At 37.6% G+C, this 56,859-nt stretch carries 64 protein-coding genes and 1 tRNA gene (1 of these 65 only partly in view); 36 read left to right on the top strand and 29 right to left on the bottom strand.

Annotated features, from left to right (window positions below):
- The 7 genes in view from F3H00_RS08150 to F3H00_RS08120 are tightly spaced (at most 60 nt apart) and all read right to left on the bottom strand, a layout consistent with a single transcriptional unit that may run on beyond the window.
- On the bottom strand, positions 1-296 hold the 5' portion of the coding sequence (locus F3H00_RS08150; RefSeq protein WP_087580004.1) for a hypothetical protein. Its footprint begins 241 nt before the window's first position; 296 of the gene's 537 nt are visible here — the first part of the coding sequence; its start codon is at positions 294-296; its stop codon lies beyond the left edge, outside the window.
- Positions 289-810 (bottom strand): PilN family protein, encoded by a 522-nt coding sequence (locus F3H00_RS08145; RefSeq protein ID WP_107697783.1) that lies wholly within the window; start codon positions 808-810, stop codon positions 289-291. Before F3H00_RS08145 ends, F3H00_RS08150 begins: the two co-directional genes overlap by 8 nt.
- Complete coding sequence (locus F3H00_RS08140) at positions 807-1,811, bottom strand: DUF8341 domain-containing protein (RefSeq protein WP_148798507.1); 1,005 nt, start codon at positions 1,809-1,811, stop codon at positions 807-809. Before F3H00_RS08140 ends, F3H00_RS08145 begins: the two co-directional genes overlap by 4 nt.
- A gap of 60 nt (positions 1,812-1,871) precedes the next feature.
- Positions 1,872-2,318: a hypothetical protein gene (locus F3H00_RS08135; protein WP_103582729.1), complete on the bottom strand. Its 447-nt coding sequence runs from the start codon at positions 2,316-2,318 to the stop codon at positions 1,872-1,874.
- The gene (locus F3H00_RS08130; protein WP_087576977.1) at positions 2,308-3,087 is read right to left on the bottom strand and encodes a lysophospholipid acyltransferase family protein; all 780 of its coding nucleotides are present in this window, start codon (positions 3,085-3,087) and stop codon (positions 2,308-2,310) included. Before F3H00_RS08130 ends, F3H00_RS08135 begins: the two co-directional genes overlap by 11 nt.
- Positions 3,068-4,369 (bottom strand): tRNA (N6-isopentenyl adenosine(37)-C2)-methylthiotransferase MiaB, encoded by a 1,302-nt coding sequence (gene miaB / locus F3H00_RS08125; RefSeq protein WP_148798509.1) that lies wholly within the window; start codon positions 4,367-4,369, stop codon positions 3,068-3,070. Before miaB ends, F3H00_RS08130 begins: the two co-directional genes overlap by 20 nt.
- Complete coding sequence (locus tag F3H00_RS08120; RefSeq protein WP_148798511.1) at positions 4,369-4,611, bottom strand: HP0268 family nuclease; 243 nt, start codon at positions 4,609-4,611, stop codon at positions 4,369-4,371. The genes miaB and F3H00_RS08120 overlap by 1 nt, the downstream gene beginning before the upstream one ends.
- A 172-nt stretch (positions 4,612-4,783) precedes the next feature.
- Here F3H00_RS08120 and nusA point away from each other — a divergent pair, with 172 nt between their 5' ends.
- Together nusA and F3H00_RS08110 are read left to right on the top strand one after the other, a co-directional pair.
- Complete coding sequence (gene nusA, locus F3H00_RS08115; RefSeq protein WP_148798513.1) at positions 4,784-5,887, top strand: transcription termination factor NusA; 1,104 nt, start codon at positions 4,784-4,786, stop codon at positions 5,885-5,887.
- Complete coding sequence (locus tag F3H00_RS08110) at positions 5,887-6,366, top strand: GNAT family N-acetyltransferase (RefSeq protein ID WP_107686413.1); 480 nt, start codon at positions 5,887-5,889, stop codon at positions 6,364-6,366. The genes nusA and F3H00_RS08110 overlap by 1 nt, the downstream gene beginning before the upstream one ends.
- Before the next feature lie 54 nt (positions 6,367-6,420).
- Here F3H00_RS08110 and F3H00_RS08105 read toward each other — a convergent pair whose 3' ends face one another.
- The gene (locus tag F3H00_RS08105; RefSeq protein WP_148798515.1) at positions 6,421-7,020 is read right to left on the bottom strand and encodes an outer membrane beta-barrel protein; all 600 of its coding nucleotides are present in this window, start codon (positions 7,018-7,020) and stop codon (positions 6,421-6,423) included.
- Between the two features lie 159 nt (positions 7,021-7,179).
- On the opposite strand from F3H00_RS08105, the gene F3H00_RS08100 reads away from it, so the two are divergent.
- A complete protein-coding gene (locus F3H00_RS08100; protein ID WP_002941953.1) occupies positions 7,180-7,392 on the top strand; it encodes a transcriptional regulator in 213 nt (70 codons plus the stop codon).
- A gap of 130 nt (positions 7,393-7,522) precedes the next feature.
- On the opposite strand, the gene rho is transcribed toward F3H00_RS08100, so the two are convergent.
- The gene (rho, locus tag F3H00_RS08095; RefSeq protein WP_148798517.1) at positions 7,523-8,863 is read right to left on the bottom strand and encodes a transcription termination factor Rho; all 1,341 of its coding nucleotides are present in this window, start codon (positions 8,861-8,863) and stop codon (positions 7,523-7,525) included.
- Between the two features lie 289 nt (positions 8,864-9,152).
- Between rho and F3H00_RS08090 the strand changes: the two genes are divergently transcribed.
- Both F3H00_RS08090 and ccoS read left to right on the top strand, forming a co-directional pair.
- On the top strand, positions 9,153-11,534 hold the full coding sequence (locus tag F3H00_RS08090) for a heavy metal translocating P-type ATPase (RefSeq protein ID WP_148821942.1): 2,382 nt from the start codon (positions 9,153-9,155) through the stop codon (positions 11,532-11,534).
- Positions 11,534-11,764: a cbb3-type cytochrome oxidase assembly protein CcoS gene (ccoS, locus tag F3H00_RS08085; protein ID WP_087578757.1), complete on the top strand. Its 231-nt coding sequence runs from the start codon at positions 11,534-11,536 to the stop codon at positions 11,762-11,764. Before F3H00_RS08090 ends, ccoS begins: the two co-directional genes overlap by 1 nt.
- Here ccoS and F3H00_RS08080 read toward each other — a convergent pair.
- On the bottom strand, positions 11,761-13,398 hold the full coding sequence (locus F3H00_RS08080) for a DNA polymerase III subunit gamma/tau (RefSeq protein ID WP_149703804.1): 1,638 nt from the start codon (positions 13,396-13,398) through the stop codon (positions 11,761-11,763). The genes ccoS and F3H00_RS08080 overlap by 4 nt on opposite strands.
- A 148-nt stretch (positions 13,399-13,546) precedes the next feature.
- On the opposite strand from F3H00_RS08080, the gene F3H00_RS08075 reads away from it, so the two are divergent.
- On the top strand, positions 13,547-14,152 hold the full coding sequence (locus F3H00_RS08075) for a LysE/ArgO family amino acid transporter (RefSeq protein WP_148798523.1): 606 nt from the start codon (positions 13,547-13,549) through the stop codon (positions 14,150-14,152).
- 162 nt (positions 14,153-14,314) lie between these two features.
- Here F3H00_RS08075 and glnA read toward each other — a convergent pair whose 3' ends face one another.
- Both glnA and F3H00_RS08065 read right to left on the bottom strand, forming a co-directional pair.
- Complete coding sequence (glnA, locus tag F3H00_RS08070; RefSeq protein WP_148798525.1) at positions 14,315-15,745, bottom strand: type I glutamate--ammonia ligase; 1,431 nt, start codon at positions 15,743-15,745, stop codon at positions 14,315-14,317.
- An 88-nt stretch (positions 15,746-15,833) separates the two neighbouring features.
- The gene (locus F3H00_RS08065; protein WP_148798527.1) at positions 15,834-16,613 is read right to left on the bottom strand and encodes a histidinol-phosphatase; all 780 of its coding nucleotides are present in this window, start codon (positions 16,611-16,613) and stop codon (positions 15,834-15,836) included.
- Between the two features lie 135 nt (positions 16,614-16,748).
- Between F3H00_RS08065 and F3H00_RS08060 the strand changes: the two genes are divergently transcribed.
- The 17 genes from F3H00_RS08060 to rplS all read left to right on the top strand — a co-directional run bounded on the left by F3H00_RS08060 (position 16,749) and on the right by rplS (position 29,464).
- Positions 16,749-17,507: a chemotaxis protein gene (locus F3H00_RS08060; protein ID WP_148798529.1), complete on the top strand. Its 759-nt coding sequence runs from the start codon at positions 16,749-16,751 to the stop codon at positions 17,505-17,507.
- A complete protein-coding gene (locus F3H00_RS08055; RefSeq protein WP_148798531.1) occupies positions 17,507-18,766 on the top strand; it encodes a peptidase U32 family protein in 1,260 nt (419 codons plus the stop codon). The genes F3H00_RS08060 and F3H00_RS08055 overlap by 1 nt, the downstream gene beginning before the upstream one ends.
- The gene (purE, locus tag F3H00_RS08050) at positions 18,763-19,257 is read left to right on the top strand and encodes a 5-(carboxyamino)imidazole ribonucleotide mutase (RefSeq protein ID WP_148798533.1); all 495 of its coding nucleotides are present in this window, start codon (positions 18,763-18,765) and stop codon (positions 19,255-19,257) included. The genes F3H00_RS08055 and purE overlap by 4 nt, the downstream gene beginning before the upstream one ends.
- A gap of 12 nt (positions 19,258-19,269) precedes the next feature.
- A complete protein-coding gene (locus F3H00_RS08045) occupies positions 19,270-19,743 on the top strand; it encodes a DUF3972 domain-containing protein (RefSeq protein WP_084108020.1) in 474 nt (157 codons plus the stop codon).
- 3 nt (positions 19,744-19,746) lie between these two features.
- Entirely contained in the window at positions 19,747-20,166 is a 420-nt protein-coding gene (locus F3H00_RS08040; RefSeq protein WP_148798535.1) for a GyrI-like domain-containing protein, read from the top strand.
- Between the two features lie 5 nt (positions 20,167-20,171).
- Positions 20,172-21,710, top strand: coding sequence for an AbgT family transporter (locus F3H00_RS08035; protein ID WP_148798537.1), 1,539 nt, complete (start codon positions 20,172-20,174; stop codon positions 21,708-21,710).
- Positions 21,711-21,728: 18 nt separating this feature from the next.
- Entirely contained in the window at positions 21,729-22,589 is an 861-nt protein-coding gene (glyQ, locus tag F3H00_RS08030; protein ID WP_021090594.1) for a glycine--tRNA ligase subunit alpha, read from the top strand.
- Between the two features lie 6 nt (positions 22,590-22,595).
- A complete protein-coding gene (locus tag F3H00_RS08025) occupies positions 22,596-23,318 on the top strand; it encodes a Nif3-like dinuclear metal center hexameric protein (RefSeq protein WP_148798539.1) in 723 nt (240 codons plus the stop codon).
- A gap of 16 nt (positions 23,319-23,334) precedes the next feature.
- Entirely contained in the window at positions 23,335-24,042 is a 708-nt protein-coding gene (locus F3H00_RS08020) for a zinc ribbon domain-containing protein (protein WP_103640781.1), read from the top strand.
- A gap of 8 nt (positions 24,043-24,050) precedes the next feature.
- Positions 24,051-25,187 carry a lipid IV(A) 3-deoxy-D-manno-octulosonic acid transferase gene (gene waaA / locus F3H00_RS08015; RefSeq protein ID WP_148798541.1) on the top strand — a complete coding sequence of 379 codons (1,137 nt, stop codon included), beginning with the start codon at positions 24,051-24,053 and terminating at the stop codon, positions 25,185-25,187.
- Positions 25,184-25,942: an RluA family pseudouridine synthase gene (locus F3H00_RS08010; RefSeq protein ID WP_148798543.1), complete on the top strand. Its 759-nt coding sequence runs from the start codon at positions 25,184-25,186 to the stop codon at positions 25,940-25,942. Before waaA ends, F3H00_RS08010 begins: the two co-directional genes overlap by 4 nt.
- A 62-nt stretch (positions 25,943-26,004) precedes the next feature.
- The gene (gene ffh, locus F3H00_RS08005) at positions 26,005-27,345 is read left to right on the top strand and encodes a signal recognition particle protein (protein ID WP_148798545.1); all 1,341 of its coding nucleotides are present in this window, start codon (positions 26,005-26,007) and stop codon (positions 27,343-27,345) included.
- A gap of 72 nt (positions 27,346-27,417) precedes the next feature.
- Positions 27,418-27,645, top strand: coding sequence for a 30S ribosomal protein S16 (gene rpsP, locus F3H00_RS08000; RefSeq protein ID WP_009293992.1), 228 nt, complete (start codon positions 27,418-27,420; stop codon positions 27,643-27,645).
- Positions 27,645-27,887 (top strand): KH domain-containing protein, encoded by a 243-nt coding sequence (locus F3H00_RS07995; RefSeq protein ID WP_103604298.1) that lies wholly within the window; start codon positions 27,645-27,647, stop codon positions 27,885-27,887. The genes rpsP and F3H00_RS07995 overlap by 1 nt, the downstream gene beginning before the upstream one ends.
- Positions 27,880-28,410, top strand: a complete 531-nt coding sequence (rimM, locus tag F3H00_RS07990; protein ID WP_103604299.1) for a ribosome maturation factor RimM — start codon at positions 27,880-27,882, stop codon at positions 28,408-28,410. Before F3H00_RS07995 ends, rimM begins: the two co-directional genes overlap by 8 nt.
- The gene (gene trmD / locus F3H00_RS07985) at positions 28,407-29,099 is read left to right on the top strand and encodes a tRNA (guanosine(37)-N1)-methyltransferase TrmD (protein WP_149703803.1); all 693 of its coding nucleotides are present in this window, start codon (positions 28,407-28,409) and stop codon (positions 29,097-29,099) included. The genes rimM and trmD overlap by 4 nt, the downstream gene beginning before the upstream one ends.
- Before the next feature lie 8 nt (positions 29,100-29,107).
- Positions 29,108-29,464 carry a 50S ribosomal protein L19 gene (rplS, locus tag F3H00_RS07980; RefSeq protein WP_103580335.1) on the top strand — a complete coding sequence of 119 codons (357 nt, stop codon included), beginning with the start codon at positions 29,108-29,110 and terminating at the stop codon, positions 29,462-29,464.
- A gap of 199 nt (positions 29,465-29,663) precedes the next feature.
- Here the strand turns inward: rplS and F3H00_RS07975 are convergent, their stop codons facing one another.
- Together F3H00_RS07975 and tgt are read right to left on the bottom strand one after the other, a co-directional pair.
- Positions 29,664-30,362, bottom strand: a complete 699-nt coding sequence (locus F3H00_RS07975; protein WP_148798547.1) for a CorA family divalent cation transporter — start codon at positions 30,360-30,362, stop codon at positions 29,664-29,666.
- Positions 30,352-31,482, bottom strand: a complete 1,131-nt coding sequence (gene tgt / locus F3H00_RS07970; protein ID WP_148798549.1) for a tRNA guanosine(34) transglycosylase Tgt — start codon at positions 31,480-31,482, stop codon at positions 30,352-30,354. The genes F3H00_RS07975 and tgt overlap by 11 nt, the downstream gene beginning before the upstream one ends.
- Positions 31,483-31,561: 79 nt before the next feature.
- Between tgt and F3H00_RS07965 the strand changes: the two genes are divergently transcribed.
- From F3H00_RS07965 to F3H00_RS10375, 12 genes are all read left to right on the top strand, one after another.
- Positions 31,562-32,668, top strand: a complete 1,107-nt coding sequence (locus F3H00_RS07965) for an MlaE family ABC transporter permease (protein WP_148798551.1) — start codon at positions 31,562-31,564, stop codon at positions 32,666-32,668.
- Complete coding sequence (locus F3H00_RS07960) at positions 32,665-33,405, top strand: ABC transporter ATP-binding protein (RefSeq protein WP_148798553.1); 741 nt, start codon at positions 32,665-32,667, stop codon at positions 33,403-33,405. Before F3H00_RS07965 ends, F3H00_RS07960 begins: the two co-directional genes overlap by 4 nt.
- Positions 33,406-34,338 (top strand): MlaD family protein, encoded by a 933-nt coding sequence (locus tag F3H00_RS07955; protein ID WP_148798555.1) that lies wholly within the window; start codon positions 33,406-33,408, stop codon positions 34,336-34,338.
- Positions 34,335-34,895 carry an ABC-type transport auxiliary lipoprotein family protein gene (locus F3H00_RS07950; RefSeq protein ID WP_148798557.1) on the top strand — a complete coding sequence of 187 codons (561 nt, stop codon included), beginning with the start codon at positions 34,335-34,337 and terminating at the stop codon, positions 34,893-34,895. The genes F3H00_RS07955 and F3H00_RS07950 overlap by 4 nt, the downstream gene beginning before the upstream one ends.
- Positions 34,896-34,987: 92 nt before the next feature.
- Positions 34,988-36,406 carry a COG3400 family protein gene (locus F3H00_RS07945; RefSeq protein WP_148798559.1) on the top strand — a complete coding sequence of 473 codons (1,419 nt, stop codon included), beginning with the start codon at positions 34,988-34,990 and terminating at the stop codon, positions 36,404-36,406.
- Positions 36,407-36,408: 2 nt separating this feature from the next.
- Positions 36,409-37,446, top strand: a complete 1,038-nt coding sequence (gene aroB, locus F3H00_RS07940) for a 3-dehydroquinate synthase (protein WP_148798561.1) — start codon at positions 36,409-36,411, stop codon at positions 37,444-37,446.
- The gene (locus F3H00_RS07935) at positions 37,443-39,032 is read left to right on the top strand and encodes a mechanosensitive ion channel domain-containing protein (RefSeq protein ID WP_149703802.1); all 1,590 of its coding nucleotides are present in this window, start codon (positions 37,443-37,445) and stop codon (positions 39,030-39,032) included. Before aroB ends, F3H00_RS07935 begins: the two co-directional genes overlap by 4 nt.
- Complete coding sequence (gene mtaB / locus F3H00_RS07930; RefSeq protein ID WP_187424075.1) at positions 39,029-40,270, top strand: tRNA (N(6)-L-threonylcarbamoyladenosine(37)-C(2))-methylthiotransferase MtaB; 1,242 nt, start codon at positions 39,029-39,031, stop codon at positions 40,268-40,270. Before F3H00_RS07935 ends, mtaB begins: the two co-directional genes overlap by 4 nt.
- The gene (locus F3H00_RS07925; protein ID WP_148798655.1) at positions 40,257-41,909 is read left to right on the top strand and encodes an ATP-dependent metallopeptidase FtsH/Yme1/Tma family protein; all 1,653 of its coding nucleotides are present in this window, start codon (positions 40,257-40,259) and stop codon (positions 41,907-41,909) included. Before mtaB ends, F3H00_RS07925 begins: the two co-directional genes overlap by 14 nt.
- Before the next feature lie 10 nt (positions 41,910-41,919).
- Positions 41,920-42,459, top strand: coding sequence for a molybdopterin adenylyltransferase (mog, locus tag F3H00_RS07920; protein ID WP_148798566.1), 540 nt, complete (start codon positions 41,920-41,922; stop codon positions 42,457-42,459).
- Positions 42,460-42,810 carry a hypothetical protein gene (locus F3H00_RS10380; protein WP_187424076.1) on the top strand — a complete coding sequence of 117 codons (351 nt, stop codon included), beginning with the start codon at positions 42,460-42,462 and terminating at the stop codon, positions 42,808-42,810.
- A gap of 4 nt (positions 42,811-42,814) precedes the next feature.
- Positions 42,815-43,021, top strand: coding sequence for a hypothetical protein (locus F3H00_RS10375; protein WP_187424077.1), 207 nt, complete (start codon positions 42,815-42,817; stop codon positions 43,019-43,021).
- Between the two features lie 37 nt (positions 43,022-43,058).
- Here the strand turns inward: F3H00_RS10375 and F3H00_RS07910 are convergent, their stop codons facing one another.
- From F3H00_RS07910 to murA, 15 genes are all read right to left on the bottom strand, one after another.
- Positions 43,059-43,667: a thiamine phosphate synthase gene (locus F3H00_RS07910; protein WP_148798568.1), complete on the bottom strand. Its 609-nt coding sequence runs from the start codon at positions 43,665-43,667 to the stop codon at positions 43,059-43,061.
- The gene (gene thiH / locus F3H00_RS07905; RefSeq protein ID WP_148798570.1) at positions 43,660-44,814 is read right to left on the bottom strand and encodes a 2-iminoacetate synthase ThiH; all 1,155 of its coding nucleotides are present in this window, start codon (positions 44,812-44,814) and stop codon (positions 43,660-43,662) included. The genes F3H00_RS07910 and thiH overlap by 8 nt, the downstream gene beginning before the upstream one ends.
- Positions 44,814-45,578, bottom strand: a complete 765-nt coding sequence (locus F3H00_RS07900; RefSeq protein ID WP_148798572.1) for a thiazole synthase — start codon at positions 45,576-45,578, stop codon at positions 44,814-44,816. The genes thiH and F3H00_RS07900 overlap by 1 nt, the downstream gene beginning before the upstream one ends.
- Entirely contained in the window at positions 45,579-46,430 is an 852-nt protein-coding gene (gene thiF, locus F3H00_RS07895; RefSeq protein WP_148798574.1) for a sulfur carrier protein ThiS adenylyltransferase ThiF, read from the bottom strand.
- 7 nt (positions 46,431-46,437) lie between these two features.
- Entirely contained in the window at positions 46,438-46,641 is a 204-nt protein-coding gene (thiS, locus tag F3H00_RS07890; RefSeq protein WP_103641081.1) for a sulfur carrier protein ThiS, read from the bottom strand.
- The gene (locus F3H00_RS07885) at positions 46,641-47,819 is read right to left on the bottom strand and encodes a pyridoxal phosphate-dependent aminotransferase (protein ID WP_103641082.1); all 1,179 of its coding nucleotides are present in this window, start codon (positions 47,817-47,819) and stop codon (positions 46,641-46,643) included. Before F3H00_RS07885 ends, thiS begins: the two co-directional genes overlap by 1 nt.
- Positions 47,820-47,830: 11 nt before the next feature.
- The gene (gene speA, locus F3H00_RS07880; RefSeq protein WP_103641083.1) at positions 47,831-49,666 is read right to left on the bottom strand and encodes a biosynthetic arginine decarboxylase; all 1,836 of its coding nucleotides are present in this window, start codon (positions 49,664-49,666) and stop codon (positions 47,831-47,833) included.
- A complete protein-coding gene (hisS, locus tag F3H00_RS07875) occupies positions 49,663-50,889 on the bottom strand; it encodes a histidine--tRNA ligase (RefSeq protein ID WP_148798576.1) in 1,227 nt (408 codons plus the stop codon). Before hisS ends, speA begins: the two co-directional genes overlap by 4 nt.
- A 29-nt stretch (positions 50,890-50,918) precedes the next feature.
- Positions 50,919-51,506, bottom strand: a complete 588-nt coding sequence (gene tmk / locus F3H00_RS07870; RefSeq protein WP_103641085.1) for a dTMP kinase — start codon at positions 51,504-51,506, stop codon at positions 50,919-50,921.
- Between the two features lies 1 nt (position 51,507).
- A complete protein-coding gene (coaD, locus tag F3H00_RS07865; RefSeq protein ID WP_148798578.1) occupies positions 51,508-51,978 on the bottom strand; it encodes a pantetheine-phosphate adenylyltransferase in 471 nt (156 codons plus the stop codon).
- The gene (locus F3H00_RS07860; protein ID WP_148798580.1) at positions 51,975-52,526 is read right to left on the bottom strand and encodes a UbiX family flavin prenyltransferase; all 552 of its coding nucleotides are present in this window, start codon (positions 52,524-52,526) and stop codon (positions 51,975-51,977) included. Before F3H00_RS07860 ends, coaD begins: the two co-directional genes overlap by 4 nt.
- Positions 52,523-53,329 (bottom strand): flagellar basal body P-ring formation chaperone FlgA, encoded by an 807-nt coding sequence (gene flgA, locus F3H00_RS07855; RefSeq protein ID WP_148798582.1) that lies wholly within the window; start codon positions 53,327-53,329, stop codon positions 52,523-52,525. Before flgA ends, F3H00_RS07860 begins: the two co-directional genes overlap by 4 nt.
- A gap of 65 nt (positions 53,330-53,394) precedes the next feature.
- Positions 53,395-53,469: transfer RNA gene (locus F3H00_RS07850), tRNA-Gly, on the bottom strand.
- 51 nt (positions 53,470-53,520) lie between these two features.
- Positions 53,521-54,681, bottom strand: coding sequence for a molybdopterin molybdotransferase MoeA (locus tag F3H00_RS07845; RefSeq protein WP_148798585.1), 1,161 nt, complete (start codon positions 54,679-54,681; stop codon positions 53,521-53,523).
- 2 nt (positions 54,682-54,683) lie between these two features.
- Positions 54,684-55,952, bottom strand: coding sequence for a UDP-N-acetylglucosamine 1-carboxyvinyltransferase (gene murA, locus F3H00_RS07840; RefSeq protein WP_148798587.1), 1,269 nt, complete (start codon positions 55,950-55,952; stop codon positions 54,684-54,686).
- Between the two features lie 139 nt (positions 55,953-56,091).
- Here murA and F3H00_RS07835 point away from each other — a divergent pair, with 139 nt between their 5' ends.
- Complete coding sequence (locus F3H00_RS07835; protein ID WP_149703801.1) at positions 56,092-56,772, top strand: NlpC/P60 family protein; 681 nt, start codon at positions 56,092-56,094, stop codon at positions 56,770-56,772.
- The last annotated feature ends 87 nt before the right edge of the window (positions 56,773-56,859 follow it).

Raw genomic sequence — 56,859 nt, 5'->3', positions numbered from 1 at the left:
TTGGAGGCAAATTCTATAAATTTATCTTTATCAAATTTAGTCTCAAAAGCTGAAATGATAGCTCCATCTTTTTGTTTAGTTGCTTCAAGGGCTTTAAATTTGGCTTCAAATTCATTTTTTACTTTTGTATAAGATGAGGTCTGTGAATAATTTTGCCTAGTTAGGCTTTTAAATTCTTTTATATTTGGCACGATAAAACCAAATATCATAATGAAACAAACTACGATAAAAGCAAATATAAAAAGTAAAAGCTTGACGGGATCTATTTTTTCTAAGCTCGTATCTTTTTTACTCATTATATCCCTCAGAATTATCAATTTTATTTGTACTTATAAAGCCATACCAGCCGTTTTTACTTTGATAAAAGCTAGTATTTGAAGTTGTAAAAATAGATCTTAAAGGTGAAGCTAGAAGCTGGTTAAATACATCTTTTGTCGGCGTTATGCCACGAATGATGAGTGAGTTTTTATCCATAAAAACCTCTTCGAGCGTTATACTGTCAGGCACTAGATCAAAAAGATTGTGCAAACTTTGCTTGAGAATAGAATTTGATGTGAAAATATCATTTGCAGATTCTATTTGTACGGCGAGCTTAGCTGAAATTTCATCTGTTGTGACTATTTTTCGACTAAGTTCTTTTTGCTTATTTGATAAAAAATTTATATTTTTTTCAATTGAATAATTTTTATAGAGTATAAAGAAATTTGCTGCCAAAAGAGCTACAAACACAAAGCTTATAAGGCTTAGCCAAATTTTGCTAAAGATAGATATAAGTGGTCTTGGCTCTTGGGCAATAAAGCTAAATCTCATAATATTATCTCTTCTTGCATGATTTCATTCATAATATGATTTGTATTCACTGGATACACCGAAGTCTCCACTAAAAGCTCGGATTGCAGATATTGTAAAAAGGTTGCACTTGTTTTCGTATTTTCAAAAACAATGATTTGCTCAATAAAATCACCGCTGTAGAGAGGATTTTCGTAAAATTCTCTTACAGCCTTTACGATGTAATCAAACATCTTCATGTCATACCCAAAAATAGCAACCGATTTTTCTACATTTGTAGAAGCTGGCATATTTAGTTCATAATTTAGATCTTCAAATTCTTTTGGCTTATCATCACTTAAAAAATCATCTAAACTTTTAAAATCATCAAGCGATGTTGCGTCATTTTCTTCTTTAATGATTAAGTTGTCAATATCTGTTATATCTTCTTCTTTTAGGCTTTCAGCTTCTTGGTTGGTTTCCTCAATGCCAGACATATTTAAAAAAGTGGATAATTTCATTTGTTTATCTTTAAATATCGCAAGCGTAAACGAATGTGCATGGATATAAAGATAAAGTGTAGTTTTTGGAGAAATTCCGCGTTTTAAGAGCTCGTGAAAGAGTAGGGCAATAGGTGAGTAGATGAGATCCACGCTATCTTGTCCAAATAAATTTTTATATTTTTTTATAGCATTTAAATTTGCATAAATACTCCAGCTATCTTGCATGATAAGGCTTGTAAGGTTTTTAGTACTTATATTAAATTTTTTGTATTCGTCAAAGCTAACACTAGGAAGTGCGCCTTGCGAGTCATCGTTAAAAAAAACTGAAACATACACACCAAAATATGCTTTTTCTTGCTCTTCTATATATTTTATGATTTTTTCATCGATATTATCGATATTTATATCTGTAAATTTGGCATTTATGGTTTTTGAAAGTTTGCCATTTCTAAAGACTTGACCGAAGAATATGCACTCATTGCCCTCCAACACGACGCTTAAAAAAAGGTTAGAAAAAAGCTTTTTAACGCTAAAAGACATAAATCTCCTAAATTTAGTGCATAATTTTCGTTATGGTAGCTAAAAAGGGATTAAATAAGTTTAAAACAGCTCGTTTTTAAGCTTAACGAAAATCTCTTTTGTATTTAAAGCTTCATTTTTTAGCTCATTATCAAGTAGGGCCGAGTTTTTAAGGTCGTCAAAATCCTCTATCATCACATCACACATCATCTTAATGCGCTCACTATCAGCCTTGCTGACGCTACTTTGGCTCATTTTTTTGATACGCTCAAGATACTCTTTGCCGTTTTTTATGTATGAGCTAAATTTGATAGCAGCCTTGCTTTGATTTAGCACAGTATTTGCCATTTTGTTATAAATATCTATATCAAGTGCTTTTTGGCTTAAATTTAAGGCCTTTTCGTATTCTTTGTTTTCGTATAAAAATTTTGCTTCAAGGGCGAGTTTGTAGGAGTTGTCGCTATAAAAAAATAGTCCGAATAAAACAATTAGAAAGATGGCTATAAAAATAGATAGTTTATTTTTCATAAATTTCATCCAAAATTTCTTTTATCTCGTCTCTTATTTGCGGATTTTTATGCGCATACTTTTTCCACCAAATTTTTAAATTTGCTCTAAAGTCCTCTTGGTTTTGCTCCACGCTCTTACCACCGTCGTTTTGCGAGGCTTGCCAAAGCTCATTTTGTATCTTCTCTTTTGCCTCTTTTTGCTCTAAATTTGCCACACTAAAAGGAGCTGAGAGGCTAAAATTTATAGTTGAAAATGGCTTTGGAAGTATCATCTTGTCCCAGCTTTTAAACTCCCAAAACGATCTTGCTTCAAAGTTTAGAGCATAAATTTCGCAAGATGACTTTTGCGCGATCACCACAGCTCCGTCTGCCACGCTATGTCTTGGTCCGCGTGGGCCATCTGGCGTGATGATGACGTCGTGGCCTTGCTTTATCTCTCTTAGAGCTTCTATAAGTGCCCTTGCACCGCCTTTTGAGCTGCTGCCTCTAATGGTGTCGATGCCAAAAAATTTGATTATTCTGGTGATTAGCTCGCCATCTTTGTGGTCGCTGATTATCACTTTGCCTTGTTTTCTATTTTGTCTGCTCCACCACTGCCTGTAAGCAAAGCTCATAAAGCTAAGTCTGCCGTGCCAAAAGACGACGACGCAGCCATTTTGTGGTAAGAAATTTGGAGTGTAGCTCTTTTTGCAGGTTAGAAAAATGAGCCACATCAAAATGTAGATGAAAAAGACGCCAATGCTTAGGGCAACCTTTTCAAAGACGTTTTTAAATTTGCAGCTCGCCATACAAAACCATTCGTTTTGGGTTTGTGATCTTGATTTTTTGTGTAGTGCCAAGAAGCTCTTCGCTACCATCGACTTGAACTAAAAAGTTATTAAAACTTCGCCCAGCAACGCCGCCGTTTGCTCTTAGCTCTTCAAAATATACATCAAAAATTTTATCTTTTTGTACCGCCACGATCTCGTCTAAAATTTCATTGTGGCGATTTTGTAGGCGAGTAAGCCTTTCTGAAGCGGTTTTATCATCTATTTGATTTGTGAAAGTAGCTGCCTTTGTAAGCGGACGAGGCGAATACTTAAAGCTAAAAATTTGCTCAAATCTAACTTGTTCAAGCACGTCCATCGTGTCTTCAAACTCGCTATCGCTCTCGCCTGGAAATGCGACGATGATATCAGTTGAGATGCTCACGTCTGGGCACATCTTTCTAAGTCTTAATGCGCGGTCTAAAAACCACTCTTTTGTATATCCGCGCTTCATTTCGCGTAAGACTTTGGTGTTTCCGCTTTGAAGTGGCATGTGCATTGACTTGCAAATTTTTGGGTTATTAGTGAAAATTTCAAGAAATTTATCATCCATATGAAGTGGGTGTGGGCTTGTAAATCTTATCCTTTCAACGCCCTCTATCTCACTTATCTTTACTAGCAGGTCGCTAAAATCGATATTTTCTTGCACGCCTGAAAATCTTTTACCGTAGTTATTGACATTTTGCCCTAGTAAAAATATCTCTTTTGCACCGCTTTTTGCAGCCTTTTCTACCTCTTTTAAGATTAGGCTTGAAGGGATAGAAATTTCATCGCCTCTAGTGTGTGGGACGATGCAATAGGTGCACTTTTTGTCGCAGCCGATCGAGATATTGATGTGGCTTTTGTATGGCGAGCCTCTAAATTCGCCAAATGCGTATTCACTCTCGTCATGATTTATGTCGGTTGAGATAAATTTAGGCGTATTTACCGCCTTTGTGATCTTGCTGACATTTCTTGCGCCAAGAACAAAATCAACATAAGGTGCGCGCTTAAAAATTTCACTACCCAAATGGCTTGCAGTACAGCCACAAACGCCTATTTTAGCACCTCTTTTTTTGGCTTTTTCAAAGGCTCCGACCTCGCTAAAGAGCTTATGAACTGGCTTTTCACGAACCGAGCAGGTATTTATAAGGATTAAATCAGCTTCTTCTATATTTTGTGTTAAGGAGTAGTCTTCTTTTTGTGAGAGCTCAGCTATGATATGCTCGCTGTCACGAACATTCATAGCACAGCCTAGAGTTTGGATAAAGAGTTTTTTACTCATTAAAGTATATGCACTTCATACATGTAGTCGCTATCATCAAGTCCGTATTTTACAGTTCTGTGATAGACGCTTAGCCCTTTTTCTTCAAAATGCTCGACTAAGGCGATTAGTTGTTTGTGTGTGTTTTCTTTATCAAAATAGAAAATTTTCTGACCCTCTTTTTCGACAACTGCCTCTATTTTTTCTAGTGAAATCGTTTTTGGCTTTGCGTCTAATTCGGCTCTTGCAAGTTTTAGCTCCATTTTTAATCCTTTCAAAATCTTAAATTTTAATCGGTCAATATATCCAAAACATCATAAAAAAAGGATTAAATAAAAGTTAATAATAAGCTTAAAGTTATTAAAAGTATGGCTTATGTATAATTTCAAAACTTCACGAAAAATCCCCGAAATTTATCGTTACAATGGAGAAAAAATGGAAAGAATTTCAGATATCATCGAGTCAATTGCAAATGAAAAAAATTTAGAGATAGAAGATGTAAAAGAGCGTGTTATAAGAGCCTTGATAAATACTGCAAAAAGAGTTTATGGCGAAAATTATGAGTATGACGTGAGCATCGATGCAAATAAAAATTTAAAGCTTTATCAAAAAATTTCAATCGTAGCAAACGATGATGAGAGACTTGCTGAAGACAATGAGCACTTTTTAAGCTTAAAAGAGGCTAAAAAGATAGATAACGGTGTAGAGATCGGAGATGAGCTCACATACGAGCTAAGCCTTGATAACCTTGGAAGAACCGCAGCCCAAACGCTTCATAAGGAGCTTGAGTATCATATCCAGCGCCTAGTAGAAGAGAAAATTTTACAAAAATATAATGAGATGAGCGGCCACATGGTCTTTGGACCAGTTATTAGAGTCGATAATGACGAAAACACTTTTATCGAGATTGACGAGCTTCGTGCCATCTTGCCACGCAAAAACCGCATAAAAGGCGAGAAATTTAAAGTGGGCGATGTGGTAAAAGCAGTCATTAGAAAAGTTTTTACAGATAAAAATTTAGGCATAAAGGTCGAGCTTTCAAGGACTTCGCCAAAATTTCTTGAAGCACTGCTAACTTCAGAAGTGCCTGAGATAAAAGATGGTGGCATCATCATTCAAGGAAGTGCGAGAATTCCTGGCGAAAGGGCTAAAGTAGCACTCATCTCAACCACTCCAAACATCGATCCAGTTGGTGCAACGGTCGGCACAAAGGGCGTTAGGATAAATGCCGTAAGCAAAGAGCTTCATGGTGAGAGTATCGATGCGATCGAATACACCACTGAACCAGCGATCTTGGTGGCTCGCGCTATGGCACCTGCGATCATCACATCTGTAAAGATCGAAGAAAATAAGGCGATCGTGAGACTTGCAAGCGAACAAAAGAGTAAGGCGATCGGCAAAAACGGCATAAATATCCGCCTAGCAAGCATGCTAACTGGCTATGAGATCGAGCTAAATGAGCTTGGCTCAAAAACTAGTAGCAATGCAAAAAATAATGAGCCAATCAAAGACTTAAAAGCACTTTTTGGTGATAACTAATGAAATTTCAAATAAGAAAAGCGACTATTGACGATATAGACGTGATATGCGAGCTTGTAAGAGAGCTTGCAAGCTATGAGAATTTAAGTGATCAAGTCACTTTTACAAATGAAATTTTTGCAGACTCTATCTTTAATAAAAATCATGCAAAGGCCCTTATCTGCGAGAGTAAGGGCAGGGCTATTGGCTATGCTATCTATTTTTACACATTTTCTACATTTTTAGGGCTTGGCGGGATCTATCTTGAGGACATTTACGTCAAAAAAGAGTTTAGAAATCAAGGCATCGGTAAGGCATTTTTTAAATTTTTAGCTCAAATTTGCAAGGATGAAAATTTAAAAAGGCTTGAGTGGTGCTGCCTAAACTGGAATGAGCCAAGCATTAAATTTTATGAAAGCATGGGTGCTACAAATCAATCTCTTGAGTGGAGAAACTACCGCTTAGACGGCGAAAATTTAGAAAAACTTTTAAATTTATAGTTTGTTTTTAAATAAAAAGCTCAAATTTAAGAGTAAATTTGAGCTTGTGAGCGATTAAAATTTATATGTATATCCCAAATAAAGACCTACATTCGTCTCTTTTATTTTTGCATTATCATATTTTGCTATAGAGCTATATTTTGTTCTATCTGCTTTTACACCAAACTCAACTGCATTGTTTTCGTTGATAGAGTATTCAACACCAATTCTTGCACCTAGTATCCAGCCATTTGTATTAGCTTTTTCCGAGCCATCATGAATATCAAATACATCCATTTTGAGCTTTGAGTAGCCAGTGTAGCCACCAAGAACTAGTTTTATGTCCTTTGTCAATTCTGGTGTATAATCTGCGCCTACTATAAATTTATGTGTACTCCATTTTATTACTGTACCGTCTTCATCGCCAAGTGATTTCTTTGCTTGAAAGTCGTAAATGTAAGCTCCATAAACTCTAAAACTATCAAAATCATAGCCAGCTTTTAGTCCGATACCTGGTTGAGCTTTTTTGACTTTTGTTGTGTCATTATCGCTTTTTGCTGTTAATTTTGAATTAAAAGAGTAATCTCCTTCGATCCCAATGAACGCTCCTTGTGCTAAAGCAGTAGCGCTAGCCAGACTTAAGCCTAAAGCAACTTTTAAAACTACATTTTTCATTTTTACTCCTTATTTAAAAAATGTTTGCCTGGTATTCTAAATTTTATTGGATTAAATAAAGTTTAAATATTCAATTAAATATATAAAAAACATAAAATAATTCAATTGTTTTCTTATCAGAATAAAATTTATAAAATCACTCGAAAAAAGGAGTGTAAAGTGGCTAAGATGACAAAACGTGATATGGCTTATCATTTAGACGTTGATGTCGCGACGCTTTACAACTGGCGAAAACACAAGCCCAACCTTTATCGTATTGTGATGCTTGGATTTAAATTTGATGAGCTTATAGAGCAGAGCAAAAAGACTTGTAATGAGCTTTGCGAATATGAAAATTTGATCAATCAAGACATAGAAAAATTTAGTAAATAATCGTTTAAAAATCGTAAATTCTTTTATAATTGCAAGAGCTAGAAAATTTAAAATTTCTAAGATATTTTTAGCTAGATATTTTAAGTGAAGAAATTTGAGCTCAAAGCAAGCACTTCAAGCTCATTTAAATTTACTCGTTTAGGATAGAGAGAAGCTCTTTGTTGTCTTTTGTTTTTAGCATTTTTGCGTATAAGAATTTAAGCGCTTCAACATCATCCATTGTCGCAATCGCAGAGCGGATAGCCCAAATTTTTTGAAGCTCGTCAGGTTTTTGAAGTAGTTCTTCTTTTCTGGTACCTGATTTTAGTACGTTGATAGCTGGGTAAATTCTGCGGTCAGAGATATTGCGGTCAAGTACGATCTCGCTGTTTCCAGTGCCTTTAAACTCTTCAAATATTACTTCATCCATGCGTGAGCCAGTGTCGATTAGCGCAGTTGCGATGATGGTTAGAGAGCCGCCATTTTCGATGTTTCTGGCTGCACCAAAGAAGCGTTTTGGCTTGTGAAGCGCGTTAGCATCCACGCCACCAGTTAGTACCTTGCCGCTTGGTGGGGTTACTGTGTTGTAGGCGCGTGCTAGACGGGTTATGCTATCAAGCAATATAATGACGTCTTTGCCCATCTCAACTAGACGTTTTGCCTTTTCTATGACAAGCTCTGCTACGCGGACATGATTAAGCGCTGGCAGGTCAAATGTCGAGCTAAAAACCTCGCCTTTTACGCAGCGCTGCATATCGGTAACTTCTTCTGGTCTCTCATCGACTAGAAGCACCATTAACTGGGCTTCTGGGTGATTTTTAGCGATGCCGTGAGCTAACTCTTTCATAAGCTCAGTTTTACCGCTTCTTGGAGGTGCGACGATGAGACCACGCTGACCCTTACCAATAGGCGTGAAAAGGTCAAGTACGCGGCCCGTTAGCTTCATCGGATCATACTCTAAATTTAGCTTTTCAGTTGGGAAAAGTGGGGTTAGGTTGTCAAAGAGTGGCCTCTCTTTTGCATCTGCTAGAGGCATGTAGTTTACTGCCTCGATCTTTAAAAGAGCGTAGTATTTTTCTTGATCTTTTGGCTCTCTTACTTGGCCGGTGATGATGTCGCCCACACGAAGTGCAAATTTGCGGATCTGTGAGTTTGAGACGTAAGCATCGTTAGAGCTGTCGCTTAAATTTGCATCAACAGCCCTTAAAAAGCCATAACCCTCGTTTGTGATCTCTAAAATTCCAGTAAATAGTATAAAGCCGCCTTGTTTTGTCTGGGTTTTTAGTATCTCAAATATCAAGTCCTGCCTACGAAATTCGCGTGGATTTTCGACGCCAACGCTATTTGCGATCTGCACTAGCTCATCTAAACTAAGCGTTCTTAGCTCTTCGATTTTGTGTCCGTCTACTGGTATGTGTGTTCTTGATGCTTGATGTTTTTTTGTAGTTTTTGTGTTTTGAGCAGCACTTTGCTCGGTTTGGTTGTTTTCCATTTTTCCTCTTTAAATGCGGGGATAATTTTGCAGAATTTCTAAGTTTCAAAAAGAAGTTTTTGAAAGTTTTGGCATTTTATAAAAATAAAACTTTGTTGTCAAGAAATGGCATAAAATAAAATTTTTGCTCAAAAATGGTTGATTTGCTATAATCTCGCCATTTTATAACGATAATAAAAGAAGAAATTTATGCCTATTTTTGCAGTTTGCCTACCATAAATTTATATGGTGCGTAATAGGCATGTGATGCAATAATATTAGTAAAAATTTTAGATAAAAGAAAGTAAAAATGCCACAAAGTAGATGTGCTCATTGTAGATTAAAATTTGATGAAAACGTGATGATCTCAAATGAAAGCGGACTTAAATTTTGCTGTGTTGGTTGCAAAGGTGTTTATGAAATTTTAAATGAAAATGGGCTTAGTGAGTTTTATGAACGTCTTGGTAAAAATACACTTACACCGGCAAGCAACGGTGCAAATATCAAAAATTTAGCGACAAATTTTAGTGAGCTTGTGACAAAAGAGGGCGACTTTAGTCAAATTTCATTTTTAATTGATGGCATCACTTGCTCAGCTTGCATCTGGCTACTTGAAAAGGCACTTTTTAGCTTACCTGGCGTCTTGGAGGTAAATATCAACTCGCTTAATCAAAAAGCGGTCATTGTTTTTGATGAGCAGGAGCTTTTAATAGAGCAAATAATTGAAAAAATTTATGCCGTTGGCTACGTCCCAAAGCCATATGCTACGAGTCAAAAAGAGGACGAACTAGCTAAGAAAAGAAGAAATTTTTACACAAAAGCGCTAGTTGGTATCTTTGCTACGATGAATATTATGTGGCTAGCCATTGCTCAGTATAGTGGGTATTTTAGCGGCATAAGAGGCGATATAAAAGATATTTTAAGCTTTGCGCAGTTCGTGCTGGCAACGCCTGTGCTTTTTTATACTGGTAGCGAGTTTTTCAAAGGGGCAAAGATAGCCATAAAAAATGCTTCGCCAAATATGGATTTGCTTGTTATCACCGGAGCTAGCATTACTTATATTTACTCCATTTTTGCGATGTTTACGAGGAGTGGCGAGAGCTATTTTGACTCGGTTGCAATGATCATCACCTTTGTTTTTATCGGTAAATTTTTAGAAATTTTGGGTAAAAAAAAGGCGCTTGAGACTTCAAATTTCTTAAATGATATGCTGCTTACAAAGGTATGTATTTTGGAGGATGGCAAAGATGTTTTAAAAGAGCCAAGAGATGTAAATTTGGGCGAAAAGATCGTGCTTAGATCAGGCGAGAGGGCGCTACTTGATGGAGTAGTGCTTAGCGGTGAGGCAAGCATGGATAGCTCAAGTCTAACGGGAGAGAGCCTGCCTGTGACCTTGGGAGTGGGGCAAGAGGTAAAAAGTGGCGTCATTTGCCAAAATGGACAAATCATCTACGAAGCAAAGGAAATTTTTAAAAATTCTTATCTAAATCAGCTTATAAATTTACTCCAAAATGCAGAGCTAAAAAAGCCAAATATCGAGCTAGTAGTCAATAAAATCGCTTCTAAATTTTCTCTTAGCGTGCTGACTTTGGCATTTTTTACATTTTGGTTTTGGTACTTTAAATATGGCTTTTCAGAGGCTATTGTCACGGCTGTTAGCGTCATCGTGATCGCTTGCCCTTGTGCGCTTGCGCTTGCCACGCCAGTTAGTAGTGTCTGTGCCCTTGGTGTGGCCTTTAAAAATAGAGTACTTTTTAAAGAGGCTAAATTTTTTGAAAGCCTTGCAAAGTGCGATGTAGCGGTATTTGACAAGACTGGCACGCTCACAAAGGCAGAATTTGAAGTTAGTGATTTTTTCATAAAAGAGAGCATAAGTTTAGATGAAATTTATTCGCTAGCTCTTATATCAAATCATCAAATAAGCGTGGCAGTGGCTAAATTTCTAAAGCAAAAAGGCGCAAGGAAAATAGAGCTTAAAAATATAAATTTAAGCGTGGCAAAGGGTGTTGAGGCTGAAATTTCAGGTAAAAAATTTTATGCAGGAAGCAAGCGATTTTTAGTTGAAAATGGTATTAGCTTTGATGAAACTGAAGAAAATGTGAGCTTTTTTGTGGGACTTAATGGTGAGCTAGTGGCGAAATTTTACCTAAAAGATAGCATAAAACCTGAAGCAAAGACCTTGATATACGAGCTAAATAGCGCTGGCATGAAAGTGTGTATCTTAAGTGGCGACGTGCAAAAAGTGGTAAAAAATGTGGCAGATGAGCTTGGCGTGAGTGAGTTTAGAGCAGAGATGTTGCCTGAAACGAAAGCTAAATTTATAAGCGAACTAAAAGAGCAAGGCAAAAAGGTGCTAATGGTAGGGGACGGTATAAACGACGCAGCAGCGCTTAGCCTTGCTCATGTTGCCATTTGTATGGGAAGCGGGGCGGCAATAAGCTTAGAAAGAAGTGATGTAGCGCTACTTGATGATAGTTTAAAAAGTCTAGCAAAGGCCATAAAAATCTCAAAATTTACTTACAAAACGATAAAGCAAAATTTGCTCTTTTGCCTTCTTTATAATGTTCTTGCTCTGCCATTTGCCGTATGTGGCTACGTCATTCCGCTATTTGCTGCGCTTTTTATGTCGCTTAGCTCGCTAAGTGTTATCTTAAACTCGCTTTATATTGTTAGAAAATTTAAGGAAAAATAATGGATAGCGCGACACTTGCGATGCTGGTTTTTATCTCGGTTTTGATGGGAGCATTTTTGCTTTTTGGCGTACTTTGGGGGATAAAAAATAAGCAATTTGAGGACTACCGAAAATTTTTAGACGGAGCAAATTTGGACGATGAAGATGCGCTAAATGAAGCTTATGAGCTAGAGCTTCGCAAAAAAGAAGCTCTAAAAAAAAGAGCAAAATCTAATAAAGATAAAATTTAGCTCTCAATCGTTGGCTCACCAAAAAGTCTATTAGCCTCTTTTAGCACACCTTGTTCTCTTTGCCTTTGAAGCTCTTCTGGCGTTTTTAGCTCTTTGTTTAGCATCAAAGCAAAGTTGTTTTTCTCGTTTTGCGGCTCGCTTTTTATCTCGGTTTTTGGCTCATTTTTAGTTTCAATGTTATTTGCATTTAGTCTTGAAATTTCCTCATCAAGCTCGTCTAATTCGCTTTTTTCATTATTTTCTAAAGAGGCTTTAGGCATCTTAGTTTGTGCTTTTTGTTCATCACTCTTTGCATTTACTATCTTCGCATTTTGTCCAAAAAGCGTACGCAATATCTCGTTTAAAATTTTCCAATTTTTCTTAAAATACTCTAGATTTTCATCTTTTGCATTTACTATCAGTCCAAGCTCATTGTTATTAAAGAAGCTAAATTCTACAAATTCTTTAAAAAACTCGCCAAGATCGTAATTTTTATCATAAATTTTTGTTAAAAAGAGTTCATATGGACCTTGCATTTTAGCAGGAGCTGCTTGGCTTTTTTGAGTGATGACTTCTGTGATTTGAGTGAAATTCTCGTTATTTTTTGAGATCGCTTCATTTATAGCATCATCGATATCTTGTAAATTTAGTGCTTCTATCATCATAAAAAGCATTAGCATTAGCACAAAGCCATTGTCGCTACTTACATTTAGCATACCTTTAGCTTGTGCCAAAATTCTAAAAAATCTTTCATAAACAAGTAAAGAAATTTTTGAGTCGTTTTCTATAAATTTTTGCTTTAAATTTGCCAAAATTTCATCTATTATCATCTCTGGATCGTGGCTTTCAAGCTCGCTTACAAGCACTCTGATAGCATTTTTATCGTGATTTAAAACATGAGTTATTATCTCTTCGATCTTTTCTGGATCAAGAAGCCCTAACATCGATGCTACGCCATTTGCCGTGACATTATTTGCCCCGTAAATGATAGCTTGATCAAGAAGTGTCAAAGTATCTCTTAGCGATCCTCCGCCACTTCTTGCTAAAATTTCAAGCGCCTCTTTTTCATAGCTAATGCCTTCTTTGCTTAAAATAAACTCAAGATGTTTAATGATGCTGTATCTGCTTATTTGCTTAAATCTAAAATGCTGCGTCCTTGAAAGCACGGTAGTTGGAAGCTTTAATGGATCAGTCGTTGCTAGGATAAATTTTACATAACTTGGTGGCTCCTCAAGCGTTTTTAAAAGGGCATTGAAAGCCTCTTTAGTTAGCATATGTACTTCGTCAATTATAAAAATTTTATATCTTGCCATTGCCGGAGCATATTTTGTTTGCTCTATTAGCTCTCTTATATCATCTATCTTTCTGTGGCTAGCTGCGTCCATCTCGATGATATCCATGTGACGTGACTCATTTGCCATTATGCATTGTGGGCATACTTCACATGGCTTTGAAGTAGGTCCTTTTTCGCATACTAGAGCTTTTGAAAATATCCTAGCACTTGAAGTTTTACCACTACCTCTAAGCCCAGAAAATAGATATGCGTGGCTTATGCGACCCTCGTCAAGTGCATGTATTAGGCTTTTGCTAACTGCTTCTTGACCGATGAGTTCATCAAAATTTTTAGGGCGATATTTTAAAGCTAGTGCTTGCAATGCGGTATCCTTTTTATAAAGTTCAAGGATTTTATAAAAAAAGGCATAAATTTATGATTATTTATCCTTTTCATATAGTTAAAATTTTCGATCTTTTAGATTGCTTTTAGTTAAATTTTAGATAATTGGTAATTTAAAAAGGATGAAAATGTCTGCATTTTGGAGTGGATTTTTTACAAGTTTATCTTTAATATTGGCTATCGGCGCGCAAAATGCATTTGTTTTGAAGCAGGGTATAAAAAAGGAACATGTTTTTGCAGTTTGCTTAATATGCGCACTTGGTGATGCCTTGCTTATATTTGCTGGAGTTTTTGGTTTTGCAAAAGTGCTACAAAAATTTGAGTTTTTTAAACAGGTTGCCATATATGGTGGTTTTATCTTTTTATTTGTCTATAGTCTAAAGAGTTTGTATGGTGCATTTAAAAATCCCAAAAGCCTTCTTCCTAGTGCGCAACACGAGTCAAAATTTAGCAAAATAGTGCTTTTGACGCTTGCTTTTACTTGGCTAAATCCTCACGTCTATCTTGATACGATGCTTTTAATAGGATCTATTTCAACAAAATTTGGAGATGAAAATATAATTTTTGGCATCGGTGCTAGTCTTGCATCGCTATTTTTCTTCTTTTCTTTAGGATATGGAGCAAGAGTTCTCGCTCCAGTTTTTGCAAAAGAATTTTCATGGAAAATTTTAGAAATTTTTGTTGGGATTATTATGCTTCTAATCGCTTTTAGTTTACTTTTTACTAAAGTATAGATAAGATACATAAAATTTTACGCTAAATATTTTGTATTTTTATATGTATTAAAAATTTACATATTATTAATGTAAGATGCATTGATATGTACGACGGAGATTTTATGTTTTAAATTTGATTAAAAAAGTCTCCAAGCCCAAAATGAGCTTGGAGATTGCGTTTTAGCAAGAGAAGCAAGTTTTAAACTCATAAGCGGTTGGGCGCGCTTCGTAAGGCCAAACTTGAGTTTCAAATTTGAAGTGTTGATAGGTGTCTATGAAAAGATCGGTCATTATTGGCTTTAAGTATTCATTATCGCGAATCAGCGCTTCAAGGCTACCACGAAGTGTGTGTGGAAGCTGCTCGATGCCACGCTCTCTGATCTCATCAAGATGGAGTTTAAATAAATTCTCATCCATCGGACCAACCGGCTCGTATTTGTGTTTTACGCCGTCAAGGCCTGCCATTAGCATCGCTGAGAAGGCTAGATAAGGGTTTGCTGTGCTATCTGGAAATCTCATCTCAGCCCTAACTGACTTCTCGCCAGCGCCGTAAGGTATGCGGATGCTAGCTGAGCGGTTTTGACTAGAGTAGGTGAGGATAGATGGCGCTTCAAAGCCCGGAATTAGGCGTTTGTAGCTGTTTGTGCTCGGGTTTGTGAAAGCTGCAACGCTTCTTGCGTGTTTTAAAACGCCTCCGATGTAGTGTCTAGCAAAGTCACTTAAATTTGCGTAGTTGCCCTCTTTGTAGAATAAATTTTTGCCATCTTTCCAGACTGATTGATGCACGTGCATGCCGCTGCCGTTGTCGCCGTAGAGTGGTTTTGGCATAAATGTAACTGTCTTGCCATTTAGGTGAGCCACCATGCGAACGACATATTTATAAATTTGAACATTATCGGCGGCTTCGACTAAGTTACCAAATTTCACGCCGATCTCACCTTGTCCTTGAGCGACTTCGTGGTGTCCTAAAAAGACTTCAAGGCCAACTTGCTCTAGAACTTGCATCATTTCAGCTCTTAGATCTACCATGCTGTCGATTGGCTGAGTCATCAAGTAGCCGCCTTTTCTGCGTGGGCGATGACCTGTGTTGTAGCTATCTTTGAAGTCAGTAGCATCGTTCCACTCGCCTTCTTCGCTATCTACTTGATACATCGCGCAGTTTGGGCTATCAATGATTTTGACGTTATCAAAGACAAAAAATTCATTCTCAGGGCCAAAGTATGCCTCATCGCCAAGACCACTATCTTTTACGTACTGCATTGCTCTTTTGGCAATTGAGCGAGGGCATTTTTCATAAATTTGACCCTTGTAAATGTCGTAAATATCGCAAAAAACAACAACTGTAATATCAGAAGTAAATGGGTCTAAAAATGCAGTTGTAGCTTCTGGCTTCATTATCATATCGCTCTTATCGATTGGTTGCCATCCATGCATAGAGCTAGCATCCATTGGGATACCATTTATGAAATTTTCTTTTGTAACAGCTTTTATGTTGTAGCTGATGCTATGCCAAGCACCACCTAAATCAGTAAATCTAAAATCTACAAATTTGACTTCATTTTCTTTACAAAAATTAAAAAAATGATCTATATTTTGGACGAATTTTCCCACTTTTTTCTCCTTTTAATTTTTAAATTTTTCGTATTCTATCATAAAACCTAATATTTAAGATTAAATTTATATTTTATTTGAACCCAATCTAAAATTTTACTAATTCTCTATCTCTATTTTTAAAAATAGCACATTTTGAATAACCTAAATCTCTAGCTATTTGCTCGCAAATTTCACCATTTTTACCGATATCTTCTTTTGCGTGAGCATCTGAGCCAAAGGTGATGGTTATATCTTTTTCGGCTATTAGTTCAAGTAAATTCAGGCTTGGATATTGCTCGCCGATAGGTTTTCTAAAGCCAGCGGCATTTATCTCAACAACTAAATTTGCTTCTTTTATCGCATTTACTGCATTTTTAGCCAAAATCCTAACATCCTTTTTTGGCAAAAATTTAAAAAGTTTTAAAAGATCGATATGTCCCATAATGTCAAATTTGCCAAGCTTGGCTGATCTTTCTACGTGATCAAAATACTCTTGCCAAATCTGATCCAAGTCTTTGCCCTCGTAGCCACCGATAAATTCTGGATTGTCAAATGCCCAGCCATTAAAAAAATGCACAGAGCCTATCAGATAATCAACCTTTCTAGCAAAAACTCGCTCATCCATAAATCTATCTAAAAAATCCATCTCATAGCCAAGCAAAATTTCTATCTCACCGCTAAATTCATCTCTTAAATGTAAAATTTCGTCTTCATAGCCTTGCATTTCATCAAAGCTCATTCTGTAAGCTTCATCGTAGTTCATTGGTGCGTGATCGCTAAAACCAAAGTATTTTGTGCCAGCTTTTATTGCGTTTTGTACATACTCTCTTGGCTCTCCAACTGCGTGCTTGCAAAGTGGCGTGTGGTTGTGAAGATCGACGGTCATTTTTAGCCTTTTAAGGTCGTTTATTTTTAAAAATGCTATCTAAAAATTTATAAATTTAAAGATAAAAGCATTGCCTTTAAACTTACTTTTTATTTAAATCCTATATAATCAAGCCAAATTTTATTAGGAGCTTTTATGACCCAAGAGGAACTTGACGCACTTATGGCAGGTGGGCTAGATGATGAGTTGGATGAGACTAAAGAAGATACTGGCCAAGAGGTTGCGGACGTCAAAGAGGATACGGACGAGGTAACAGAAGTTGCAGAAGCAATCGATACTAAAGATGAGCCACAGTCAAAATCAGAAAGTAATTCAAAGAATGCAGAAAATTATAGAGTGAGTGCAGATGGCGTTTGGCCACCACCACCACCAACGGAAGATCACAAAATGGTTCATCAGCTTGACGATGTAACAAGAGATAGCGAAGAAAAAGCTACTCAGATGTTTGACAAGCTTGAGACGATAAATAACTTTTTTATGGACGCTGAGAGCGACTCAAATAGCCTAAAAGACACAATAAACTCAAATATTGAGCTATTTACGACGCTAAGTGAGAAATTTCCAAATATCGCCGCATTTAGCGAAGCTTTGGAGAAAAATAACTCACTTCTTGGTACGATCGATAATATCATCGGAAATTTACAAATGGGACAAGATGAGATCATGATGGCTATGGATATGATGCAGTATCAAGACATTCATAGACAAAAGATCGAGCGTGTTATCAATGTTATGAGGGCACTAAGCAAATATATGAATACCTTGTTTGAAGGTAAAATTGACGATGATAAGCGTGTTAGCTCCGCTGTTCACATCGCTGGTGATACAACGACTGAAAATCTTGTCAGCAACGACGATATCGAAGCCTTGATAGAAAGTTTGGGTAAAAAATAGTGCTAAAAAGGCCTGAGCTTTTATCTCCAGCTGGAAATTTAACAAAACTTAAAATCGCCCTTGAGTATGGAGCTGACGCTGTTTATGGCTCGGTGGCTAGCTTTTCACTAAGGACTAGATCAGCAAGGGAGTTTAACCTTGAAACATTCAAAGAGGCGATAGACTACACACATGCAAAGGGAAAGAAATTTTATGCTACCATAAATGCCTTCCCTTTTAACTCTCAGATCGAGCCACTAAAAAGGCACTTGCAAACCATCTCGGCGATGAAGCCAGATGCCTTTATCATCGCAACTCCAGGCGTTATGAGTTTAGCAAAAGCCATTGCTCCTGATATCGAGATACATCTCTCAACTCAGGCAAACGTTATGAATGTGCTTGATGCAAAAATTTATCACGATATGGGCGCAAAACGTATCGTCGTAGCACGCGAGATGAACTTAAAAGATGTCATAAAGATAAAAGAAGAAATTCCAACTCTTGATATTGAAATTTTTGTACATGGCTCGATGTGCTTTGCTTACTCTGGTAGGTGCTTAGTAAGCTCAGTGCAAAGCGGACGCATGTCAAATCGCGGTAGCTGTGCCAACGACTGCAGGTTTAAATATGAACTCTATGCCAAAAACGAAGAGAGCGGCGTGCTTTTCCGCTTAGAAGAGGATGAAAACGGCACTCATATTATGAACTCAAAGGATCTTTGCCTCATCTCACACATTAAAGAGATCGTTGATAGCGGCGTCATTGATAGCTTCAAGATAGAGGGCCGCACAAAAAGCGAATACTACGCAGCTTGCACGGCTAGAGCCTATAAAATGGCGATAGATGATGCGTTAAATGATAAATTTAACGCACAAATTTATGAAAATGAGATAAATACGCTGAAAAATCGCGGCTTTACGGATGGCTACTTGGTGCATAGACCTTATGAGCGAACCGATACGCAAAATCACGTTAGCAGCCTAGAAGAGGGCACGCATCAGGTAAATGCAATAAGTGAAGATGGCGAGTTTTTTAAGTGCAAATATAAAATTTTTCCAGGCAATAGCTACGAGATCGTGGCGCCTATCGGCTCACACATAGATGATAGTGAAAATGAAATCTCAAAGGTTTATTCACAAGAGGGCAAGAAATTTATCAAATTTAAACAGCTTATCACCAAAAAAGGCAAGATTATGAGTGAAATTCATAGCGGCAATGAAAATGAGATAAGTCTTGGTGTCAAGCTGCCAAAATTTAGTTTTTTGAGGGAGAAAATATGAAATTTGTTTCTATTATAATGGGAAGTAAAAGTGACTATGAGATCGTTAGCGAAACGGCAAAGACTCTAGAGAAATTTGGCGTAAAATATGAACTGATAATCAGCTCAGCTCACAGAAGTCCAAAAAGAACTAGCGAATACGTCGCAAATGCAGAAAAAAAAGGCGCAAAAGTCTTCATCGCAGCTGCTGGTATGGCGGCTCACCTAGCTGGAGCGATCGCTGCAAATACTACAAAACCAGTGATTGGCATACCAATGGCAGGTTCGGCTCTAAGCGGTGTTGACGCACTTTACTCAACAGTGCAAATGCCAAGTGGCATGCCAGTGGCAACTCTAGCTATTGGCAAGGCCGGTGCCATAAATGCAGCCTATTTGGCGGTGCAAATTTTAGCCCTTGAAGATGATAGTCTGGCAAGTGCTCTAAAAGCTGACAGAGAGGCGAAGATAAAGGCTTTAGAGGAAGATTCTTCAAAGGTTGAAGTGATACTGTAAAAAGGAGAAGCGGTGCAGACCTATCTTGGTGTTGATGAATTTTGCAAACTTGTGCATTTGGAGCGTGAAGTTATCGAAGATATGATAAATCGTGGCGTTTTGAAAACCAAAGAGGAAAATGGAGAAATTTTGATAGAAGCGAGCGAAGGAACGATGAGCGTGGTGCCTAGTGTTTCGCAAAATTTATCCTTGCAGCCGCAAAGCCAAGATGGTATCAGCTTTGTTGAAAAGACGATTGGAACGATATTAAATTTACACGAAAAGGTACTTGACGCAAAGGATGAGACGCTTGAAACCCTAAGAAATGAGAATAAATTTTTAAAAGAGGCGCTTATTTCGATGCAAGAGCTCTATGACGAAGATAGAAAAACGGTCGAGACGCTTACAAAACAGCTTAAAATTTCACAAGATGAAGTTGAATTTCTAAAACGAAAATATAAGCTAATGTGGAACCAAGCGGTTGAAAATTTTAACGGACAAAAGTAGTTTATGAAGATTATAAATTTAGAGGATAGCTTTGAAATTTACGGAGTAAAAACTCGCACTAAAAATGAAGATGAGATAGGTGACAAGGGTAAAATTCCGACTTTATGGTCTAAATTTATGAATGAGTACTATGATGGCAAGAGTGAAATTTATAGCGTTTACTGCAACTATGAAAGTGATCTTAACGGACATTACGATAACTTTATCGGCACAAGATCAAGCCACAAAAGCGATGAAATTTTAGAGATAAAAAGTGGCAAATATGCCGTTTTTAGTTTTGCAAGAGAGCCACAAAATGTTGCAAAATTTTGGGGTGAAATTTGGAGATATTTTGAAAGTAGTGAGCTAAAAAGAGCCTATGAAACGGATTTTGAGCTTTACAGCAGCGATGAGATAAAAATTTTTATATCTATTTTAGGTTAGGAAAAATGAATAAAAAAAATAATAGTTCAATCTTAAGTTTTATCGAAAATTTTGGTAACAAATTGCCAAATCCAACTATGCTTTTTATCTATCTTTCGCTTATTACGATAATAATATCGTTTGTATTAGAAAAGATGGGCGTTGGTGTAAGCTATCAGGCTATCAAAGACGGACAAATATCACAGCTTAATGCAAATGTTATAAATTTGCTTTCTGCTGATAGCCTTAGATCTTTTGTTTCGTCTGTGCTTAAAAATTTTACTAATTTTTATCCTTTGGGAGTAGTCTTTGCGATTATTCTAGGTATTGGCATTGCAGACAAGTCTGGACTTTTATCAGCACTTATGACAAAGATTGCCTTAAAATCTTCCAAAATATGGGTAACTCCAATCGTTATTTTCCTTGGCGTAATGTCAAATGTTGCTTCCTCTGTTGGCTATGTCGTGCTAATCCCTCTCGGAGCTATTTTATTTGCTGGATTTGGTCGTCATCCAATTGCTGGATTAGCTGCTGCTTTTGCTGGTGTTAGCGGTGGCTGGTCGGCAAATTTATTAATCGGTACAAATGACCCGATGTTTGCGGCATTTTCTATGCAAGCAGCTAGCGTGTTAAATCCAGATTATGTAGTATTAGCAACTGCAAATTGGTACTTTATGATCGCTTCGACATTTTTGATCGTATTTGTTGGCTGGTTTGTAACAGATAAAATCGTAGAGCCTAGGCTTGGCAAATTTGATTTTTTAGGTGATTTTAGTCTAAAAGAGCATAGCGATATAAGTGCAGAGCAAAAACGTGGCTTAAAATTTTCACTTATAGCGTTGATCGTTTTTGTGATTTTATTGCTTGTGGCTATTTTGCCTTCTGGCTCTTTATTTGGAGCAAAAGGTAATGAAAGCTTTATGAAATCTACTTTTATGCATTCTATTGTCGTTTTTATGATGTTGCTTTTTATAGTGGTAGGCGTAGCTTACGGTGTAGGCGCTAGGACTATAAAAAGCAGTAATGACGCCATAAAATTTATGGAACAATCTATTTCTGAGCTATCAGGATTTTTGGTTTTGATATTTTTTGCAGCCCAATTTACATATCTTTTTAATACCTCAAATATTGGGCTAGTGCTTTCTATAAAAGGTTCTATTTTTCTAAAAGAGGTCGGATTAACTGGACTTAGTCTTATTATAGTTTTTATTTTCTTGATCGCTTTTATAAATTTATTTATAGCTGTTGATTCTGCAAAGTGGGCGATGATGGCTCCAATTTTTGTACCAATGTTTATGAATCTTGGACTCTCGCCAGAGCTTACACAGGCTGCTTTTAGAATAGGCGACTCTACTACGAATATAATAACGCCTTTGATGCCGTTTTTTGTTTTGATAGTAGCTTTTATGCAAAAATACAAAAAAGAGTTAAAAATCGGATCAGTTGTTTCTATTATGCTTCCTTATACGGTTGCATTTTTAATTTCTTGGACAGCGCTAATGTCATTTTGGTACATTTTTGATCTACCACTAGGACCTGGTGCAGTTATACACTATGTAAAGTAAAATTTTAAAAGGAAAGCAATGACATTTTCACAAATAATATTAACCCTTCAAAACTATTGGCAAGAGCAAGGTTGCGTTATACTTCAGCCATACGATATGCCTGCTGGTGCTGGTACTTATCATCAAGCGACTTTTTTAAGAAGTCTTGGACCAAAGCCGTGGGCGACGGCGTACGTAGCTCCAAGCCGCCGTCCGACTGATGGCAGATACGGCGAAAATCCAAACCGCTTGGGCGCTTATTATCAGTTTCAGGTGCTCATAAAACCAAGTCCGGAAAATATCCAGGAGCTTTATCTAAAAAGCCTTGAAAAGCTTGGGTTAAATTTAAAAGATCACGATATCCGCTTTGTCGAGGATAACTGGGAGAGCCCGACGCTAGGCGCTTGGGGGCTAGGCTGGGAGGTCTGGCTAGATGGCATGGAAGTGACTCAGTTTACCTATTTTCAACAAGTGGGTGGCATCGCATGCGAGTTGATTTCTGGTGAGATAACATACGGCCTTGAACGTTTGGCCATGTATCTACAAGATGTAAATAGCGTCTACGACATTGTTTGGGACGACAGGGATGGCAATATCGTAACCTACGCTGACGTTCACAAACAAGGCGAGTATGAGTGGAGTAAATATAACTTCGAAGTAGCAAATGTTGATATGCTTTTTAACCAGTTTGAAAACGCATTTAACGAGTGCAAACGCTGCTTAGAGGCTAAAATTTCGCTCCCTGCGTATGATTACTGCATGCTTGCAGCTCATACATTTAACGTCCTTGATGCGCGTGGAGCGATTAGTGTAACGCAAAGGCAAGACTACATCTTAAAAATCCGCGAGCTGGCCAAAGAGTGTGCGCTAACTTATAAAGAAAGCCTAGAGCAAAAGTAAAATTTTATGAAAATTGCTGAAATTTATAAAATTTTAGATGAAATTTGCCCGTTTGCGAGCCAAGAGTCTTGGGATAATAGTGGCCTTCAAGTTGGCTCATTTGATAGCGAATTTGAGCAAATTTATCTAAGTCTTGATTTGGATAGCGAACTTTTGCAAAATGTCTTGCCAAATTCGCTCATCATCACTCACCATCCGCTCATTTTTAAGGGGCTAAAAAGCCTAGACTACAGCCTTTATCCAAGCTCACTCATAAGAGAGATGATGATAAAAAATATCTCGCTCATTTCGCTTCACACAAATGCTGACCTTGCATTTTTAAATGAAAAATTTGTGATGCAGGTTTTGGGGTTTGAAATTTCAAGCAAAGAGGGCTTTTTGATCTACGCTGATGTGAAGATGAAATTTAGCGAGCTCTGTAAATTTGTAAAAGAAAAACTTGGTCTAGAAAATTTAAGAGTGGTTCATGCAAAAGATGAAATTTCTAAAATTTGTATCTGCACTGGAAGTGGCGCAGATCTCATCCAAGATCTCAAAGCAGATGCCTTTTTGACAGGCGATCTAAAGTATCACCAAGCCCTTTATGCAAAGGAAAATGGGCTAAATTTAATCGATATAAATCACTATGAAAGTGAACGTTATTTTGGTGATTTTTTAGCAAAATATTTGCAAAATCTGAAAATTGAAGTTATAATACGCAATTCTAAAAATCCATTTACATATTGCTAACAAAAAAGGAAACATTATGAATAAATACTTACAACAATTAGTTGAATTATCTGACCTTGATAAACAAATAGATGGCTTTATACCACGCATTCAGGATATAGAAAAGGCTTATAAAAATATAGAAGAAGAGTGCGAAACTATAACGGTTAATATAGAAAGACTAGATGAAGAGGTAAATGACTTAAAGTCTCAAAAATCAGGCACAAATGCTCATATTACCGAGTTTAGTGCGAAGATAAAAGACGTAGCTAAAAAAAGCTCAAGTGCAAAAAGTGAAAAGGAGATAAAAGCCCTAAGTCTTGAAGAAGATATTGCAAAAGAGCAACTTGAGGCTGCAAATGAAGAGATTGCTAGACTTGAGAAGCTAATAGATAGTAAAAATAGTCAAAAAGATGAGCTTGGTGCAAAAAAAGCTGAACTTGAAGAGAATTTAAAAAATATAAAAAGCAAAACTTCATCTGAACTTGAAAATATCGGGAAAGAACGTGAAGAAGTTTATGCTAAAAAAGACAAGCTTATCGCCACTATGAATCAAAAAATTCTCGCATTTTATGAAAAAATTAGAAAATGGGCTCATAATACGGCTGTTGTTCCTGTAAAAAAACAAGCTTGTTATGGTTGCTTTATGCAGATAAACGACAAAACTTTCTCTGCTGTTATCAAGGGTGAAGATATCGTTACATGTCCGCATTGTGGCAGAATTTTATACAAACAAGAGCAATAACACATTTCGTGATAATAATATATTACTTTCTAGCCTCAATACTCTATCTATTTGGGGCTATCTTTTTATTTTTTTTAAGTTTTAAAAAAAAGTATCATAAGTCGATTCCAGCACGTTTTTTCCTCTTTAATAATCCTAAATTTCAAGATACAGATGTGCATTTTCACGCTTGTTCGTTTGGTGAAGTGCAAGCACTTAAACCTTTGATGCAAAAATTTGATAGCAAAGCCATAAGTGTGGTGACAAATACTGGCTTTGAAGCGGCAAGTAAAATTTGCTCTAACGCGAGATTTTTGCCATTTGAAATTTTTTTGCCATTTTGGCTAAAAAAGAGCAAAATTTTAGTCATTTTTGAGGCTGAGCTTTGGCTCATGCTGGTTTTCATGGCGAAGTTAAAAGGCAGCCGCGTGATACTGATAAACGCTAGAATTTCAGATAGAAGCTACAAAAGCTACTTAAAATTTGGCTTTTTTTACAGATATCTTTTTAAATTCATAGATAAAATTTACGCTCAAAGTGAGCTTGATAAAGAGAGGCTAAAGTCGCTTGGTGCAGGTGAAATAGAGGTCGTTGGCAACATAAAGGCTGCGTTTTTGCCAAGCGTGAGTAAAATTTATGAAAAGCCAAAAGCTAGAGTGATCGTGCTGGCAAGTACTCACGCTGGCGAAGAAGATATGATTTTAGGTAATTTAAATTTAAAAGAAAATGATCTCTTAATCATCGCACCACGCCATCCTGAGAGATTTGCAGATGTTGAAAAGATAGCAAGCGAGTATGCCAAAAAGCATGATTTTAGCTTTGCGAAATTTAGTCAAACGTATAAATTTGAAGCTAAAGTAAATTTGCTTGATACTTTAGGCGAACTTGTAAATGTTTATGCTATTAGCGATATAGTAGTGCTTGGAGGCAGTTTTGTTCCAAATATTGGCGGGCACAATCCAATCGAGTGCGCGCAATTTAACCCGGTGATAATTAGTGGAGAGTTTATATTTAACCAAAATGCGCTATTTGGCCTAGTTGAAAACATCTATATCGCAAAGGCTAGCGATATCAGTGGCATAATAGATAGTGACGCCAAAAAGAGCAAGATCGCCGTGCAGGCCAGCGCTGATGCGATCATAGAAGATATAAGGAGCACTTTATGAGTGAAGAAAAAGCGTATAAAATTTTAGCCAAACAAAAAAATATCTCAAACAACGAGGCAAAGGAGCTAATCGACAGCGGACTAGTCTATGCCAAGGGGCAAAAGGTGATGATCGCTCGTGCGCTAATGAGTGAAAATACTAAATTTAGCATCGAAGAGATGCCAAAGCCAAGCGTTATCTTTGAAGATGAAAATTTAATAGCCATAAACAAGCCTACCGCTATAACTAGCGAAAAAATCAGTCAAATTTATAAATTTCCACTTCTTCACAGGCTCGATAAAGATACGAGTGGTGTGCTGCTTCTTGTAAAAAATAATGAATTCGCAGCGCTTGCTATAAATGAGTTTAAAAAGATGAAGGTTGAGAAAATTTATGTGGCCGCAGTTAGAGGTATTATGAGCGAGGAAGTGGTCGTAAATGAGCCGATCTTAACGATAAAAAATAAAAATGGCGCCATTTCAAAGATCTCAAAAGATGGCAAAGAGGCGATCAGTGAAATTTCACCGCTCATGGTTGTTGGTAAAAAAACGCTGGTAAAAGTTGCCATAAAAACAGGCAGGACGCATCAGATAAGAGTGCATTTGGCTAGTTTAAATTTACCTATCGTTGGTGATGAGAAATACGGCAAAAATAGGGCAAATAGAATGTTTTTGCATGCCTATTCTATAGCTCTTTTAAACTATAAATTTAAAGCGCCAATCCCAAAAGAATTTAATTCTCTTGGATTTGAGCTATCTAATAAATTTGAAATTTAAAGAGCAATAAAGAAATTATTTAGTAATATACGCCCTTTAATAACAACTTAGAAAGGTGATTAGTGTTCGAACAAATTAGCGAGTCTTTTAGATTAGCCGTTAGCAAGATACGTTTTGTAGATGACGAAAAAGCTCTAAAAAACGCACTTGACGTGCTCAAAAAAGCTCTTTTAAAAGCTGATGTTCACCATAAAGTCACCAAAGATCTACTCGCGTCTATCGAAAGCGAGTTAAAGCAAACTGGCGTTGGTCAAAAGAATTTCCTAGATGCGATCAAATCAAATTTGACGACCATTTTAACAGCTCCTGGCAATCAAGGCTTTGTCTATGCACCAGTTGCACCGACCATTGTTTTGATGGCTGGTTTGCAAGGTAGTGGTAAAACAACGACAACTATCAAGCTTGCAAACTATCTAAAATTAAGAAAGAAAAAAGTTTTAGTTGCGGCTTGTGACTTGCAAAGATTAGCAGCAGTTGAGCAGCTAAGACAGCTCTGCGTTGCAAATGAGATCGATCTTTTCTTTATAGAAAATGAAAATAATCCTATAAAAGTAGCAAAAGAAGCACTAGAAAAAGCAAAAAGTGGCCTTTATGATGTGCTTTTGGTGGATACCGCTGGTCGTCTTGCGATCGATGAAAAGTTGATGCAAGAGATAAAAGATGTAAAAAATGCTATAAATCCACATGAAATTTTCTATGTAGCTGACGCTATGAGCGGACAAGATGCTGTAAAAACAGCTACAAGTTTTAATGAAATTTTAGGAATTTCTGGAGTTATCCTTTCTAAATTTGATTCTGACTCAAAGGGCGGCGTAGCTATCAGTATCGCTAAACAGCTAAATATCCCACTTAGATTTGTCGGTATTGGCGAGAAAGTAGCCGATATCGAGAGCTTTATACCAGACCGTATCGTAAGCCGTATAATGGGTGAGGGCGACCTAGCTACTTTGGTCGAGAAGACATCGACTATTATTGATGAAAAAGAGGCAAAACGTCTAAATCAAAAGATAAAAAAAGGTCAGTTTAACTTTAATGACTTTTTAGATCAAATGGAAAGTGTTAAAAAGCTTGGCAGTATGAAGTCTTTGATGGGGATGATACCTGGGCTTTCAAACATAGCAAATCAGATAAAAGATATAGATCTTGATAATTCAAAAGAAATTTTACATATTAAGGCTATGATAAACTCTATGACGCAAAAAGAGCGTGAAAATCCTGAACTTTTGAATAATAGTAGAAAAAGACGTTTAGCGGCTGGTTCTGGACTTTCTCAGATAGAGGTAAATCGATTTTTAAAGCAGTTTGAAAATGCCTCAAAACTTGCTAAGAAATTTTCAGGAAAAGGTGGAGCAAAAGGACTCGCAAATATGCTTTCTCAAGCAAATTTAAAAAGACCTGTTTGATAAAAGGGTTTAAATTTGGATATTTGTTATCTAAATTTAAGCTTTATTTAAAAATAAGAGGAGAAATATAATATGGCAACAGTAGTAAGACTAACAAGAATGGGACGCAAAAAAAGACCTTTTTATCGTATAGTTGTTACAGATAGCAGAAAAAGACGCGACAGCGGTTGGATAGAGAGCATTGGTTATTACAACCCTATGGTTGAGCCAAATGTTATAAATTTCAACAAAGAGAGATTAGACTACTGGAAAAGCGTCGGTGCTAAACTTAGCGACAGAGTTGCACAAATTACAAAATAATGGTTGAAAATTTTTTATACGAATACGCCAAGCTGATAGCTGATTTTCCTGAAAAGGTGACTATTGAGCGTCAAGAGCTTGGTGAAAATTTTATTGAAATTATCATAAATGCTGACAAGATTGATACTGGAAAACTTATCGGTAAAGACGGTAAAATGATAAATGCTATAAAGACCGTTATTATTGGTTGCAAAGCCAAAGATAATACAAGCTATAGGGTAACGGTAAAAGCTATTGAATAGTGATATTGTTGAAGTCGCTACTATTGGAAGATGTGTTGGTTTAAGGGGTTATTTAAAACTTCACAACAAGAGCGACTTTCCAGAACAGTATAAAAAAGGCGCAACCTTTTTTGATAAAAAAAATGATCAGCTCATCATAAAAGACTACAACAGACAAAAAGAGCTGGTTCTATTTGAAAATTTTGATGATTTAGACCTTGCTAAAACACTTGTAAACAAAACTATTTATACCACAAAAGAGCTCACTAGAAAAAACTGCAAACTAAAAAAAGATGAATTTTTTCAGTTTGATATTATTGGATTAAAAGTTGTAGAAAATGGCGAAATTTTAGGTATCGTAGAAGATATCCAAGATAATTTTGCAAATTCACTTTTATATATAAAAACAGATGAAGAGTTTATTACAGCTGGCAAACCAAAGAATTTCTACATTCCATATTTGGAGCGTTTTATCGAAAGCGTAAATTTGGATAGTGGAGAGATTTTGGTAAAAGGCGCTAAAGACATCTTAGAAAATTCATGAAATTTACCTTTATTACACTTTTTGAAAGTTTAGTCAAACCTTACTTTTGTGATTCTATTTTAAAACGTGCGATTAATAATAAATTTATAGAAATTGATTTCATAAATCCAAGAAATTTTACCAACGATAAACACAATAAAGTTGATGATTATATGATCGGAGGTGGAGCAGGGCTTTTGATGTTTCCACAGCCTTTGGATGAGTCGATCAAATTTCTAAAAGAAAAAGATAAAAATACTCATGTGATATTTTTAACGCCAGCTGGTAAAAAATTTAATCAAAATGACGCAAAGAGGCTCTCTAAAAAAGATCATATTTGTTTTGTTTGTAGTAGATATGAAGGCCTTGATGAACGAGTTGTTGAGCTTTGGGCGGACGAAGTTTTTTGCATAGGCGATTTTGTTTTAACTGGTGGAGAGCTTCCTGCGCTTTGTATGAGTGATGCAATATCAAGAAATATACTTGGAGTTTTAGGAAACGATATGAGCCTTGAAGTTGAGAGTTTTGAGGATAATTTACTTGAAGCCCCATCTTTTACAAAGCCTGATAATTTTAGATCGATCTTTGTGGTTTCAGAGTTTTTAAAGGGTAACCATGCTAAAATCCACACTTTAAAAAATAAGATGGCTCACTGCAAAACAAGGTTCTTTCGCCCTGATTTATATCAAAAGCTTAAGCCACATAAATAAGGAAAAACATGAGAAATAAATACATTGAAGCATTTGAAAATGCTCAAATTGCTAGTAAAAATATTCCTGACTTCCGTGCAGGAGATACATTGCGTGTTGCTACTCGTATTCACGAAGGCGATAAAACTAGAATTCAAAATTTTGAAGGTATTTGTATAGCTAGACGTGGTAGCGGTACCGGCGAAACATTTATCATTAGAAAAATTGGTGCTAACAGTGTTGGTGTTGAGAGAATTTTTCCAATCTTTAGTGACTCAATCGAAGAGATAAAAGTTCTTAGAAAAGGTCGTATTAGAAGAGCTAAATTATTCTATCTACGTGACCTTCGTGGTAAAGCTGCTAAAATCCGCGAACTTAGAAAATAATTCTACTATCTGTCCTGAAGTCTATTCAGGACTTTTAATCTTCTTTTTAAATTTAATTTTTTTTAATTTTTTTTGTTTTTTAATATTAAAATATCTATTTATTTTTATTGTTTTTACCGCTAGGCTATAAAAATTTAAAATATATAAAAAATTTCTGTATAAAGTTTCAGATACCTTATATACTAAATTTATTTATTTTCTACTTCTTCTTATTTGTATACCAAAATAAAAAAATAACACAACAAAGAATTACTCCAAGCATTATTGATACAACTATTATGGTAGCATTTTTAGTTTCATTAAATGGTAAGCCTTGTGTATTCATACCAAAAAAGCCAGTTATCAGATTTAGTGGCAGCATTACAGCTGATATCATTGTCAAAATGTAAATGTTTTGATTGATTTTGTCGTTTTTTATACTTTGTATAAATGTATAAATATCATCGATTCTGCAGGCATATTCATTGGCCATTGTTCTAAAAACATTTGCCTCATGAGTACTATTTTTAAGCTCTTTTTTTAAATTTTGTTGCTCACTTTGGCAAATCGAAAGTGTCTCATAAAAGTGAGATATCTTATTTTGAAATTTTCTAATCTCATATTTTAAAAAGTGATGTCTTTTGATAAATTGATTAAAGTTTTTTCGACTAGCATAAATTTTTTCATACTCGTTTAGCTCATCTTGATGTTCTAAAATTTTGTTTGCATATTCATTACATAGCTTTTTAAGGGCTGTTTCAAACTCGTTTTTATCACATTCGTGATCAAAGTCTTCTTTATAAATTTTGCCATTTTTAAATAAAAATTTATAGCTTTGTTTTTGCGTGAAAGAAACAAGCAAAATATAGTCGTATTCATCGCCATAAAAATATCCACAAACTGAACTTTTATAGCTCATTTTTTACCCTTTTAGCATAAAAATTTCTCTTAAATTTGGCAAATTCGCCTCTTTCTATTGCCTCTCTCATCTCTTTCATCAAATTTAGATAGTAGTGCAGGTTATGAAGGCTTGCTAGCCTAAAAAATGTGAGCTCCCTTGCCTTAAAAAGGTGGTTTAGATAGCCTCTTGAGTAGCGCTTGCAGGTGTAGCACTGGCAAGCTGGGTCTATCGGCGCATGGTCGTTTATAAATTTGGCTGATTTTATATTTATCTTGCCAAAGCTAGTAAAGAGCGTGCCGTTTCTTGCATTTCTTGTTGGCATGACGCAGTCAAACATATCAACGCCTCTCTCCACGTTTTCCACGAGATCTTCTGGTGTGCCAACGCCCATTAGATAACGCGGCCTTAGCTCATCCATAAATGGCATAACCGCCTCAACAGTGTCATACATTGCCTCGTTACTCTCGCCAACGCTTAGCCCTCCTATCGCAAGGCCATCAAATGGCATTTCATTTAAGGCCTCAGCACAAAATTTACGCGCATCATAATCAGTACCTCCTTGAACGATACCAAAGATATTTTGGTTTAGCCCAACGCCTTTACTCTGCATAAATTTGTGATAATCAATCACCTCTTTTGCCCATTTTATCGTTCGCTTTATGCTTAGATCGATCCTTTTTGGCTCAGCAGGCAAGGCGACTAGATCATCAAGTATCATCATGATGTCGCTGCCTAGATCATACTGCGTGTCAAGGACGGATCTTGGTGTGAAATAGTGCGTACTGCCGTCGATGTGGCTTTTAAATTTTATTCCGCCATCGTCGTTTTTGGTATTTGATCTAAGTGAAAATGCCTGAAATCCGCCGCTATCAGTTAAAAACGAGCGATCAAATTTAGAAAATCCATGAAGTCCGCCAAACTCACGCACGACCTTGCTGCCAGGGCGCAGGTACATATGATAGGTGTTCGCTAAGATTATCTTTGCGTCTAAAATTTCACTCATATCAAAGGCGTCTAAGCTTTTAACCGCGCCAACCGTACCAACTGGCATAAAAACCGGCGTTTGTATAATGCTATGGGCAGTTGTTAGGATACCACGCCTTGCATTTCCATCTTTTTTTATAACTTCAAATTTCATCTAAATCCTTAAAATTTTTGATTTTTTATTTTAACAAAATTTATAATATAATCCAGAAATTTTAAGGCAAAGGAACTTTTTGCAAAATAAAAATGATGTCATTTTTGTAGTGGCAAATGGCGCTCAGACTATAAAATTTATAGGTGAGTTTAGCTACAAAGACGCAAAAAATTTACAAAGCATTTTTAAAAAAATCCAAAAGCTTAACGGCAATGTTAAATTTGACTTTAGTGAGCTAAAGAGCATTGACTACGCTGTTTTGATCCTTTTAAAAAACACGCTAAATGGCAAGAAATTTGAGATCATCACAAATGATGAGAAGATAAAGGCGATGAGCGATCTTTTAAATGACGAGAAGATCGACTTTAACTACATGCCACCGCACAATAGCCTAAATTTCTTCTCACGCTTAGGTGAGAAAATTTGCGAGGGATTTGTAAATTTGCTTGAGTTTGGCTCGTTTTTGGGCGAGTTTTTGATAAAGAGTGTGAGGATTTTATTTAATCCTGCAAATTTAAGATTTAGAGAATTTAGCAACTACATAAAAGATGGTGGCGTAAATGCTGTTTTCATCGTATCGCTCACCGCTTTTTTGATAGGCGTCGTGCTTGCATATCTTGGTAGTGCGATGCTTGCAAGCTTTGGGGCAAGTATATTTATAGTAGAGATCATGGGCATGCTAACGCTTAGAGAGGTGGCCCCGCTCATCGCTGCTATCGTCGTGGCGGGTAGATCAGCCTCTAGCTTTACCGCGCAAATTGGCGCTATGAAGCTAACTGAGGAGATAGATGCGATGAAGACGATGGGTTTTGAGCCCTTTAACTTCTTGGTGCTGCCACGCATCATCGCCATGGTGCTTTGCGTGCCTGTCATCATCTTTATAGCTGATAGCATAAGCATTTTAGGACAGATGATCATTTGCCAAACTATTCTTGATATCAGCTTTAGCGACTATCTTAATAGATTTCGCGAGATGGTCGAGCTTAGGCACTTTGCTGTTGGCATGATAAAGGCTCCGTTTTTTGGCGCGGTGATAGCGATCATTGGGTGCATGAGAGGATTTGGCGTTAGTCAAAACGCCCAAAGTCTTGGAGCGATGACAACCGTTAGCGTTGTAAATGCAATATTTTGGGTCATCGCGCTTGATGCATTTTTCGCGATAATTTTTATGTGGCTAAAGATATGAACGAGATAATAGTTGGAAAAAACATAACGACAAGTTATGGCGACAAGATAATGCACGATAATGTGAGCTGGAGCGTCAAAGAGGCTGAAATTTACGGCTTTTTGGGCGGTAGTGGCGCTGGTAAAACGACGCTTATGAAGACGATGATATATCTAAAAAAGCCAAGCAAGGGCGATATATTTTTTGATGGCGTCAATATGTGGAAAAGTAGCCAACAAGAGCAGCAAGAGATCAAGCTAAAAAGTGGGACGATGTTTCAGTTTGGAGCGCTTTATAGCTCGATGACGATCCTTGACAATGTGGGCGTTTTGCTTCATGAGTACTCTAAATTTAACAAACGTCAGATCGATGAGATAGCGATGTTTTGGATACAAAAAGTTGGACTTAAAAAAGAGGTATCTATGCTTTATCCAAGTGAGCTAAGTGGCGGTATGAAAAAGCGTGCCGCGCTTGCAAGAGCCTTGGTGCTAAGCCCAAGGGTGCTATTTTTAGATGAGCCAAACAGCGGACTTGATCCTGTTAGCTCACGCCAAATGGACGCGCTCATAAAAGAGCTTCGTGATAGCATTGGCGTGACTGTTGTCATGGTGACTCATGATGCTGATAGTATTTTTGATATTTTGGATAGATTTTTGATAATAGATAACAAAAAAATAGCCTTTGAGGGAAACATAAAAGAGCTTGAATATCTTAAAAACAACCCACTTGAAGAGCTATTTAAAATGAGGAAAAAGTAAATGGAAAATAGAAATTCTTATACCATTGTTGGCATGTTTTTTATGGCTTGCCTTACAGCATTTGCGATATTTATCTGGTGGATGACTAGTAAAAATAATACAAAGGTTGATTTTAAAGAGTATTACATCCACACGACTGAGCTACCAAGCGGTCTAAAGGTTGATTCAACAGTTAAATTTATCGGTGTGCCAGCCGGAAGTGTTAGTGATATAAATTTTGTCGATGATAAAAACGCTCTTATAAACATTACGATGAAGATAAGAGAAGATCTGCCGATAAAGGCCGATAGCGTGGCAAGTATAGAAGTTCAGGCTATCAGCGGTGTGGCTAGTATAAATATAAGCCGTGGCACAAAAGACTTTGCATCAGGCCAAAAGCCTATCTTACAGCTTGAAGAGAGCCTCTTTTCAAAGCTTGGAAACAACGCTGAAAACATTACTTTAAAGATAAATCAAACACTTGATAAAGTCGATAACTTTTTCTCGCCTGAAAATATCGCTCACGTAGAGTCAGTCCTTAAAAATATCGATAAATTTACACAAGTTTTAACAGACGAAGAGGGGCTAAGTGAGGTTGATAGTATCGTTAAAAATGTAAAAAATTTTACAGATACTTTAAACAAAACCGATACAAAAGAATTGGTTAAAAATTTAAATAGACTAATTTCAAATGCAAACCAAGTTTTTGTATCGGCAAATTCGGCTATCACCGGATATAATTCGCTGCAAGAGCTCATCACAAAAAAGGCTAAAGATGGCGAATACGACCTTAGAAATACGGTTGGGCCGTTATTAAGAGAAGCGAGTGATTTTTTAAATGGATTTGACAAGACGCTTCGCGAGTTTAGAGGTGCGCTTCAAAGACTCGAAGATAATCCTTACGATTTTTTCTTCACAAATCCAGTTCCAAACGACAAAGGAGATAAGAAATGAGAAATTTGATATACATAGCGGCTGCTTTTTTCTTTTTTGGCTGCTCACTAAAGACAGATGTGCCACAAGCTACGATGTATGAAATCCACTATTCAAACAAAGAGTGCTCAGCTGAAAACAAGCAAAAAGAGCTAAAAAATGTCTTCATAGAAAACGTGAGTGCTCTTGACATGGTTGATACTAGAAAAATTTTGATCGTAGCTGAGAATAATAAAATCAGATACCTAAGCGATGCTAAATTTGTCTCTGAGCCAAGCGAAATGGTCTATAAATCACTTGTAAAAGGGCTTTATTCAAACTGTGCTGCTAAGCCGATATTTTCACCAAATGCAAAAGATCTTAGACTAAAAGTAAGCATCATCTCTCTTCAAATAAGAGGCGACAAAGCCGAAGTCTCGCTAGCTTACGAGCTATTTAATGCAAACACTTCGCTAAAATCAGGCATGATCACGAAAGAAATTTTCTGTCCAGATCCAAGCTCAAGTACTATTTTTGATACGATAAATAAGGCTACAAATTTAGCAATCGATACGCTAATCTCTGAAATAATCTCTTAAATTTTCTTGGCTGTAAATTTTAAATTTATAGCCAAGATAGCTTATTTTAAAGACCTTTTGTTATAATGTGAGCTTTAAAATACGGAGAATTGATGAAGAAAATTTTAATAATCGCAGATGGAACTTTCGCAAGAAATTTTTTAAACAGACTACTTGAAACAAAATCAAATTTGCACCACTATATCGTTGTTTCAAGTGAGGATTACAGCCAAAAATCAAATTATGAAAATTTTACATTTTACCAGTTTGACCCAACTAGCCTCTCAAAGCTAAAAAGCGTGAGTGATGGCTATTTTAGTCAGTTTTGTATAGTTTGCGATGATAAAAATGAAGCGGTTGCTGTTTATGAAAATTTAAGACAGATCAGTACAAAGACCGAGACTGTTTTTATGAACTCGTGGGAGCTTGATGAAAAATGCAAAGAAATATTTGCAAGCGATAAACACTTAAGCGTGGTTGATATCAGAGATATTGCAGCATCAAGGCTTATGGACTATTTACCAGATTTGCCGGTTTTAGCTGATAATATCGGGCTTAGTGAGGGTGAGATCATGGAAGTTAAGGTGCCAATAGGTAGCTCTTATATGTATCGTCACATCAGCTCAGTAGCTCAAAAGAAATGGCGAATAGCCCTCATATATCGAGGTAGCGAGATAATCTTGCCAAAGCCAAATGTAATGATACAGCCAAGCGATATATTACTAATCGTTGGTGATCCAAATGTGCTTCAAAATGTTTACCGCTCGATTAAGCGTGAAAGTGGACAGTTTCCAAGTCCATTTGGTAGCAATATCTATGTGCTGATCGACATGATCTCAATGGATAAAGAACGTGTTAGCAAGCTCATAAAGGATAGCTTGTATTTGCATTCAAAGCTAAATAATAAACGCCTTTTTTTTAGAGTGATAAATCCAACTTTAGGTGAAAATTTAGATACTTTAAAAGCGATAAAAGAGAAAAACATCATCGTTTTGATGGATTATTTTAATAGTAATAACAAATCTATAAAATATGATGTTTTAAAGCACGACATCGGCCTAATCTTAAGCGATGATAAGTATTTTTTTAAATTTAAAAAGCTATTTTATGAGCTAAAACTTCCAGTGCTAAAAACAGGCAAAATTTTGCTCTCAAATATAAAAGAGGGCGTGATACTAGGCGATCAAAGTCAAGAGGTGGAGAATCAATCAGCTGTGATAACAGACTGCTGTGCACAGCTTGATTTGGAGATGAAATTTTACTATTTTGATAATAAGCATAGCGATGATGAGGCGTTAAGAGAGCATTTTGAGAGCATTAGCGCGCTATTTTCTAAGCGTATAAAGATAGAAAATCACAATCTTAAAAATCCGCTTGTAAAACTAAAAAATACAAAAGATTTGCTTCATTTTGTAATGTTTACTAAAAGCGTGGCAAATGGTGGAACATTTGCCTTTTTATCGACAAATTTAAATAGGCTTTATAAAAAACTAAGCCAAAATGCACAGCTTTTTGTGCCAGTAAGTGAGTAAAAATGCAGATAAATTTAAATCTTAAAGAAAAAGCATCAAGCTATAAAATTTATATAAATGAGCTTGAGAGATTAGAGCTAAAAGGTAAGGTTGGCATCGTTACAAACGCCAAAGTAGCGGGGCTTCATCTTGAAAAGCTACTTAGTATTTTGAAGTGTGATGAGAAATTTATCATAAGTGTGCCTGACGGCGAAGAGTATAAAAACCTTGAAACGGTAGAGCAAATTTTAGAGCAGCTTTTTGTTAGTAAATTTGATCGCTCATCTACGCTAATCGCTTTTGGTGGTGGCGTCATAAGCGATATGACTGGCTTTGCGGCGAGCATCTATGAAAGAGGAATAAATTTCATAAATATCCCAACTACGCTTCTAGCGCAAGTCGATGCGAGTGTGGGCGGAAAAACGGGTGTGAATAATAAATTTGGTAAAAATTTAATAGGCTCTTTTTGTCAGCCAAAGGCAGTTTTTTGCGAGATAAATTTCTTAAAGACATTGCCAAAGAGAGAATTTGCAGCTGGCGTGGCTGAGGCTTTAAAAATGGCGATAACTTTTGACAAAGAGATGTTTGATTGGCTAAAGAGCGTAAATTTAGATGATGAAAATTTAGCCAAGCTAGTTGAAAAGTCGGTAATTTTAAAAGCAAAAGTGGTTGAGCAAGATGAGAAGGAAAAGGGGCTAAGAGCTATCCTAAACTACGGCCATACCTTTGCTCACGTTATAGAAAATGAGACAAATTACAAAGAATTTTTACACGGCGAAGCGGTGGCAATAGGTATGAATATGGCAAATCGCTTAAGTGTAAAACTAGGGCTCTTGAGCGAGGCGCAGGCAGAGGATATCAAACAGGTTTTAGTGAAATTTGGCCTTCCAGTAAACTATAAAATAGAAAATGAATATGCATTTTACGAGGCATTTTTTATGGATAAAAAGACAAAAGATGATAAGATAAATTTCATCATTGCAGATAAAATCGGCAGTGCGATCATCAAAAATGACATCAAAAAAGAAGATGTTTTAAAAATTTTAAGAGAATTTAAATGAAAAAGATCCTAGTTTTAATACTTTTTTGCTTTACCCTTTACGCTGAGGAGAACGTTACGCTTGAGCAAAATGGCTCGCAAAATTTACAAAATAACGAGCTTATAAAAGATATTTCAAATCTAGATAACTCCCTAAAAAACAATATCTGGATCACAAGGTATGCTAACTATAACACTTATCAAAGGCTTATTAATGAGCTTGAAAAAAACGAGAATGAACTAAAGAAACTGGACAAAAGCTCAAGAAGAGGCAGCGATATCATAAAGAGAATCCAAACCCTAAAAGAGCAGATAAATTTACTAAAAGAGTATGAAAAAACGCCATTTTCAAATATGCTAGCAGCTCCTGAAATGGATACTCCACCAAGGATAACAAGTCCTGTTGCACTTATATCTGGCTTTTCGTATATCAAAAAGATAAAGAGCGACAAGATAGAGTATCAAAGGCATATAAAAGAGCTTGATACGCTTTTGGAAAAGCTTGAAACAAAAGAAAATTTACTAAATAGACTAAATTTGATCGAAGAAAATGAGCAAAATAGGGAAAGCCTAAACTTGGTAAAACAAGAAATAGGCGACTTTAAAGCGGCAAAACAGATCGCTGATACAACTTATAATGTCTATGAAAAAAGGGCTGATGAGGCTATAAATTTAACCACGGCTGATATAAAAGCTCAGTTTTTAAGTATGGGCTATACAGCTATCATCATCCTTTTGACGATCGGACTAACATTTATCGCTAAATTTATCGTTAAAAGAACGATCACCGATAATGAGAGATTTTACACGGTCAATAAATTTTTAAACGTTTTAAATATCACCGTTATCATTATAATCTTACTTTTTTCGTATATCGAAAACGTCACATATCTAGTAACCGTGCTAGGTTTTGCTTCAGCTGGTATCGCCATTGCGATGAAAGATATGTTTATGAGTATGCTTGGCTGGATGGTGATCATGTTTGGCGGCTCTATACATGTGGGTGACAGGATCAGAGTACTTCATGATGGGAGCGAATTTGTAGGCGACGTCATTGATATTTCGCTACTTCGCTTAACTGTTTTTGAGGATGTTAGCTACTCAACCTATAAAACAAACCGCCGTGCAGGTAGAATTATCTTTGTACCAAATAACTATATTTTTACAGACCTAATCGCAAACTATGCACACTATGGCATGAAGACCGTTTGGGATGGTATAGATATCATGATAAGTTTTGATAGTAATCATAAAAAAGCCGTCTATCTAGCAAGAAATGTCGTCAAGAAATACTCAAAAGGCTATACCGATATCGCAAAACGTCAAATGAATAAATTAAGAAGCCAATATAGCATCAAAAATCCAAATGTCGAGCCAAGAATTTATACGTTTTTTGAGCCTTATGGTATAAATATCTCATGCTGGTTTATGTCAAATTCCTATGCCACACTCGCTCTTAGAAGCATGATAAGTGCTGAGATCATCGAGGCTTTTTTGGCTCAAGATGATATAAAGATCGCTTATCCAACACAAACCATGTTTGTAGGTAAAAAAGAAAATCCAAGCGATCATACAGCCCATGGTGAGCAAGAGAGCGAAAGTATTTGATGCAAAAGATATTTTTTAAAACATTTGGGTGTCGCACAAATATCTACGATACTGAGCTTTTAAAAAGCTACATCAAAGACTACGAGATCACAAATGATGAAGATGCTGCTGATATTGTGGTCATAAACTCATGCACAGTCACAAATTCTGCCGATAGCGGTGTTAGAAACTACATAAACGGTGTAAAAAGGCGTGGAGCAAAGGTGGTACTGACCGGATGTGGTGCGGTTAGCAAGGGTAAGGAGCTATTTAATAGCGGTATATTTGGTGTGCTTGGAGCTAGTAAAAAGAGTGATCTAAATGAGCTTTTAAAGCAAGAAAAGCCATTTTTTGAGCTTGGAAATTTAAACTCGGTAGATAAAAATATAGTTACAAATTACGAAAATCACACAAAGGCTTTTATAAAAATTCAAGAAGGCTGCAACTTTAGCTGCAGCTACTGCATCATCCCTTCGGTTCGTGGCAAGGCTAGAAGCATGGATGAGGCTATGATATTAAAAGAGGCAAGAATTTTAGCCCAAAACGGCTATAATGAGCTCGTGCTAACTGGCACAAATATAGGCAGTTACGGCAAAGATACAAATAGCTCTCTTGGTAAGCTTTTGGCAAACTTAGGTAAAATTTCTGGCATTAGACGCATTCGGCTTGGAAGTATCGAGCCAAGCCAGATAGATGAGAGCTTTAGAGAAATTTTAAAAGAAGAGTGGCTAGAGCGTCATCTACATATCGCACTTCAGCACACAAGCCAAGCGATGCTAAAGATCATGCGAAGACGCAATGATGCATTTAGTGATCTGGAGCTTTTTAATGAACTTAGCTCGCTTGGCTTTGCACTTGGTACGGACTACATCGTGGGACATCCTGGTGAAAGTGAGGAAATTTGGGCTGAAGCAGTGGAAAATTTTAAGAAATTTCCTATCACGCATCTGCATGCGTTTGTCTACTCGCCAAGGCGTGATACACATTCAGCGACACTAAAGAGTGATGTTAGCGGCGATGTGGCAAAAAGTAGGCTAAAAATTTTACAAGGTATAGCTTTACAAAATAATGAAAATTTTAGAAAAAAACATGATGTAGCTTTGAAAATTTTAGTTGAGCAAAAAAATGGTGAGTTTTACGAAGGCTTTGATCAGTTTTACAACAAAGCTAAAATTTTAAGCCAAAAAGATATAACAAAAGAGTGGGTGGAGGTAAGCGAATATGAAGTTAAGCCAGATGCCAATTATGCAAAAATTTAAATTTAATAAGAAAAATATCCTAATAATCGCAGCTGTCGCATTAACCAGCGTGCTGCTATTTGCTGTTAGCAAAGAGCCACGAAATATCACATATTCGCAATATATGCAGCTAATGGATGGAAATTTTATAGACCGCGCTGTGATCAATGATGATGAAGTCGTGCTTTATGCACAAAACAATCGTTTTTCAATCATAAAAGAGGGTATCGATCTAAAAGAGCTTATTAAAAAAGTGCCTGTTGAAAAGACTAAGCAATACATCACTCCAGGCATGATCTGGGGATTTATCATCTTTGTCTGCTTCGTGCTTTGGTACGCTTATATCTTTAGAAGTATCAGGAAAAAAGAGGAGAGCTTGCTTAGCAAAAAAGAGGGCGCATTTGAGATAGAAAGCGTGCTAAATCAAAACACTATGCCAGTCATCTCAAATGTGAGATTTATCGATGTGGCAGGCATTAGTGAGGTTAAAAGCGAGCTTAGCGAGATAGTTGATTTTCTAAAAAATCCACAAAAATATAGAAATTTTGGTATCAAAATGCCAAAAGGCGTGCTAATGATCGGCCCTCCAGGCGTTGGTAAGACGCTTGTAGCAAAGGCAGTTGCAGGCGAGGCAAATGTACCATTTTTCTACCAAAATGGTGCTAGTTTTGTTCAAATTTATGTTGGAATGGGTGCAAAAAGAGTACGAGAGCTCTTTAGTAGAGCCAAGTCCTATGCACCCTCAATCATCTTTATCGACGAGATAGACGCCGTTGGTAAGAGTAGGGGTGGGACTAGAAACGACGAGCGAGAAGCCACGCTAAATCAGCTACTAACTGAGATGGACGGCTTTGAAGATAACTCAGGCGTCATCGTCATAGCTGCCACAAATAGGATCGAAATGATCGACGAGGCGCTACTTAGATCAGGGCGTTTTGATAGGAGAATTTTTCTTTCTATGCCTGATTTTAACGACAGAGTGGCGATCTTAAACACATATCTAAAAGATAAAAACTGCGAAGTGGCGGCTGAGGATATCGCTAAAATGAGTGTTGGCTTTTCAGGTGCGGCACTTAGTACGCTTGTAAATGAAGCTGCGATAAATGCCCTAAGAAACGGCGAGAGTGTGCTTAAGATAAGGGATTTTGAGGCTGTTTTAAACAAGGTCTTGCTCGGTAAGAAAAAGGTGCTAAGCTACAGCGAAAACGAGAAGAAAATTCAAGCCATCTATCAAGGAGCAAAGGCACTAAGCGCTTACTGGTTTGATGTAAAATTTGAAAAAATTTCTCTTATAGAAGATAGGTTTATGGCCACAGAGCAAGAGATCGAGTCAAAGTCACAGATGATATCTCGTATCAAGGTACTCATCGCTGGTATGTGCAAGCTTGAGATAGATGAAAATGACATCTTTTCAAACTCAAGTAGTGATCTAAATTTAGCCAAAGAGATCGCTTCAAAGATGGTTTATGAATATGGCATGGGAAGCTCTTTTGTGCCAAATCCAAACGATGTAGAAGAAATTTTAAAGCAAGCAAAAGAGGAGATCACATCCTTTTTAAAAGGCACAAATGAGCAAATCGCAAAGATAAGCTCATATCTGCTAGCATATGAGAGCGTAGATAAAGAAACGCTGGCAAAAATTTTAAACGAAAACTATTAAAGGAGAAAAAGTGAAAGCAAAAATAGGCATATTAACCCTTTCTGACCGCGCAAGCGAAGGCACATACGAGGACAAATCAGGTCCAGCGATCAAAGATGTGCTTGATAGCTGGATAGTGAGCGAGCGTGAATACTTTTACGAGGTTATACCAGATGAGTTTGAGCTGATAAAAGAGAGGCTTGTGCACATGGTAGACGTGCTTGGCTGCGACCTTGTGCTAACTACCGGTGGTACTGGGCCAGCTCTTAGAGATGTGACACCAGAGGCAACAGAGGCAGTTTGTGAGAAGATGATGCCAGGCTTTGGCGAGCTGATGAGAGCAGCAAGCTTAAAATACGTCCCAACAGCGATCCTATCACGCCAAACAGCAGGCATCAGAGGCCACGCGCTCATCATAAATTTACCAGGTCAGCCAAAGGCGATAAAAGAGTGCTTGGAGCCAGTTTTTCCAGCGGTACCATACTGCATCGATCTAATAGAGGGTGCATTTATCGAGACTGATGAAAACGTGATAAAAGTTTTCCGTCCAAAACAAAAGAAAATCTCGTAAATGGGTTTGACTTTTATAAAAGCCACTGCCTTTGCAAATAGGTGGCGGCTTGTTATTAAAATTTGGCTTGTTTTTTCTTTTTTATCCTATGCGCTGGCCTACTATCTTGGGTTAGAGGTTTTTGGCTTTATCTCTGCCATTTCTATCTTTGGCTGTGTTTGCCTGCTAGCCTTTAGCTCACTTCTTTGGTTTATCGCTAGCCTTGTATTTTTGCAACCTTTGGTATTTTTACTACTTGAAAAATTTGATGAAAGCATTACTGTTTATGCTTTAGCCTGCTCAATTTGGCTACTTGGCTGGATCACTTTGTCGCTTGTGGTCGATGATAAATTTGCAAGACCTAGGAAATGACATCTTGCTAAAGATCTCTCGCATAGTTCTTGTTGGCGAGTTTGCCTTGCTATATTTTTTTAACTACAACAGCAGCCTTGACATAGAGACTTTAATAAAGTCAAATTTGACAAAGTCGCTGCTTTTAGTGCTAAACTCCTATATGCTGCCATCGCTTGTGACGCTACTTATATTTGATATAAAAACATATATCGCTAGCAAAAATGAGTAAAATTTTTACGTATTATTTTATGTAATTTATACTAAATTTAGCCGTTTTTGCTCTCTACTATCTTTTTTATAAGCTCCATATCACCGTTCATTGCTAGGCTCATAAAGCAAATGCCGTTTGCGCCAGCTTTTATGGTCTCTTTGTAGTTCTCGCTGTCTAGTCCGCCAAGTGCGAAAATTTCTTTATCAAAGCTCTTTAGCTCGCTTATAAAATTTAGCCCTTTTGGCTCTAAACCCGCCTTGCAAGAGGTGGCAAATATATGAGAAGCTACGAGGACATCAGCGATAGTGGCTGAAATTTTAGCCTGCTCTAGGTCGTGAGCTGGGGCGTAAATTTTAGCTGTTTTTCTAAATTCATCTAAAAAAACGCCGTAATTTTTAAAAAAATCAAGCTGCGCTGAAGTGAGCCAAAAGTCGCTCTTTAGCTTGCAAGCTACGTCAAAAAATTGATTAATGATAAATTTCTTGCGGTAGTTTTCACAAATTTGAGCCACAACCCTAGCAAGATTATAAAACTGAGCCTCGCTTAGCCTCTTTGCACGAAGCAAAATTTCATCCACGCCAGCCTTGCAAAGTAGCTGTATCCTCTTTAAAAAGTCATCACCCTCATAGCTTTCAAAGTCAGCCACGCAGAGAATTTTAAACATAGACATACTCGCTCATCAAGGGCTCTAAGCCGTTTGCTTTTATCATTGCTTTTATCTCATCCACGCTTCTGCCATCACTTATCTCAAACTGCTCGTCGCCCTTTTTCTCTTCGCCGTGAGCACCGATGCTCACTTTTACGCCAGCGCTTATCTTATTTGCAGCTATCTTTATGGCGTTATCGCGAAATTTAGCCTTTTCTCTGGTTGAGATCGTTATGCTAGCCGTTGGCATGAAAATTCTATAAGCGCAGATCACTTGCAAAAGCTCGCGCTCACCCACGTCACGTGGATTGATGCGGTCATTATTTATGATAGGGCGAAGCCTTGGGCATGAAAATGCGATCTCGGCGTGCGGATACTTTTTTTGAACTAAGCTTGCGTGAAGTGCAGTCGCAAAGGCGTCAAGCCTAAAGTCGTCTATGCCAAGAAGTGCGGCAAAGCCAACCCCTCTCATGCCTCCAAGAAGCGCTCGCTCTTGCGCATTTAAGCGGTATGGAAAGATCCTTTTATTGCCGCCAAGGTGGATTTTTTCGTATTTTGTGGGATTGTAGGTCTCTTGAAAGACGGTCACGTAGTCTGCGCCGCTTTTGTGAAGCAGGGCGTAGCCGTCTGAGTTTAGCGGATAAATTTCAACCCCAACGACTTTAAAAAATTTCTTTGCCAAAGCGCAGGCGTTTGCGATGTAAGCGACATTTGAGTTAGTATCGCTCTCGCCAGTTAGGATCAAAATTTCTTCTAAGCCGCTCTTTGAAATTTCTCTTAACTCCCTTGTGATCTCCTCGTCGCTTAGCTTTGCCCTTTTTATATTATTTTTAGCGTTAAAACCGCAATAAACGCAGAGATTATCACAGTAGTTTGCTATGTAAAGCGGGGTAAAAAGCGTTATGTTTGAGCCAAAATTTGCCCTTGTTTTTACTTGAGCTAGTTGGGCTATTTGCTCTAAAAATGGCGCTGCAGCAGGCGAGAGTAGGGCTTTTAAATTTTCAAGTGAGCAGTGCTTTGCATTAAGAGCTGCTTTTACGTCCGCCTCGCTGTAAATTTCTGGCTTATAGTTCGCTCGCTCTTTTAAAATTTCATCCATAATATCGCTGCCAACATCCTGCATGTGAGGTAGTAGCTGCATGTGGTCGGTTCTTGTAAATTTCATCAGTCTAAAAATCCAGTGAGCGGAGATGAGGCGTTTGCGCTTTTGCTCTTTGCGCCAAGGCCTGCTAGATAGGCGTTGCGACCAGCGATGATCGCCTCTTTAAAGGCTCTTGCCATGAGCGGGATATTTTTAGATGAGGCGATGGCTGTGTTTGCCATGATCGCAGCTGCTCCCATCTCCATCGCTTCGCACGCTTGTGATGGCCTGCCGATGCCTGCATCTACGATGATCTGTGTATCAAGCTCATTTATCAAAATCTCAATAATATCTTTAAAAACTAGCCCTTGGTTTGAGCCAATGGGCGCAGCTAGAGGCATGATGCAGCTTGCTCCTGCGCTTAGCATCGCTCTTGCGGCATTTAGATCTGGAAACATATATGGCATTGGCACAAAGCCGTCATTTGCCAAGGCTTCGCAGGCTTTTATCGTTTCAGCGTTGTCTGGAAAGAGAAATTTAGAGTCAGTTATGATCTCTATCTTAACAAGCTCGCCACATCCAAGCTCACGTGCGAGTTGGGCGATACGAATGGCCTCTTTTGCGTTTCTAGCGCCACTTGTGTTTGGCAAAAGCGTCACATCCTTTGGGATAAAGTCAAGTATATTGCGCTCTTTGCTCTCGTTTATGCGCCTAAGAGCAAGGGTTAAAATTTCTGCCCCAGCTTCGTTTACGGCTGAGTCGATGAGCTCGTGCGAATACTTGCCAGAGCCAAGGATAAAGCGGCTTTGAAACTCCTTGCCGCCAAGGATCAAACTATCATTTTGCACTTAAGCCTCCAAACCCATAAGTAGTCTAATGGCTAAATTTGCTTGGTGGTTTGCACAGACTGCAACGCGTGGCGCCATGAGCCCTTGACCGATCTTTGCCTCATTTGTGAGGTCACCGCAAAGGTAGACATTTTTAGCAAATTTTATGGTTTTTATGAGATTTGAGCTAAAGTGACCGGCCATGCCAGAAGCGCCGATGATCTTTTTGTCTTTTAGGCTAGCACCAGCTTCGTTTAGTATCATCGCTTTGCCAGCGACATTGTCAAAAGCTTCGCACAAAATTTCGCACTCGTCAAAGACGCTTGCCACGTTTTTTTCATCTAAAAATATATCGTGAGTTTCGACCTCGACAAAGGGGTTTACGTCATTTATTAGCTCTTTTAGCGCTTGTGTCTTTTGCATGCCGATGTGGCGGACGAAGTACTGCTGGCGGTTTAGATTACTTGGCTCAACGACGTCAAAGTCGGCAAGTACTAGCTTTTTTACACCAACTCTTGCAAGGCTGAGGGCGATATTTGAGCCAAGGCCACCAAGTCCAGCCACGCCAATAACTGCCTTACTTAGGGCTAAATTTAGCTCAGGACTGTTTCGTGAAGCGATCATTGAGCGTAAAATTTCACGCTCAGGCATCACGCCACGCCTTATAAAGACAATGTTTGAGCCATCTTTTAGCTCACTATCTTCTTTTATAGCAAAGCCATCAACGATAAAAATGTCTGGCTTTGTCGCGTTAAATTTCTCTAAAAATTTATAAATTTCACTCTCTTTATCGCCAAGCGCAAGCTCTTTTAGCTCGCTAAGGCTTCTTGCTGGCACCTTAAATTTTGTGCCGTTTAGTATTATCTCTATCATTTTCTCCTCATCCACCGCCAACCAAAGTGACGATCTCATAAGCTTTGCCCTCGCTCATAAATCGCTCACTCCAAAGCTTTTTTGGCAAAATTTCTCCGTCTCGCTCAAGGGCTATAAATTTAAGCTCATAGCCATTTTTAGCTAAAAATTCATAAACATTTATATCATTTTCAAGCTCGAAAATTTTGCCATTTACTCTAAATTTGATCATTAAATTTTGTAGCTTTTTACAAAATTTGCGATCCTCTCGATCGCTTTTTTTATGCTCTCGATGTCTGTTGCAAAAGAAATTCTAAAGTATCCCTCCATGCCAAAGCCCACACCTGGCACCGTCGCTACGTTCGCCTCTTCAAGCATCTTTTTACAAAATCTAAGCGAGTCGCTATCTACATCTTTACATTTTACAAATAGATAAAATGCGCCATCAGGTGCTACAACGCTTAGTCCTGGGATCTCGTTTATCATTTTTACAGCCACATCACGTCTTTTTTCGTACTCTTTTCTCATGTTTTCGATATCGTCGTCGGTTTCGCCTAGAAGCGACGGGATAGCGCCTATTTGTACGATCGAACTGATGTTGCTTGTGCTTTGGCTTTGAAGCTTTTTGATGCCAGCAATTAGCCAGTCCATCGAGCTTGCGATATAGCCAAATCTCCAGCCAGGCATCGCGCCACACTTGCTTAGTCCATTTATCGTGACCGTTCTTTTAAAAAGATCCTCGCTCACCGAGGCTACTGCGTGAAATTTTTTGCCGTAGATCACCTTTTCATAAATTTCATCACTTGTAACGATGATGTCAGTGCCCTTTAAAACCTCGCCAAATGCCGCGATCTCCTCTTTTGTATATACGGCCCCAGTTGGATTTGTCGGGTGATTTAGCGAAAATACTTTTGTTTTTGGTGTGATCGCTTTTTTTAGCTGCTCGGCTGTTATTTTAAAATTTGTACTCTCATTTGCCTCGATAAAGATAGGCACGCCTCCACAAAATTTAACGATCTCAGGGTAGCTCACCCAGTATGGAGAAGGGATGATGACCTCATCGCCTGGGTTGATAAGCGCTTGAAATACGTTAAAAAGTGAGTGTTTTGCGCCGATGTTTGTGACGATCTGGCTTGCTTTGTAGTCAAGTCCATTATCTCTTTTTAGCTTTGCTCTAATAGCCTCTATAACCTCTGGCAAGCCCGGTACTGGCGTGTATTTGCCACTTTTGCTGTCATTATCTAGTGCGTTTTTTACAGTTTCTCTTATCTTTTTTGGAGTCATGAAGTCAGGCTCACCAGCTGACAGCGAGATCACGTCTATGCCAGCAGCCTTCATCTCTTTAGCTTTTGTGCTGATCGCTATTGTGATAGACTCGCTTAGCGTTTGCATTCTGTTTGCTAGTTGCATTATTTTCCTTTTTAGTTGATTGTCTTTAAGTAGCTATTATCATTTAAAAATAGATAAAGTTCGCCCAAAATTTGTTTCTTTTGCGTCTCATTTATCAAAGCTGATTTTTCTAAGCGCTCGTTTAGAGTGTCTTGGATCTCATAAATATCATAGTCCATATCCTCCATAATATCAAGGATCGACTGGCTCTCTAGTAAATTTGTGATCTTGTATCCATCACTTGAAAGCTCTATCGTGGCCTCTGTCGGGTGGGTAAAGAGGTTGTGTTTCATACCGATCACCTCTTGATATGCGCCAACCAGGAAAAATCCCAAGAAATAATCCTCCTTCTCTACATCCACGTCGTGCAAAAGCAGTGGGTTTTTCTCGTCATCATAGCTGATCTCGCCGTCGCTATCGCAGGTGATGTCCCAGATAGAAGCTGGCAAAGTAGGGCGCTCATCAAGCCTATCAAGTGGCATGATAGGGAAATTTTGCTTTAGCCCCCAAAAGTCAGGCAAGCTTTGAAAGATTGAGAAATTTAGCAGGTATCTCTCTTGGACCTCTTTTTGAATTTTAGTTAGATCGCTTGAGTTGCTCTTGTTGCCAAGCATCACGACAGCCTTTTTGCTAATGAGCCTTAAAAGCACCTCTGCGTTTGATCTATCTTGCAGATCGACATAGCCTAGGTCAAAAAGTGTGAGGATGCTCTCGGTGTGGTGAATGGCGTCGTGTAGGTATTCTAGGGCGTTTGAAGGCTTGATTGATTTATAAAGATCGACTAGCTCGGTTATCAAATTTGGATTATTTTTCTTTAAATTTAGCTTCTCTTCGGTGTATTCTTGAGAAAATAGCTCAAGCACAGGGGCGACTAAAAGTGCGTGAGAAGCGGCGATGTAGCGACCTGACTCTATGAAAATATCTGGCTCGATCTCCTTTTTTTGCTCGCTTATAGTTTTAAGCATATAAACAACGTCGTTTGCATATTCGTTTAGAGTATAGTTTCTGCTGCTTTCTTCTTTAAACTGCGAGTACTCGATCGCTAGACCTCCGCCTAAATTTATAGCTTTTAAATTTGAGGCACCCATTTTTCTAAGCTCAGCGTAGATGTTGCCAGCCTCGATGAGTGCTTTTTTGAGCGGATGGATCTCGCTTATTTGAGAGCCGATGTGAAAGTGTATCATTGTGAAATTTTCAAGTAAATTTGCTTTTTTTAGCATCTTTACAGCTTCTATTAGCTCTGTTGATGTTAGGCCAAATTTAGAGTGTATGCCGCCACTTTTTGCCCAAAGACCCGATCCTGTAGAGTGTAGTCTTACTCTAAGTCCGATCTTTGGTTTTGGTTTGAAGCGCTCTTTTGCGATGGCGATTATCGCTTCAAGCTCGTTTAAGCCCTCGATCGTTAGCGTAATGTTGTGTCCCATTTCAGCGGCAATGAAGCCTATATTTATCATCTCTTTATCTTTAAAACCATTTACGGTTATGGGAGCTTTTTCGTTATTGTAAGCCATTGTTAAAAGTAGCTCAGCCTTACTGCCAGCTTCAAGGCCGTAGTTGTAGGGCTTGCCAAGGCGTACTAAATTTTTTACAAAGCCAGGATATTGATTTACTTTAAGTGGGAAAACGGCATTAAAGCTGCCTTTGTAGGCAAATTCTTTCTTTGCTTTTGCAAAGCTTGCGTGGATCTGCTCGATCTGTTTTTGGATAAGGTGCGGAAAGCGAAGCAGTAGTGGCCCTCTATATCCGTCGTCTCTTATCTCTTTTACGATGTCTATGATCGCTGGTTTGCTGGCTGCATTTATACAGACTTTGCCATCTTCTATAACAAAATTTGAATTGCCCCAAATGCTAAGTCCAAAATCATTCATCCCAGCTCCTTTTCAAGCTCATCTAAATTTATCGTTTTTTCATCTTTGGTTTCTAAATTTTTATACCAAATTTTATTCTCTTTCATTTCATTTTCACCCACACAAAGGAAAATTTTTGCCTTTTTAGAGTCGGCATTTTGCAGATGTTTTTGAAGTTTTTTAGCTTCATATGAAATTTCAACCTGATATTTTTTGCGAAGCTTTGAGCCAAGCGCATAGACAAAGTCTAAATTCGTCGCATCAAGCGCACAAAGATAAATTCCAGCTCGCTCATCCTCAGCTTCACCTAAAATTTCCATTATCCTCTCAACGCCCATCGCAAATCCAACGCCGTAGCTGGCTCTACCGCCAAGATATTCAACGAGCCTGTCGTATCTGCCACCACCTGCGACCGCGCTTTGTGAGCCGATCTCATTGCTGATAAACTCAAACGCCGTCTTGCAGTAGTAGTCTAGCCCTCGAACGAGCTTAGTGTCTATCTCAAATTTAACGCCATTTGCCGTTAAAATTTCTTGCAGTTTTGCAAAGTCAGCCTGCGCCTCATCGCTTAAGCTATCAGTGATAACTGGGGCGTTTTTATAAATTTCTTGGCAGCTCTCTACCTTGCAGTCAAGCACGCGGATAGGATTTAAAAGCTTTCGTCTTTTGCAGTCTTCGCAAATTTTATCGTCATTTTCATCTAAAAATTTAACGAGCTTTTCTTTGTAAGACTTCATCGAGCTCTCGTCGCCAAGCGAGTTTATTTTTAGGGTTGTTTTGATATTTAGTCTGTTAAAAATTTCGCTCACCATCAAGATAATACTCGCATCCTCGTAAACACTGCCCTCGCCAAAGCACTCACAGCCAAACTGGTGAAACTCTCTTAAGCGGCCTTTTTGTGGGCGCTCGTAGCGAAACATCGAGCCGTGATAAAAGCAGCGTTTTGTCACGTTTGCCCTGTCAAGTTTTGCCTCGATAAAGGCTCTAACCACGCCAGCTGTGCCCTCAGGACGCAAGCAAACGTCGTTGCCGCCTTTGTCTTCAAACTGATACATCTCTTTGCCCACGATGTCGCTACTCTCGCCGACACTTCTTTTAAAAAGCGCCGTCTCCTCGAGGTGTGGGGTTAAAATTTGCTCATATCCGTAGTTTTTTGCGACTTCCTCGCAGGTTTTGATTATCCGTGCGTAAAGTTTTGCACGAGCTGGAAGCATATCTTTCATGCCACGAAGTGCCGTTATCATCGCATTATCCTTTTTATTTTTTTGTGATTTTACTTAAAATTTATAAAATTTTCTATCTCTTTTGAAATTAGCTCTATGCTTTTAGATGCGTCTATAAAAAGCGTTTCAAAGCCATTTTTGATAAGAATTTGCTTCATCAAACTTTGCACTTTCAAAAGATACTCTAGCCCACGAGCCTCGATCTTATCGCTTGTGCCTCTTACTTTTAGACGCAAGCTTATTAGCTCATGGCTTGCTTCAAAAAAGACTATCTTGTCTGCAAATTTATCATTTAGCGCAAATTTATTAAGCTCTAAAAGCACGTTTTCATCTAAGCTTTCATCATTTGCCAAAGCGTAGGCGATGCCAGAGATAAAGCCTCTATCACTTAAAATGAGCCTACTTAAATTTGGAGCGACTAGCTTTTCAAAATGCTCAGCCCTGTCAGCTAAAAAGAGTAAAATTTCAGCCCTTTTGCCTATTTTTATACTTGAGTTTAGTAAAATTTCTCGCAAATTTTTACCAAGCTGCGTGCCGCCTGGCTCTTTTGTGACGATGGCATCACTAAATTTAGAGGCTAAAATTTCTATTTGTGTGCTCTTACCAACGCCGTCAATGCCTTCAAACAAAACATACATTTTACGCCTTTAAATTTTTTAGAATTTTTGCCGGCACTAGGTTGCTCACGTCGCCATCGTGGCGTAAGACTGAGCGGACGATCGAGCTTGAGATGAAGGCGTTATTCAAGCTTGGCATAAGATAGACCGTCTCAAATTCGTCCCAAAGTGCAGCGTTTGCGTAGCCGATTTGTAACTCGTATTCAAAGTCACTAACCGCGCGAAGGCCCCTAATGACGGTGTTTATGCCGTGCGATTTTGCAAAATCAACAAGTAAGTTATCAAAGCCAAGAACGCTTACGTTTTTTAGCTCGCAAACTGCCTCCTTTGCCATTTCTATACGCTTTTCATGTGCAAACATCGGTTGTTTGCTATCGCTTTTTGCGACTGCGACTATCACTTTGTCAAAAATTTTTGTAGCTCTTACGATAACGTCCAAATGGCCGTTTGTAATGGGATCAAATGTACCTGGATAGATGCAAGATTTTTTCAAATTTGCCACCTTTTATAAAGATTATTTTCGATTTTCAAGGCATCAAGCCACTTGCCGATGATGAAATTCTCCATATCAAGAAGGCTTTTTATACCTGCGTAGTAGCCCAAAACTGGCGGTGCGATGGTAACTCCAAGAGACGAGAGAAGCTGCATCTGAGAAAGGGTGATTGCCGAAAATGGCATCTCTCTAACGCCTAAAACTAGCCCTTGTCTCTCTTTTAGCGCGACACTTGCGGCCCTTGTGATGAGCGTGTCACTTATGCCGTTTGCAATCTTTGCCAAAGTATTAGTAGAGCAGGGTGCTATGATCATAGCATTAGCACCAAACGAGCCAGAAGCTGGGCCTGCGCTAAGGTCTTGATCGTCATAAATTTTCACGCCAAGATCATCTAAATTTAGCCTCAAATTTTCCTCAGCCTCCAAGACTTTCATGGCATTTTTACTAACTATGACATGCGCCTCGCAACTATCTTTGGCAGCCTTGACAAGCTTTAAAAAGAGTCTAGCCCCGCTTGCTCCAGTGGCTGCAAATATTATCTTTTTCATCTTATCACTGCCTCGTCTTTACCTGAAACTGTGGCCTGTAAAATTTTATTATCTTTTGTTCTTATCTTTATCATATCACCTAAATTTCCATCCTCAAGTGCCTTTACTTCAGCTATTATCTTAACGCCATCCTCGCTTAAAACTGCATTTAGCATTTGACCTTTTTTGACTAAGCTTATGGCATTAAACTGACGCTTGGTTAAAATTTCACCGCTTTTTATCTGCACTTTTGTTATAAGAGCTAAGCTATTTGAGCTAGAAAGTGCATCTTTTGGCCATTTGCCAAACTCAATCATCGTTGGCTGATAGTCAAGCAGGCTTAAAATATGGTTCGTATTCATTGAATTTATCGCTATGAAGGCTGGCATCTTAGCGTTAAAGCTAAATTTAAAATAGATACTTTTTAGGCTCAGGTCAACATCCTCAAATGATGCTCTAAATGTACCTTTTTGACTATTTTGATCACCTAAAAAGATATTTTTTAGGACAAGTTCTTTAAAATTTGCTGGAAGTTTATTTTGTGGACTGATGCTAAGATCACTTATGCTGATACCGGGATATTCATCGCTAATTGATCTTAAAAATTGCATTTGAATCTCATCCATAATAGAGCAGTTTTTTACAAAAGCAACGCTTCCACCGTTTTTATCTTTATATGTTTTAAAATTTGCTGTTAGAATTTCATAGAGTTTTTTGCTGTCTATCTTGGCTGCTTTTTTGCCCTCTAGGTTTAAAATTTCATTGTCTTCGCCTTCAAAGCCAAAAATACTAAGTGAAATTTGATCATTTACAACGCAATACATTGGATAGATGTTGACTTCATTTGCAAAAAGTTTTGTGGAAAATAAAAAAAAGAGTATAAAAAAGATGGAGCGGGAAACGAGATTCGAACTCGCGACCCCAACCTTGGCAAGGTTGTGCTCTACCCCTGAGCTATTCCCGCAGTTAAAATGAAGTCCGCATTCTATCAGATTGTTTTTCATTTGTCAAGATTTTATGGAAGTTTTATAAGAGAAATTTCACTATTTTGCAAAATTTCGCTTTGATCTTGGCTAGTTAAAAACATAAAAGTACTTTTTAAAATATGATCTATCATGCCAGAGCCGTATTTTCCACCATTTGTTGCTATAAATTTATCATTTTCAATATTTCCAAAAATGGCATTGATCCTGCCTGATTTTACCTTTAAATTTTGTGCATTTGTAGCTTTTTGTATCACAAAACAATCCTCTTTTAAAAGAGGCAAAACAAGCATCATCATGCAAACATAAGCTGCCATTGGATTTCCAGGAAGGACAAAAATAAGTTTGCCATCTTTTTCATAAGCCTTGCAAGGTTTGCCAGGTCTTATATCAATATGTGAAAAAATTTCATTGTATCCAAGCTCGCTTAGAGCCATTTTCATAAAGTCAGCCTCACCAGCACTTGCTCCACCAGAGCAGATAACTATGTCGTAGTTTGCAGCGTTTAAAAATGCCTGTTTGACAGCACTTAGCTCATCTTTTATGATGCCAAGATATGAGCTATCTTGTCCAATAGAGCTTAAAAGTGCAGCGATGCCAAAGGCATTTGCATTGTAAATTTCATCCTCGCTTGCTCTTTGCCAAGGCTCTATGATCTCATTTCCACTTGAATAAATTCCAACACTAGGCTGTTTTTTAACATTTATAAAACTTATGCCCTGTGCTGCTAACATCATTATACCTCTAGTGTTTAAAACCTCGCCACTTTTTAGCAAAATTTCACCAATCTTTACCTCTTCGCCTTTAATGCGATATCCATCACCTTTTTTAAGATTAATTGGTGCTTTTATAAAATTTCCATCAACAACACAATCTTCAATCTTTATGATTGTGTCAGCACCCTTTGGCATCTTCGCACCAGTCATTATCTTAACGCACTCATTTTTGCCAATGCTTAGCTGCTCTTTATCACCTGCAAAAGCACTTGCAACTATTTTATATGGCTTATCTTTATCTTCAAATTTTACAGCAAAGCCATCAAGCGCAGAGTTATCAAAACATGGTAGGTCTTTTACCGCCACTACATCATTTGCCAATGTTTTACCAAGAGCCATACTGATAGGTAAAATTTCACTATCTGTTTTTAGTTTAAATTTAGATTTAAGTGCATCTAATGTGTCATTTAGCAGCATTTTTACTCCTCAAGCCTAATAATATTTGCACCAAGACCTTGAAATTTCTCTTCTAAATTTTCATATCCTCTATCAAGGTGATAAATTCTATGTACCAAGCTTTCACCATTTGCTATAAGAGCAGCTAGTATCAGCGCTGAGCTAGCTCGAAGATCTGTTGCCATTACATCGGCTGCATTTAGCTTAGCTGGCGCATAAACACTTGCGATATGTCCATTTAATTTAATATCCGCTCCCATTCTAGCAAGCTCGCTAACATGCATAAAGCGGTTTTCAAAAAGTCTCTCATCTATCGTGCTAACGCCATTTGCTGCAAGGCAAAGTGCCATAAATTGAGCTTGCATATCTGTTGGAAAGCCCGGATACTCAGTGGTCCTTATCTCCACTGGTTTTATCTCTTTTGCTGGCAATATCGTGATCTTGTCGCCATCTATCTCTATACCAAAGCCCATCTCTTCAAATTTATTTAAAATAGCCGTCATATGAGCTGCATTTGCCTTTGTGACCGAAATTTTGCTATTTGTTATAGCTCCAGCACAAAGGTATGTGCCAGCCTCGATCCTATCAGGGATGACTTCAATATCGCAAATTTCAAGTAATTTTTGACCGCTTCCGGTTATCTTTAGTTCACTTGTGCCGATGCCTTCTATTTTAACGCCACTCTTAGCCAAAATTTCACAAATTTGCACCACTTCAGGCTCAAGCGCTACGTTAAAAAGCTCTGTCGTACCGTGCGCTAGAGCTGCAGCCATGATGATATTTTCGCTGCCAGTTACGGTGATCTTATCAAAAACGATCTTTGCGCCTTTTAGGCCATTTGGTGCTGTTGCTACGACGTAGCCTTGCTTTATTTCGATATTTGCTCCCATTTTTTCAAGTGCATTTAGATGCAGATCAATAGGTCTTTGTCCGATCGCACATCCTCCAGGTAGGCTCACTTCGCAGTGGCCAAAGCGTGCAAGAAGCGGTCCAAGCGTTAAGATAGAAGCGCGCATCTTTCTAACGATATCATAATTTGCAGTCGTCGAGCTTACACTGCTTGTGTCTATGCTTAGTGAATTTTTATCTTTAAATTCGCACTTTGCTCCTAGATTAGTTAGCAGTTGGCAAAGCGTTTTTATATCAGCGACATTTGGGATATTTGTTAAATTTACACTTTTTTTTGCAAGTAAGGTTAGGGCGATGATCGGTAGAGCAGCATTTTTAGCACCGCTTATTTTTACTTCGCCACTTAGTTTGGCATTTCCTTTTATCTTTAAATAGTGCATCATTATTTTTTGCCTTAAGAAAATATGTTTTTTGTCGATATTATATTGCTTTTTAACTTAGAATAAAGAAAGCAAAGCACTATTTCCGGTTCATTTACGTTTAAAAGTTAAAATTGCAAACACTAAAATTTTGGATATAAATATGTCAAATTCAATAAATAAAAAAATCTTTTTTATATTTAGCATTATATTTTTTACAGGTTGTTCTTTTAACTCTAATCAACCGACAACTCCGCAAAATGAAACAAATCAAACCGTAACTTCAAGTGTTGATTTTAGTGAGCAAATGATTGGTGAAATCATAGATGAAGATAATGATAGAGAAGATAAAAAATTTGGTTCTTTTTTTAAAAAATACCTAAATACAAGAGCTGGTGGTGATTGCTCAGGATTTGTTTCTATCGTAAATGCAAAGTATCAAAATATGTATTTTGATGAAAAGACAATAAATCGCTACTACGATAATGGCGGCAGAAAGTCAAAAGCGATCTATAATTTTTATGAAAGTAAAAATTTAATTACTCATAAAAATCCAAAAATAGGCGATCTTATATTTTTCTCAAATACTCTTGGCAAGGGTGTTCAGAAAAATAAAGATAAGAAAAATATTACTCATGTTGGCATAGTTACGGCTGTGCTTGGCGATGAGACAGTAAAATTTATACATAATTCTGGCGGAAAGATAATTCATAGCTATATGAATCTAAAACAAAAAAATGTGCATCTAAAAGGAAATCAAGAGATAAATAGCTACCTTGTAAGGTGTTCAAACTCAAGTTGCTTGGCAGCAAATAGATTTGCTGGATATGGCAAAGCAAAATAAATCAGAAATTTTTACTAAAAATCTTTTAAAACAAATACTAGGCTCAAATTTTAAGCATTATTTATATAAATTTACACTCGTAAATAC

Source organism: Campylobacter concisus, from assembly GCF_902460845.1.
GTDB classification, from domain to species: domain Bacteria; phylum Campylobacterota; class Campylobacteria; order Campylobacterales; family Campylobacteraceae; genus Campylobacter_A; species Campylobacter_A concisus_X.
Note: the sequence above shows the minus strand (reverse complement) of the source record. Positions and strands in the feature narration are given on the sequence as shown.

Bases quoted from the DNA above. Each gene is read 5' to 3' on its own strand.
- F3H00_RS08145 (WP_107697783.1), bottom strand. From the start codon at position 810: ATGAGATTTAGCTTTATTGCCCAAGAGCCAAGACCACTTATATCTATC.
- F3H00_RS08140 (WP_148798507.1), bottom strand. From the start codon at position 1,811: ATGTCTTTTAGCGTTAAAAAGCTTTTTTCTAACCTTTTTTTAAGCGTC.
- F3H00_RS08135 (WP_103582729.1), bottom strand. From the start codon at position 2,318: ATGAAAAATAAACTATCTATTTTTATAGCCATCTTTCTAATTGTTTTA.
- F3H00_RS08130 (WP_087576977.1), bottom strand. From the start codon at position 3,087: ATGGCGAGCTGCAAATTTAAAAACGTCTTTGAAAAGGTTGCCCTAAGC.
- miaB (WP_148798509.1), bottom strand. From the start codon at position 4,369: ATGAGTAAAAAACTCTTTATCCAAACTCTAGGCTGTGCTATGAATGTT.
- F3H00_RS08120 (WP_148798511.1), bottom strand. From the start codon at position 4,611: ATGGAGCTAAAACTTGCAAGAGCCGAATTAGACGCAAAGCCAAAAACG.
- nusA (WP_148798513.1), top strand. From the start codon at position 4,784: ATGGAAAGAATTTCAGATATCATCGAGTCAATTGCAAATGAAAAAAAT.
- F3H00_RS08110 (WP_107686413.1), top strand. From the start codon at position 5,887: ATGAAATTTCAAATAAGAAAAGCGACTATTGACGATATAGACGTGATA.
- F3H00_RS08105 (WP_148798515.1), bottom strand. From the start codon at position 7,020: ATGAAAAATGTAGTTTTAAAAGTTGCTTTAGGCTTAAGTCTGGCTAGC.
- rho (WP_148798517.1), bottom strand. From the start codon at position 8,863: ATGGAAAACAACCAAACCGAGCAAAGTGCTGCTCAAAACACAAAAACT.
- F3H00_RS08090 (WP_148821942.1), top strand. From the start codon at position 9,153: ATGCCACAAAGTAGATGTGCTCATTGTAGATTAAAATTTGATGAAAAC.
- ccoS (WP_087578757.1), top strand. From the start codon at position 11,534: ATGGATAGCGCGACACTTGCGATGCTGGTTTTTATCTCGGTTTTGATG.
- F3H00_RS08075 (WP_148798523.1), top strand. From the start codon at position 13,547: ATGTCTGCATTTTGGAGTGGATTTTTTACAAGTTTATCTTTAATATTG.
- F3H00_RS08065 (WP_148798527.1), bottom strand. From the start codon at position 16,613: ATGACCGTCGATCTTCACAACCACACGCCACTTTGCAAGCACGCAGTT.
- F3H00_RS08060 (WP_148798529.1), top strand. From the start codon at position 16,749: ATGACCCAAGAGGAACTTGACGCACTTATGGCAGGTGGGCTAGATGAT.
- purE (WP_148798533.1), top strand. From the start codon at position 18,763: ATGAAATTTGTTTCTATTATAATGGGAAGTAAAAGTGACTATGAGATC.
- F3H00_RS08040 (WP_148798535.1), top strand. From the start codon at position 19,747: ATGAAGATTATAAATTTAGAGGATAGCTTTGAAATTTACGGAGTAAAA.
- F3H00_RS08035 (WP_148798537.1), top strand. From the start codon at position 20,172: ATGAATAAAAAAAATAATAGTTCAATCTTAAGTTTTATCGAAAATTTT.
- glyQ (WP_021090594.1), top strand. From the start codon at position 21,729: ATGACATTTTCACAAATAATATTAACCCTTCAAAACTATTGGCAAGAG.
- F3H00_RS08025 (WP_148798539.1), top strand. From the start codon at position 22,596: ATGAAAATTGCTGAAATTTATAAAATTTTAGATGAAATTTGCCCGTTT.
- F3H00_RS08020 (WP_103640781.1), top strand. From the start codon at position 23,335: ATGAATAAATACTTACAACAATTAGTTGAATTATCTGACCTTGATAAA.
- F3H00_RS08010 (WP_148798543.1), top strand. From the start codon at position 25,184: ATGAGTGAAGAAAAAGCGTATAAAATTTTAGCCAAACAAAAAAATATC.
- rpsP (WP_009293992.1), top strand. From the start codon at position 27,418: ATGGCAACAGTAGTAAGACTAACAAGAATGGGACGCAAAAAAAGACCT.
- F3H00_RS07995 (WP_103604298.1), top strand. From the start codon at position 27,645: ATGGTTGAAAATTTTTTATACGAATACGCCAAGCTGATAGCTGATTTT.
- trmD (WP_149703803.1), top strand. From the start codon at position 28,407: ATGAAATTTACCTTTATTACACTTTTTGAAAGTTTAGTCAAACCTTAC.
- rplS (WP_103580335.1), top strand. From the start codon at position 29,108: ATGAGAAATAAATACATTGAAGCATTTGAAAATGCTCAAATTGCTAGT.
- F3H00_RS07975 (WP_148798547.1), bottom strand. From the start codon at position 30,362: ATGAGCTATAAAAGTTCAGTTTGTGGATATTTTTATGGCGATGAATAC.
- tgt (WP_148798549.1), bottom strand. From the start codon at position 31,482: ATGAAATTTGAAGTTATAAAAAAAGATGGAAATGCAAGGCGTGGTATC.
- F3H00_RS07960 (WP_148798553.1), top strand. From the start codon at position 32,665: ATGAACGAGATAATAGTTGGAAAAAACATAACGACAAGTTATGGCGAC.
- F3H00_RS07955 (WP_148798555.1), top strand. From the start codon at position 33,406: ATGGAAAATAGAAATTCTTATACCATTGTTGGCATGTTTTTTATGGCT.
- F3H00_RS07950 (WP_148798557.1), top strand. From the start codon at position 34,335: ATGAGAAATTTGATATACATAGCGGCTGCTTTTTTCTTTTTTGGCTGC.
- F3H00_RS07945 (WP_148798559.1), top strand. From the start codon at position 34,988: ATGAAGAAAATTTTAATAATCGCAGATGGAACTTTCGCAAGAAATTTT.
- aroB (WP_148798561.1), top strand. From the start codon at position 36,409: ATGCAGATAAATTTAAATCTTAAAGAAAAAGCATCAAGCTATAAAATT.
- F3H00_RS07935 (WP_149703802.1), top strand. From the start codon at position 37,443: ATGAAAAAGATCCTAGTTTTAATACTTTTTTGCTTTACCCTTTACGCT.
- F3H00_RS07925 (WP_148798655.1), top strand. From the start codon at position 40,257: ATGCAAAAATTTAAATTTAATAAGAAAAATATCCTAATAATCGCAGCT.
- F3H00_RS10380 (WP_187424076.1), top strand. From the start codon at position 42,460: ATGGGTTTGACTTTTATAAAAGCCACTGCCTTTGCAAATAGGTGGCGG.
- F3H00_RS07910 (WP_148798568.1), bottom strand. From the start codon at position 43,667: ATGTTTAAAATTCTCTGCGTGGCTGACTTTGAAAGCTATGAGGGTGAT.
- thiH (WP_148798570.1), bottom strand. From the start codon at position 44,814: ATGAAATTTACAAGAACCGACCACATGCAGCTACTACCTCACATGCAG.
- thiF (WP_148798574.1), bottom strand. From the start codon at position 46,430: ATGATAGAGATAATACTAAACGGCACAAAATTTAAGGTGCCAGCAAGA.
- thiS (WP_103641081.1), bottom strand. From the start codon at position 46,641: ATGATCAAATTTAGAGTAAATGGCAAAATTTTCGAGCTTGAAAATGAT.
- F3H00_RS07885 (WP_103641082.1), bottom strand. From the start codon at position 47,819: ATGCAACTAGCAAACAGAATGCAAACGCTAAGCGAGTCTATCACAATA.
- speA (WP_103641083.1), bottom strand. From the start codon at position 49,666: ATGAATGATTTTGGACTTAGCATTTGGGGCAATTCAAATTTTGTTATA.
- hisS (WP_148798576.1), bottom strand. From the start codon at position 50,889: ATGATAACGGCACTTCGTGGCATGAAAGATATGCTTCCAGCTCGTGCA.
- tmk (WP_103641085.1), bottom strand. From the start codon at position 51,506: ATGTATGTTTTGTTTGAAGGCATTGACGGCGTTGGTAAGAGCACACAA.
- F3H00_RS07860 (WP_148798580.1), bottom strand. From the start codon at position 52,526: ATGAAAAAGATAATATTTGCAGCCACTGGAGCAAGCGGGGCTAGACTC.
- flgA (WP_148798582.1), bottom strand. From the start codon at position 53,329: ATGTATTGCGTTGTAAATGATCAAATTTCACTTAGTATTTTTGGCTTT.
- F3H00_RS07845 (WP_148798585.1), bottom strand. From the start codon at position 54,681: ATGCTGCTAAATGACACATTAGATGCACTTAAATCTAAATTTAAACTA.
- murA (WP_148798587.1), bottom strand. From the start codon at position 55,952: ATGATGCACTATTTAAAGATAAAAGGAAATGCCAAACTAAGTGGCGAA.
- F3H00_RS07835 (WP_149703801.1), top strand. From the start codon at position 56,092: ATGTCAAATTCAATAAATAAAAAAATCTTTTTTATATTTAGCATTATA.